We start from the raw sequence: 57,671 nt of genomic DNA, 5'->3' as shown, positions 1-57,671 counted from the left end.
GTCGGGCTCCGAACCCTCGTTCGTCCGAGTCGAAGTCATCGCAGTAGTCCATCCTCGCCGCACGACGCGGCAGTTCCGTCTTCCGGCAGTGGCCCGGGTTCGAGCCGACGCCGACTAATAGTGCAGCCTACCCTAATCACGGTCTTCTCTCGCATGCCCCCATCGGGAAATCCGCACGAACTCGTCCGCGCAGACCGTCACGAGGACGTCCCTTGTCCGGGCAGCGATCCCGGCGGCCACATCCGCACCGACCGCATCGGTCCGGTACGCCAGGTACGCGTGCACCGGACCGGGGCCGACCGGCTCGTGGAAGCTGAACGTCAGATCCGCGGCGGGCACCCCGACGGGCACCGGCACCAGCGCCCCGAACACCCCGTCGAGGGCCCCCAGTCGGGCCTGCTCGTGGTGCACGACAAGGATCCGGGGAGACCCGGCATCGAACCCGAGTTCCGTTGCCACGGTGTCGAATCCAATGTCCTGATGATCGAGCGCCGCCAGGTTCGACGACCGGACCCGGGCCAGCAGGTCGGCGAAGGTCGGGGCACCCGACGTGTCGGTACGCAACACGACGGTGTCGAAGAAGCACCCGATCAGCGGCGCGAGCGCCTCCTCCGGCCGGCCCGCGACCAGCGCACCGATCGGCAGGTCCGTCCCGGCCCCGGATTCGGTCAGCACCACCGCGAACGCCGCCTGCAGCACCATGAACATCGACGTCGAGGTGCGCCGCGCGAGCGCGTCGATCTCGGCGTGCAGCTCCGCGTCGATCGAAACCACGACCACGTCACCCCGCACGGGTTCGTCCGGTCGCCCGCCGGGCAGCGGCACCCGCTCCGGAAGGTCCGTCAATCGTTCGCTCCAGTAGCGCAATTGCCGGGCGTGACGACTCGACGGGTCGGACGGATGGCCGAGCAGCTCACCCTGCCACGCCACGTAATCCTCGTACCCGACCGGCAATTCGGGAAGGTCGGGCGCGTTCCCCGCGGACCGCGCGACGTAGGCGGACAGCAGTTCGCCGAGCAACGGCACCACCGACCATTCGTCCACGGCGAGGTAGTGCATCACCACCAGCAGCGCCTGCGCGCCGTCGTCCCCGTCGACCAGGTACACCCGCAGCGGCGCCTCGGCCGTCACGTCCATCGGACGCTGGGCGACGCCGAACACCGTGGCGCGCAGGTCGGTTCCGGTGGCGTCGACCCGCTCGACCGGCGGCGGGTCGACCGGCGTCCCGACGATCACACCGTCGCGGTCCTCGTACGCGGTGCGCAGCGGCGCGTGCCGAGCCGCCACATCGGTCACCGCGGCCGCGAGTGCCTCGGCGTCCAACGGTGCCGTGGGGTACAGCGACAGCGCATGGCTGGCCAGCGCACTTCGCCGCCGCCACTGACGCCGCTGGGGCGCCGACAGGGGAACGCCGTCACCGGGTTTCGTGGCCGGGACGAGGGCGGGCCGGTCGTCGCCCGCTCGCTCGGTGAGCATCGCCAGCTCCGCGACCGTCGGCGCGTCGAACACCTCGCGGATGCCGAGTTGCACACCGAGCCGCGACCGGACCCGGCCGACCAGCTGCATCGACGCCATCGAGTGGCCGCCGAGGTCGAAGAAGTTGTCGTGCACGCCCACCGACGGCAGGTGCAGGACCTCCGCGAACAGGTCGGCCAGGATCGCCTCCCGCTCGGTGCGCGGTGCGACGTCGCCGGTGAGTTCGCCCCAGTCGGGGGCCGGCAGCGCCTTGCGGTCGAGTTTGCCGTTGGGCGTGAGAGGCAGCGGCCCGGACAGGACGAGCACCAGGGACGGGACCATGTAGTCCGGCAGGGACGCCGCGACGTGCGCCCGCACGGCCGCCGGGTCCACGGTCTCCCCCGCCACCGGCACCACGTAGCCGATCAGCCGCGCGATGCCGCCCTCACGGTCCGCGATCACCGTGGCCTGGTTGACGTTCGGCGCGTCGGCGAGCGCGGCGACGACCTCGCCGAGCTCGATGCGGAAGCCACGGATCTTGACCTGGTCGTCCACCCGTCCCAGGAAGTCGACGTTCCCGTCGGCGCGCCACCGGGCGAGGTCGCCGGTCCGGTACATCCGCCCGGCGCCGAACGGGTTGGCGACGAACCGGCCCGCCGTCAGCGCCGGCTTGCCCAGATATCCGCGCGCCAGCCCGCGACCGGCGATGTACAGCTCGCCCGCCACCCCGACCGGGACCGGAAGCAGAGCCGAATCCAGCACATACGCCTGCTCGTTCGGGTCTGGGATGCCGATCGGTACGGCCTGGTTCCAGCCCGGTTGCGCCTGCCACAGCGTGTTGTTCACGGTGGCCTCGGTGAGGCCGTAGGCGGCGAGCAGATTCAGGCGCTGCGCCCACCGGCCGATCAGGTCCGGGGGCACAGTCTCGGTGCCCACGAGCACGGTGCACCCCTCGGGCACCAACGCCCCTTCGGGCAGCGCCGCCATCAGCGACGGCGGGATGATCGCGTGGGTCACCGCGTGCGCGTGCATGAAGTCGGTGAGCTCGGGGCCCGCCACCCGGGAACGGTCGGGGACGATCACCAGCCGTGATCCGGTGCACAGTGCCATCGACAGTTCGAACACCGCGACGTCGAATCCCGGTGATGCGAACTGCAGCACCACCGAGCCGGGCACCAGGCGCATCCGGTCCTCCGCGGTGGCGACCAGCGACGAGATGCCCTCGTGGGAGACGACGACACCCTTCGGCTTGCCCGTCGACCCCGAGGTGTAGATGACGTACGCGGCGTGGTCGATGCCGTCCGGCACCCGCCGCACCGCGGGCGCAGTCGCGGCGAGCGCGTCCACCGTCTCGGGGTCGTCGAGCAGGACCCGGGTCAGGCCGGGCGCCTCGATCCGGGTGGCCTCCGCGGCGGTGCTCACCAGCACGGCGGCCGCGGAGTCGGCGAGCATGTAGCTGATCCGGTCGGCGGGATGGCTCAGGTCGAGCGGCAGGTACGCCGCACCGAGTTTGAGCACACCGAGCACTGCGGCGACCATGTCGACCGACCGCGGAACGGCGAGGCCCACCACCGATTCCGCTCCGACACCGTGCGATGCCAGCACGGCGGCGATCCGGTCGGACCGTTCGTCGAGCGCGGCGTAGGTCGTGGTGGCGTGCTCGTCGACGACGGCCACGGCGTGCGGGGTCGCGGCGGCCCACCGTCCGAAGGCCTCGTCGAGCGTCTCGTCGTCGACCGGGCGGTCGGTGTCGTTGAACGCCACCAGGACCCGGTCCCGCTCGCCCGGCAGGAACACCTCGACCGAGCCGATCGGCCGGTCCGGCGCATGGGCGACGGTGCCCAGCAGGGCCAGTTGCCGGTGCGCGATCGCGTCCGCGGTGGACCGGTCGAACAGGTCGGCGCCGTACTCGAGCCGGAGCCGGACACGGCCGACGGGATCGTCTGCGCCGGGCAGGAACTCGGTGAAGTTGAACACCAGGTCGAACTTCGCGGTGCGTTCGGTCGTCGTCACCGGTTCCAGGGTGACCTCGCCGAGGTCGGTGACGTCGGGAGTACGGCTGTGGTAGCCGACCATCACCTGGAACAGCGGATTCCGGGCCAGAGTCCGCGCCGGGTTGACCCGCTCGACGACGGATTCGAACGGCACGTCGGCGTTCGCGAACGCCGCCAGGTCGACTTCCCGTACCCGCGTGAGCAGTTCGGTGAACGTCGGGTTGCCGGAGGTGTCGGTGCGCAGCACCAGGGTGTTGACGAAGAATCCGACGAGATCGTCGAGTCCCTGTTCGGTTCGTCCGGCGACGGGGGCACCGAGGGGCAGGTCCTCCCCCGCCCCGATCCGCGTGAGCAGGGCCGCGGTCGCGGCGTGCAGCACCATGAACATGCTCGTGCCGGTTGCGGCGGCGAGACCGCGCAGCGCCGCTGTGGTGTCGGCATCCAGGTCGAGTTCGATCGCACCGCCGGCGAAACTCGGGCGGGCGGGCCGGGCCCGGTCCGCGGGGAGCACCAGTTCTTCCGGCGCCCCGGACAACTGGCCTTCCCAGTAGTCGAGTTGCCTGCCCGCAACCGACACCCGATCGGCGGGATCGCCGAGGACGGCGTCCTGCCACAGCGTGTAGTCGGCGTACTGCACGGGCAGGGGTTCCCACCCGGGCGCTGCCCCGGCGCGGCGCGCCGCGTAGGCGAGCATCAGGTCGCGCAGGAACGGCCGGTCCGACCACTCGTCGGTGGCGATGTGGTGCAACACCAGCGCCAGCACCTGGTCGCCGCGCCCGTCCGCGTCGACACCGAGCCGGATCACGGTGCCCCGCACCGGGATGTCCCGGCTCAGGTCGAACGGCCTGAGCACCGCCTCCCGCACCTGGGCCGCCGCCGCGTCGATCGACGTGGCGTCGACGACGGCGAGTTCGGGGGTCGCCGCACCGAGGATGCGTTGCACGGGAACGCCGTCGACGGTGCCGAAGACGGTCCGCAGCGCCTCGTGCCGCGTCACGACGTCGCCGAGCGCTGCGACGAACGCGTCCGTGTCGAGCTCGCCGCGGAGCCGGAACACGATCGGAAAGTTGTACGCCGCCGAGTCGGGATCCATCTGCTGGATCAGCCAGAGCCGTTGCTGCGCCGCGGATGCCGGCAGCAGTTCGGGTCGTTCGACGGCCACCAGCGGCGGCCGCACCGCGTCGCTCCGTCCCCGGACCCGCTGCGCGAGGTCGGCGACGGTCGGCGCCTCGAACAGGTCCCGCATCGTCAGTTCGGTGGAGAGGGCGGCACGCGCCCGACTGATCACCCGGGTCGCGAGCAGCGAATGTCCGCCGAGGTCGAAGAAGTCGTCCTCGGCCCCGACGTCCGCGACACCGAGCACCTCGGCGAAGACCGCGCACAGCACCGTCTCGGTGTGGTCGGCCGGCGGCCGGGAGCCGGCGCCCACGGGGTCCGGCACCGGCGGCAGCGCCCGCACGTCGAGTTTGCCGTTGACGGTCATCGGGAGGGAGTCGGTGGCGACGAAGACGCTCGGCACCATGTACTCCGGCAGCCGGGCCCGCAGCGCCTGTGAGTACTTTCGGCTCTCCTGCGGACCGAAAGGACTCACGGGCGTGGTGGGCACCACGTAGGCGACGAGACGCTTGACGCCGCCGGGGCCGGGTGCCGCGATCACCGCGCACCGATGGACTCCGTCGAGGCCGGACAGCACCGACTCGACCTCGCCGAGTTCGATGCGGTGCCCCCGGATCTTCACCTGGTCGTCGGTGCGACCGAGGTAGTCGAGGTTGCCGTCGCGGCGGCGGCGCATCAGGTCGCCCGTGCGGTACATCCGCTGCCCCGGCTCGAAGGGGTTGGCCACGAACCGGTCCGCGGTCAACGCGGGCCGGCGGAGGTAGCCGCGGGCCAGCCCGACCCCGGAGATGTACAGCTCACCGGCGGTTCCGTCGGGGACCGGCCGCAGCCAGCCGTCGAGGAGGTAGGCGGCGGTGTTCCAGATCGGGGTGCCGACCGTCGGGGACGCCGAGTCGTCCGTGCCGGCACCGAGGGTGTTGATGGTGTACTCGGTGGGCCCGTACAGGTTGTACCCGTGGGTGCCGTCGGTGTCGCGCAGGCGATTCCACACGGTGTCCGGCACCGCCTCGCCGCCGAGCAGCACCAGCGGCGGCCGGTGCCGTCCGGGCCCGTCGTCGAGCAGGCCCGCGTCGAACAGGTGCTGCGCGTAGGTGGGGGTGACGTTGACGACGTCGATCGCGTTGCTGTCGCAGTAGGCGACGAGCGCGTCCGCGTCCCGGCGCAGGTCCTCGTTGCAGATGTGCACCTCGTGGCCCTCGACGAGCCACAGCAGCTCCTCCCACGACATGTCGAACGCGAACGACACGGTGTGCGCGATGCGCAGCAGGCGGCCACCGGTCGCCTGTACCGTCGGGTCGAAGATCGCCTCACGGTGGTTGAACTGCATGTTCGTCAGGCCGCGGTAGCCGGTGACGACGCCCTTCGGCCGGCCCGTCGATCCCGACGTGTAGATCACGTAGGCGGGGTGGTCGAGGCGCCCCGGCGTCCCGGGCGCGAACGCGCCGAGTTCCGCCGCGGCCAGCCGTGCGTCCGACCACGGCTGCGATGCGGGAACGTCGAGAAGCAGTGCGGCACCGTCCCACTCCGCGAGCGTGGCCCGCACCGCCGTGGTCGACACCAGCGTCACCGGCCGGGCGTCGTCGAGCATCCCGACGAGACGCTCGGCCGGGTGGTCCAGCTCGAGCGGCAGGTACGCGGCTCCCGTGCGCAGCACCGCGAACAGGGCGACGACCGTGTCCACCGATCTCGGCAGACCCAGAGCCACGACCCGTTCCGGGCCCGCCCCCACGGCGAGCAGCCGACGCGCGAGGGCGTTGATCCGCCCGTCGAGGTCGCGGTAGGTCACCCGTTCGTCCCCGAAGACGAGCGCCACCTGCTCGGGTGTCCGTGCGGCCGCCTCGGCGAACAGGTCCGCGATCGTCGCCTCCGGCACGTCGCGGGGAGCGGGGCGTGCGGTCAGCGCGGCCCGCTCGGCCGGGGTCTCCGGGTGCAGGGACCCGACCACGACGTCGCCGTCGGCGGCGATCGTGTCGAGCAGCCGGACGAACCACGCCAGCATCGCCGCGGCGACGTCGGAGTCGAGGAGTTCGGGGCGGTACTCGAACTTGACCCTCACCCGCGTGCCGGGCGTCACCACCACGGTCAGCGGGTAGTGGGTGTGGTCGATGCTGTCGCCGCCGCTGATGTCGTGCGCGGCGTTGAGGGCCGACACCTGGTTCTCGTCGACGAAGTTCTGCAGCACGTACAGCACGTCGAACAGCTGCCGGTGCTCGGATTCGCGGGCGATGGTGGCCAGCCCGAGGTAGTCGTGCGAGGTGAGGTCGAGCCGTTCGGACTGGCTGCGCCGCACCAGTTCCGAGACCGTCTCGCCCGGCCGCAGGGTGATCCGCACCGGCACGGTGTTGAGGAACAGGCCGGCGACGGTGTCGATTCCCTCGACCTCGGGCGGGCGGCCGGCGACGGTCGTGCCGAAGACGACGTCGTCGCGTCCGGTTGCCACCCCGAGCACCAGCGCGAGCGCGGCGGACAGGACGGCGTTGAGCGTCACGCCCGCCGCGGCGGCCCGCTCCCGCAGGCGCCGGCCGAGGTCCTCGGACAGCACCGTGTCGTGCCTGCCGGGCATCGCGGCCGGTCCGGGCATCGGTGCGCCGAGCAGCGTCGGCTCCGTGAGCCCGGAGAGCGCGGCGCGCCACCGCGCCCGTCCCTCGTCCGCGTCCCGGCCGGACAGCCAGCGCAGGTAGTCGGTGAAGCCGCCGGTGGGGGCGGGCAGTGCCGTGTCGTCGCCGGCCGAGTCGTACAGCGCGAGCAGCTGACTCACGACGATGCCGTTGGACCAGCCGTCCCAGAGGAGGAACTCCCGGTTCACCACGAGCCGGTCGCGGTCGTCACCGAGACGGACCACCATGACGCGCCACAGCGGCGGCGCGGTCAGGTCGAACGGGGTGAGCCGGTCGGCGGCCGCCAGTTCGGCGGCACGGGCCTCGCGGTCGCTGCCGGGAAGGTCGCGCAGGTCGTGCTCGACGATCGGCACGTCGCAGTCCGCGGTCACGAACTGCACCGGCGACCTCAGTCCCTCGCTGACGAAACCCGCACGCAGCGTGGGGTTCCGGCGTTGCAGGGTGCGCAGCGCCGCGGCGAGCCGGTCGAGGTCGAGGCGGTGCTCGAAGTCGAGGGTGAACTGCGCGGTGTAGATGTCCGCGATCGTGTCACCGGACGCGGTCCCGTCGAAGGTGGCCTGGAAGTACAGGCCCTCCTGCAGCGGCGACAGCGGCCACACCGTCTCGACACCGGACGGTGCCCGCGAGACGATCGAATCCAGCTCGGGCTGGGTGAGTTTCACCAGCGGGACGTCGGACGGGGTGAGCACGGCGGCGCCGTCGTGCGCGGCGGCGCCGTCGTGCGCGGCGGCGACGGCGACGAGTTCACGCAGCGCAGCCGCCCAGCCCGCGGCCAGGGCCGCGCCGTCCGCGTCGGTGAGGCCGAGTTCGGAGTGACCGAACACCGCGGTGAGCACCGGGCCTCCGGGGCCGTCCTCGCAGACCGCGTTCACGATCAGCCGGTACGGTCCGCCCATGTCGCTGTCGGGATCGGTTGCGAGCGCATCGGATTCCGGTGCGGGTGTCCACGGTACCGCGGCGGCGCCGTCGCCGGACGGCAGCCGTCCGAGATAGTTGAACAGCACCTGCGACGACTCCCCGGCCGCCAGCAGGCCGGCGGTGCGCGCGTTGGCGTACCGCAGCATGCCGTACCCGATGCCCCCGTCCGGAGCGGCACGCAGACGTTCCTTGACGTCGACGAGGACGGCCAGCGGTTCGTCTCCGGCGCGCAGGCGGACCGGACTGATGCTGGTGAACCAGCCGACGGTGCGGGACAGGTCGACGCCGTCGGCGAGTTCCTCGCGGCCGTGCCGTTCGAGGTCGACCAGCAGATCCCGGTCGGGCTGTCCGCTGCCTCGGTGCCAGCGGGTGACCGCGATCCGCAGCGCGGTCACCAGGACATCGGTGACGTCGGCGTGGGCGAGGGCGGGAACGGCGGTCAGCACGGCGGCGGTGTCCGCGACGTCGAGCGAGATCCGGTGCCGTGAACCGGTTCCGATCGTCGCGTCCCCCGTCGCGTCGGCGACCAGGGCGGCGCCGGGCGCGGTTGTCGCTGTCCAGTGGTCGAGTTCGGCGAGCCGGGCGCTGGTCTGGGCCTCGTCGGTGACGTGGGCGCCGTAGCGGCGCAGCGACGTGCCGACGGGGTCGAGTGCGGGCGGCTCCCCCGCCGTGGTCGCCACCACGGCCATCGCGAGGTCCTCGAGGAGGATCCGCCACGAGACCCCGTCGACGACGAGGTGGTGCGCGACGATCAGCAACCGGCCGGGGGCGGTGGGTCCGGCGTCGAAGTGCACGGCCTGCAGCATCACCCCGCCCTCGGGGTCGAGCCGGTCGGTGGCCGCGGACGACTCCTCGGTGACCTCGGCGCGGAACGAGTCCGCGTCCACGGCCACCGCCGTCACCAGGTCCGCCGCGACCACGGTGCCCGGCTCGGTGGTCCGCATCGACCACACACCCGGGCGGTGCCGGGTCAGGACCGCGCGCAGGCCGTCGTGGTGGTCGAGCACGGCCTGCACCGCGTCCGTCAGGGTCGGGGTGTCGACACCGGCCGGGGTGTGCACCAGTACGGCCTGGTTGAACCGGTTGGTGCCTCCGGACCACTCGGAGAGCCGGTGGATCACGGGCAGCGAGATCAGTTCGCCCACACCGTCATCGGTGTGTTCGGCGGTCGGACCACCGTCCGCGGACGTGTCCGCGGTCTCACCGAGCAACCGGGCGATCGCGGCGGGGGTGCGCAGTTCGAAGATCTGCCGCGGCGTCAGCGTCAGGCCTTCCTTGCGGACGACGTTGACGAGTCGGATCGCGAGGATGCTGTCGCCGCCGAGGGTGAAGAAGTCGTCGTCGGCGCCGACCCGGTCGAGGCCGAGGACGTCCGCGAACAGCTCGGTCAGCCGGTCCTCGGTGCCGGTGCGGGGCGCACGCTCGGACACCACCGCGGAGAAGTCCGGTGCGGGCAACGCGGCGCGGTCCAGCTTTCCGCTCGGCGTCAGCGGCAGGGCGGCGAGTTCGACGAACGCGGTCGGCACCATGTGCGGCGGGAGGGAGGCGCGCAGCGCCTGTGCGTGACTGTGGTGGCCCTGGCCGCCGAACTCGCGCACAGGCCCGGAGGGCACCACGTACGCGACCAGCTGCTGATGACCGGGCCGGTCCTCGCGCACGACGGCGGCGGCCTGCGCGACCTGCGGATCCCGCAGCAACGCGGCCTCGACCTCACCGAGCTCGATCCGGAAACCGTGCAACTTGACCTGATGGTCGGAACGTCCGACGTACTCGAGCTCGCCGTCCACGGACCGCACGACGTCACCGGTGCGGTACATCCGGTCGCCCGCGACGAATGGGTCGGCGACGAACCGGTCCGCGGTCAGCGCCGGACGGTCGAGGTAGCCGCGGGCCAGCTGCGGTCCCGCGAGGTACAGCTCGCCCTCGGAACCGGGCGGCACCAACCCCAGGTAGCGGTCGAGCACGTACAGCCGGGTGTTCGCGACCGGGACGCCGATCGGCACGGAGTTCGCCTGCTCGGACACGCGATCGGCGCCGAAGTGGTGACTCACCTCCACCGAGGCCTCGGTCGGGCCGTACAGGTTGTCCAGCCGCGTGCCGGGCAGGACCTGGGCGAACCGGCGGGCCGACGCGGCGGACAGCGCCTCGCCGGAGCAGGCCACGACCTCGAGCGAGGTGCACTGCGCCGCAGCGGGTTCGGCGAGGAAGAGGTCGAGCATCGACGGGACGAAGTGGGCCCGGCCGATGCCCCGCGCCGCGATCAGCTCGGCGAGATACGCCGGGTCGCGGTGGCCGCCCGGCCGCGCGAGGACGACCGTCGCCCCGGCGACGAGCGGCCCGAAGAACTCGGGCACCGACACGTCGAAGCTGGACGGCGTCTTCTGCAGCACCCGGTCGCCGACCGCCAGGGGATTCACTTCCTGCATCCACGTCAGCCGGTTCACCACGCCGCGGTGCGGCACGACGACACCCTTGGGCCTGCCGGTGGAGCCGGAGGTGTAGATGACGTACGCCGGATGGTCGGCACTGGCCCGCCCGCGAAGCGGCTCCGGATCACCGTGCGGCGCGGCCAGATCCACGACCACCTGCCGAGCGGCACCGAAGTCCGTTCCGGCGGCGGTGAGCACGCAGACCGGGTCCGCGTCGTCGACCATCAGGGCGAGCCGCGCCGCCGGGTAGTCCAGGTCGAGGGGCAGGTAGGCGCCGCCGGCCTTGCCGACGGCGAGCAGCGCGACCATCAGTTCCGGTGAGCGACCGAGCGCGACCGCGACGATCGACTCGGGGCCGACACCGAGGTCGACGAGCCGGTGCGCCAGCGCGTTCGCGTGGGCGTGCAGCTCCGCGTACGTCAGGGTCGCGCCCTCGAACTCGACGGCGACGGCGTCCGGGGTGGCCTCCGCCTGCGCGTCGAGCAGCTCGGTCAGCGTGGCCTCGCCACCGGCTCCCGCGAAGTCCGTCCACGCCCGTTCCAGCTCGGCGCGCTGGTCGGCCGACACCAGTTCGAGCGCGGAGATCGGCGTCTCCGGTGCCCGCACCACCTGGTCGAGCAGTGCCACCATGCCGTATGCGAACGACGACGCGGTCGCCGAATCCACCACCGCGGTCTGGAACTTCACCTCGAGCCGCAGCTCGTCTCCGGGTGCGACGAGCAGGGTGACGGGGTACGGCGGGTTCTCCTCGAACGTGACGCCGGTGACCGCGACGCGGCCCGCGCCGTCGGTCACCGGTCCGTGACCGATCGGGTAGTTCTCGAACACGACGAGGCTGTCGAACAGCTCCTGGAGTCCGGTCAGGCGACGCAGCTCGCTCAGACCGAGATACTGGTGGTCGAGCAACTCGGACTGTTCGCGCTGCCAGCGGGTCAGGGCCGCGGTGACGGATTCCTCTGCAAGCACGCGCATTCGGGCCGGGACTGTGTTGATGAACAGGCCGACCATCGTCTCGATGCCGGGCAGATCGCCGCCGCGACCGGACACGGTCGACCCGAACAGCACGTCCCGCCGCCCGGTCAGGCGGGCGAGGAGCACACCCCAGGTGCCGTGCACGAGCGTGCTCAGCGTCAGCCCGCGCGCGCGTCCGAAGGCGGCCAATGCCGCGGTGCGGTCGGACGGCAGCCGCACCTCGACCGACCCGACGCCGTCGGCGCCGCCCCGACCGGCGGCGGCGACACCGGTCGGCTCGTCGACGCCGGCGAGCGCGGCGCACCACAACTCCACCGACGCGTCGCGGTCGCGGCCGGCCAGCCAGCGCAGGTAGTTCCGGTACGGCGTCGGCTCCGGGAGCGCGGCCGCCGGCCCGTCGGGCGCGTACAGCGCCATCAGTTCCCGCAGCATCACCGGCACCGACCAGCCGTCGGCGACGAGGTGGTGGATCGACTGCAGCAGCAGCGCGGTGTCGTCCGACGTCCGGACCAGCATGTAGCGGACGAGCGGCGGTCTGCCGAGATCGAATCCGCGGACCCGGTCCTGCGCGAGCAGCGAGCGGACCGTGGCCTGCACGTCGCGCGCGGACTGCCCGGTCAGGTCCACGAAGCCCATCGGCACCGGCACCGCGGAGGCCACGACCTGGACGATGCGTCCGTCGGCCAACGCGTGCAGCCCGGTCCGCAGCGCGGCGTGCCGATCCACGAGGGCCTGCAGCGCCAGCGCGAACGCGGCGGGGTCGACGGGTCCGGTCAGCTCCACGACCTGTTGCACGACATAGGGATCGACGCGCTCGTCCTCGAAGGCGCTGTGGAAGTAGATGCCCTCCTGCAGCGGGGTCAGCGCGAGCACGTCGACCAACGCGGGCTCGGCCGCCTCGAGCTGGTCCACGTCCGCCTGAACCAACTGCGCGCCGGGGAAATCCGACGGGGTGCGTCCACCGAGGTCGGCGATCCCGGCGAGCTCGGTCAGCGCGGCGGTCCATTCCGCGGCGAGCGTCTCGACCCGCTCGCGGCTCACGGCACCGGGCGCGAAGGTGAGAGTGGTGTGCAGTTCCGGTCCGTGCGGGCCGTCGTGGGCGATCGCGTCGACGGTGACCACGTGCCCGATCGGGGCGTCGGGGTCGGCGGCACCGCCGAGGGCCGACGGCAGCCAGTCCCCGTCGGTCGCGGCCACCCGGCCCAGGTAGTTGAACAGCACCTGCGGCTCGCTCGCCGGCCGCAGATCCGCGCCGACGAGGTAACGCAGTGCGCCGTAACCGATTCCGTTTCCGGGGACCGAGCGCAGTTGCTCCTTGACGGCCTGGACGCCGCGCGCAAGTGCGGCCTGGTCGCCGGGCCCGACCGCACCCGCGTCGAGGCGGACGGGGTACAGGGAGGTGAACCACCCGACGGTGCGGCCGAGGTCCACGGGGCGCCGCGCCGCGTCCTCCTCACGGCCGTGGCCCTCGAGGTCGACCAGGACCCCGGTGCCCCCGTCGCCCCGCCGGCGTGCGAGCGCGACCGCGAGTCCGGTCAGCAGCACGTCCTGGACGTGGCCGCCGAATGCCGCGGGGACCGCGGACAGCAGCGGCGCCGTCAGTGCGGGATCGAGGACCGTCGTCACGGTGTCCGCGGTCGCCCACGTGTCGGCGACGGGGTCGATCCCCCGGGTGCCGAACACCGGATCCGCCGCCGAGGAGACGGCACGCCAGTGGTCGAGTTCGCCGTCGAACGCGCCGCCCTCGGCCTGCTCGACGAGCAGCTGCGCCCACCGCCGCAGCGACGTTGCACCCACGACCGGCGCGAGGGTGTCGGGGGCGGACGCCGCCCGTGCCAGATCCTCGATCAGGATCCGCCAGGACACGCCGTCGACGACGAGGTGGTTGGCGACCAGCAGCAGCCGGCCCGGCGCCGCGCCGCCGTCGAACCACACCGCCTGCAGCATGAGGCCGGTGTCCGGGTCGAGTCGTGCAGCCGCCGAGGCTGTTTCGCGTGAAAAAGCGTCGTCGAGCACGTCCGGGAGCTCCGCGACACGCAGGACGTCCGTGAGGTCCGGGACTGCCGATTCGGGAACGTCGAGCGTCCACCGCTCGCCCCGGACGAGCCGGGCCCGCAGCGCCGGATGCCGGTCGAGGACCACCCGCAGTGCGGCGCCGAGCGTGTCGGCGGTGAGTCCGGCGGGGGTGCGCAGCAGCACCGACTGGTGGAAACGCGACACCGCGTCGCCCGCGTCCCGGGTCCGGGCCAGGATCGGGGTCGTGGGGATCTCCCCCAGCGGATCGTCGGCGACGTCGACCTCCGCGGCGACGCGGCCGTCGACTTCCCGGGCCAGCGCGGCAACTGTCCGCAGCGCGAACACCTCCCGCGCGCTGAGCGCGAGTCCCGCCGCCCGCGCCTGGTTGACGACCTGGATCGCGACGATGCTGTCGCCGCCGAGCGCGAAGAAGTCGTCGGTGACGCCGACGGAGTCGAGGCCGAGGACCCCGGCGACGATCTGCGCCAGAGTGCGTTCGACGTCGGTGCGCGCCGCCACGCCTTCCAGGCCCGCCCGCAGGTCCGGCTCGGGCAGCGCCCGCCGGTCCAGTTTGCCGTTCGCGGTCAGCGGGAACCGGTCGAGGACCACGACCGCCGTCGGCACCATGTACTCCGGCAGCTGCGTCGCCACCCAGTCCCGCACCGCCGCCCCGTCGAGCGCCGTGTGCCGGGCAACGACGTAGGCGGCAAGGTATCTGGTCCCGCCGCTGTCCCGGACCAGCACCGCGCACTGGCCCACCCCGGGACACCGCGAGACCGCGGACTCGACGTCCTCGAGTTCGAGTCGCATACCGCGGATCTTCACCTGATTGTCGGCGCGGCCGACGAAGTCGAGGGTGCCGTCGTCCGACCACCGCGCGAGGTCTCCGGTTCGGTAGAGCCGGGAACCGGTGTCCCCGAACGGGTTGGCGACGAAGCGACCGGCGGTCAGTGCCGGCGCGCCGACGTAGCCGCGGCCGAGGAGGTAGCCGCCCGCGTACAGTTCTCCCGCGACCCCGACGGGCACCGGCTGCAGGCGGGCGTCGAGGACGTACAGCTGCGTGTTCGGGTTGGGGCGGCCGATCGACGTCGCGATCCGCGCGGCCTGGTCGCGGTAGATCACGTGGGAGACACCGATGGTCGCCTCGGCCGGGCCGTACCCGTGGTAGAGCGTCGTGCCGAGCTGCCTGCGGAAGCGGTCGAACAGGTCGGGGGTGAGCACCTCCCCGCCGCACCACACGTGCCGCAGTCCGGTCAGCTTCGCGGTCCCGTCGGCCAGGTCGAGCAGCACCGCGAGCATCGACGACACCAGGTAGACGAACGTGACCCGTTCCCGCTCGATCAGGTCGAGCAGGTAGTGCGGGTCCCGCTCGCCGCCGGCCTCCGCGACGATCAGCCGACCACCCGAGACCAGGGGCAGCAGGATCTCGTTGACCGAGATGTCGAACGCCAACGGCGCCTTGAACAGGGAGGCGTCGCCCGGACCGAACCCGAGGACCTCCTCGACCTGCCAGCTCAGCCGCGCGCAGATGGCCTCGTGCCGGATCATCGCCCCCTTGGGCCTGCCCGTCGACCCGGAGGTGAAGATGACGTAGGCCAGCGACGGCCCGCGCACCGGCGCCGCGACGGGGGTGTCGGGCAGGTCCGCGTAGGACCAGTTCGCCAAGTCGACGACCACCGCGGAGTCGGGATCGGCGGTGACACCGCCGGGTCCGGTCAGCACCAGCCGGGCTCCGGCGTCCGCGAGCACCTGCGCGCGCCGGTCCGCGGGCCATTCCGGGTCGAGCGGGACGAACGCGCCCCCGGCGGCCATCACCGCCAGCAGCCCGACCACCATCTCCGCCGACCGCGGGAGGCCGACCGCGACAACGTCTTCCGCCTCGAGACCACGCCCGGTCAGGTGCCGCGCGAGCTGATCGACGCGCGCGCCGAGGTCCCGGTACGTCAGCCGGGTGTCACCGGCGACGAGGGCTTCGGCGTCCGGCCGCGCGGCCACCTGCGCGGCCACCAGCTCGGGGACCGTCCGGCTCGGTTGCTCCCGCGCGGTGTCGTTGAACCCCAGCAGGATCCGGTCGCGCTGCGCGGCCGGCATCACGTCCAGCCGCGCCACCGGTGTCCGCGGCGCGTCCGCGAGGTGCTCCAGGAAGTGCGTCAACTGGGTGCGGTGCCGGTCGAGGTGGTCCTCGAGCCCGGCACCGACGCGGATGTCGATGCGCAGCGATTCGCCGTCCTGCCCGCCCTGGACGGTGAAGTCGAGGTCGCCGATCGCGCCGGTGACCATGTTCTGCACGAACGCGGGATGCCCGCCGAACGTGAGGGTGTGCTCGAACATCACGATGTTGACGCCCGGGCCGAACACCCGCCGGGACGGGTCGAGCGCCCGCAGCTCCCGGGCCAGGTCCTCGCCGCGGAAGCGACCGTGTCGGAGCATCGCGATCAGCTCGCGGTCGATCCGCACGACGAGGTCAGCCAGCGTCGCGCCGTCGTCGATCCGCAGCCGCATCGGCAGGATGGTCGACGCCATCGACGGCAGGTACCGCATCGCCCTGCCCGCCCGGCCGGTGAGCGGCACCGACAGCATCAGGTCGGACACGCCGGTGAGCCGGTGCAGGTAGGCGGCGATCATCGCGAACGGGAGCCGGGTGCGGCGGATGCCCTCGGCGTCGGCGAAGCGCAGCAGGCCGGCGACGACGTCCGGGTCCAGTTCGATCGTGGTCGTGACTGGCGGTGCCGTCGGATCCGGTGCCGGCGGCAGCAGCACCGCGGGCTCGGGCGCCCCGGTCATCGCATCCAGCCAGTACTCGCGATCGGCGGCGTACCGCGCCGAACCGCGATACGCGGCGTCCACGTCCACCGCGGTCTGCAGCGACCAGTCCTTCTCCTCGAAGCGGAGGTCGGGGGCGTCCTGACGCCCGACGACCTCGTCGACCAGCTGGATGATCCCGTAGCCGTCGATGATGCTGTGGTGATAGCGCTGGAACCACCAGGTGCGTTCGTCACCGATCCGCAGGATCGCCTGCGTGAACAGCGCGTCCTCGCTCCCAAGCCGGGAGACGCTGCGCAGGTCGCGATCCACCCAGTCGTGGGCGGCGGCCTCCGGGTCGGGCAGGCCCCGCAGGTCGACCACGTGCAGCGTCCACGCGTCCGGATCGAGACGCTGCTGATGCAGGACGTCGTCCGCCCCGACCGCGAACCGCACGTGCAGCGCCTCGGCACGGCGGATCGTCAGGTACACCGCCTCGACGGCCCGTCCGACCTGGAGCGGGCCGCCGACCTCGACCGTCAGCGCGATGTTGTACGCGGGACTGTCCGGCGCGAGCCGCTGCGCGACCCACACCTCCGACTGGGCCGCGGTGACCGGAAGCCAGGAGCCGATCAGGTGTTCGTGCTCCGTCGAGTCCGAGAGCGAGGTCATGCAGGTCCGATCATTGGGCGCTGGTTCGATGGCAGCCGACGCGTACCCGGACGTCGACAACGGTCCGCCGGTACGGCCGCGGGCGCCGGTCGGTCACCGCGCGCGGGACCATCCTGACCGACGAATACTTAGGGGACGCTGAGTAGCGCCTCGGCCGACGGGGTCAGCCCTTCAGGAAGTCGAGGATCGCGGAGTTCACCGCGTCGGGACGTTCCAGGTAACCGTAGTGCCCGCAGTCCTCGAGTTCGACGTACCGCGCGCCGGGGATCGCCTTGGCGACCTCCTGCGCCAGCGTCGGCGGGACGAGGCGGTCGTCCGCGAAGCCCACCGCGGCACACGGCACCGTGATCCGTGCGTACGCCGCGAGCCGGTCCCCGAAGTCGTCCAGGTTCAGCTGGGCCCGCATGCCGGGAGTGTTCTCGCCCTTCGAGAAGGCGAAGATGTCGAGCCAGTCCTGGGCGGCCATCGGGTCCACCAGCGACGCCGGCGACAGGTTCAGCACCGCCGTGACCGCGGCCCGATACGAGTCGGGCAGCGTGATGCCCTGGCGGTCCAGCTCGCGCTCGCCCTCGGACAGGGTCTTCTGCAGCGTGTCGCGCCGACCGTGCGCGGCGAGGAACACCGCCTTGCGCACCAGGTCGGGGCGGGTGAGCGCCAACTCCTGCGCGATCCGCGCCCCGAGCGAGGTGCCGACGACGTGCGCCGGGCCGCCCAGGTGTTCGATCAGCGCGGCGGTGTCGGCGACCATGTCCTCGATCGTGAACCCGTCCGCGCACTCGTCGGTCGGCGCGATCCCGCGGTTGTCGAAGGTGCACACGCGGTACCCGGCGTCGACCAACGCGGGCACCTGGTGCAACTCCCACACGCGACCGGGACTGCCCGTGCCCATGATCAGCACGACCAGATCTCCGGAGCCCTTGACCTGGTAATTCAGCGCAATCCCGTTGATCGTGGCGAGCGGCATGAACAGGACCTCTTTCGGCGGTTGGGGGTCACCGGCCCTCGTCCGCGGCGTGTCACTGGCCTAGGCTGTCGCATCGTCTACCCGTGACCGGCGCTCGAGGCGCCTGCCCAGGAGGAAGCCGTGAAGGTCGCTACGCTCGGATATCAGACCTGGGGTCACCGTACCCTGCAGGCGCTCGTCGACTCCACGCACGAGGTCGTCCTCGCGGTCACCCATCCGAAGAGCGATCACGCCTACGAGAAGATGTGGGCCGACTCGGTCGCCGACCTCGCCGCCGCGCACGAGATCCCCGTGCACATCGCGACCAAGCCCGACGAGGCGTTCCGGGCCGCCCTCGCCGACGCGCAGCCGGACATCATCGTCGCCAACAACTGGCGGACCTGGCTGCCGCAGGAGGTCTTCGGCCGCCCGAAGTACGGCACCCTCAACATCCACGATTCGCTGCTGCCCAAGTACACCGGCTTCTCGCCGCTGATCTGGGCACTGATCAACGGCGAATCCGAGGTCGGGGTGACGGCGCACCTGATGGACGAGGAACTCGACGCCGGCGACATCGTGCTGCAACGCGCCACCCCGGTCGGACCGAAGGACACCGTCACCGACCTGTTCCACCGCACCGTCGACATGATCGGCCCGATCACCGTCGACGCCCTCGCACTGATCGAGTCCGGCCGCACCGACTGGACGCCGCAGGACCGCTCGCAGGCCACGTTCTTCCACAAGCGCGCCCCCGAGGACAGCCGCATCGACTGGACCTGGCCGGCCGAGGTCATCGAACGCCTCGTCCGCGCCCAGTCCGACCCGTACCCCAACGCGTTCACCACGTTCAAGGGGCAGCGCATCCGGGTGCTGGCGTCGTCGGTGTCGACGGGGCACTACGGCGGCACCCCCGGCCGGGTGTTCATCCACGAGGGCGACGGCATGGTCATCGTCGCCGGCCCCGACGCCTGGTCGGGACGCAATCACGGTCTGTCCATCGAGCGGGTGCGCCTCGACGACGGTACCGAGATGACCGGTCGCGAGTTCTTCCCCCACGGCGGCGGCTACCTGGGCACCTAGCTGGGCCGTGTCGCCTCGCCGCGTGTTCCCCGGGTCCCGGTCAGGTCCTGACCGCGAAGCCCATGTAGGAGATCGCGGTCGACCGCGTCCGCCCGAAGTCGAGGCGCCGGCTCACCTCACCCCAGGGCAGCCGGCCCCGCGCCGCGCGCGCCATGTCGAGGATCCGCAACGGGTTTCGCGATCGTGGACCGAGACCGACGACGGCGCCGGGGCGCAGGCCCCGCCGTCCCATGACGTCGATCAGCTCGTCGGGTCTGATGCACATCGACCAGTCGTGGACGTCGGTGTCGAACAGCCGGGTCCATCGCCACTCCTGCATGATCTTGATGGCCACGAGCCTGCTGGTGCGGGTCCGGTTGATGGTGTCGAACAGGAACAGCCCACCGGGTCGCAGCACCCGTGCGGTCTCGCCGATGACCGCCTCGAGATCGGACACGTGCTCGAGCACGTCACAGCAGTACGCGACGTCGAACTCCTTGTCCTGCACGGGAAGTCGTTCACCACTGCCGAGCCGGTAGTCGATGTCGAGGCCACCCTCGGCGGCGTGGGTGCGTGCGGCGGCCACCGACACCGCGGACGGGTCGATCCCGACCACGCGGAACCCGACCTTCGCGAACTCCTCGGCGAGGAATCCGCCACCCGAACCGATGTCGAGGGCCCGCATCCCGGTGTAGTCGCCACCGACCCGCGCGGCGAGCACCTCCCGGAAGTACTCGAAACGGCCCGGTGTCAGGCTCCCGTGCAGCATGTTGAGCGGGTTGTCCTCGTCCCACCAGCTCTCGCCCACGCGGTTGTACACGTCGTTGTCGATCGGCACCGGATCACCTGCGCATCCCGGGGAAGGCTGTCCCGTCCGGTCACCCTTGCACGTTCTCCGATGTCATGCCACCGTTTCCGCCGCCCGATCTCAGCGTCCCGACCACGCCTGCCACAGCCGGGCGTAGCGTCCGCCGGCCGCGACCAGCGCGTCGTGGCTGCCCTCCTCGACGACGGCGCCGTGCTCGAGGACCAGCACGCGGTCCGCGGCGGCCGCCTGGGTGAGCCGGTGCGCGACGACCAGGGTGGTGCGTCCCCGGGTCGCGGCCTCGGCGGCGGCCTCGAGGTCCCGGGCACCGGCGCTGCCCGCTTCGGCGGTCGCCTCGTCCAGTACCGCGACGGGCGGATCGGCGAGGACGAGCCGGGCCAGGGCCAGCTGCTGCGCCTGCGCGGCGGTCAGCGGATGCCCGCCCTCCCCGACGACGGTCCCGAGCCCGGACTCGAGCGCCCGCGCCCAGCCCAGCGCACCGACCGTCTCCAGGGCCTCCTCGATCTCCGGGTCGGTCGCGGCCGGTCGGGCGAGCCGCAGATCGTCGCCGAGCGGGCCCGCGAAGACGTGCACCTCCTGGCTGACGATCACCACGTGCTCGCGCAACCGGTCGGTCAGGTCCGTCAGCGCCACCCCGCCGATCGTGACGGTGCCCGCGGTCGGGGTCAGCGCGCCGGACGCGATCGCCGCGACGGTGGTCTTGCCCGCGCCGGTCGATCCGACCAGCGCGACCCGTTCGCCCGGCGCGATGCGGATGTCGACGTCTCGGAGCACGTCCCGCGCTCCGTCGTAGCTGTGCCGGACACCGGTCAACCTCACCTCCGACGACCCCGGTTCGGCCGTGGACGGCTCGGCGGGCGGTTCCGGCATGGTCACCACCCCGACCAGCCTGGCCAGGCTCGCCCCGGCGGACTGCAGATCATTGAAGGTGAACAGCAGCATGCCGATCGGGTTGAACAAGCGGTGGAACAGAAGGGCCGCGGCGGTGGCCTGACCGACGGTGACGGCGTCCTCGCGGACCAGCAGGAAGCCGGCCACCAGGATGGTCGAGAGCCCGACGAACTCGGCGCGGTTGCCGCGGCCCGCGAACCGGGTGAACAGGGTGAACACGCCAACGGCGAGGTCGCGGGCCCGCCCGGACGCGCGGTCGATGTCGGCGAGATGCTGTTCCTCGAGCCCGTACGCCCGCACGGTGCGCACCCCCGTCATGCTCGCGATCAGCGCCTGCGAGCGGTCCCCCATCGCGACGCGCTCGGCGGCGAAGACCGGACCCGAGCGCGGCAGGTACCAGCGCAGCGCGAGCAGGTACATCGGCAGTGCGACGGCTCCCGCGAGCCCCAGACGCCAGTCGATGCCGAGCATCGTGACCAGGCTCAGGGCCACCAGCAGGACGGCGGACACCAGGTTCGGCAGTACGTCGGCGACGGCCTTGCCGATCACCGCGACGTCGTCGCCGACCCGGGACAGCAGGTCGCCCTTCCCGACGCGTTCGACCGTCGCGATCGGCAGCGCGAGCGCCCGTGCCACGGTCCGCTCCCGCAGCCGCGCGAGGACGGTCTCGGCGAGTCGCGCGATGAGCACCGACGCCCATCCCACGAACACCCCACCGACGACGGCGGCGACGGCGATCACCGCGACTACGCCGGCGATGGTCGAGACCGGCGCCTGTTCGCGAACCTTGTCGACGAGGACCCCGAACACCTGGATCGGTATCAACGCCATCGCCGCCCCGACGGACGCCACGGCGACGGTCGCGGCGGCCAGCGCTCGCCTGCGGCCGAGTTCGCCGCGCAGCCACCGCCAACTCTGTCGGGCGGTGGCGATCGGCAGCCGCGGGGCCGTGTCCGTCTCCGTGGTCATCGCAGCACGATCCTTCGGTAGTTCTCGTCCACGGCGGCGAGATCGCCGTGTGTGCCCTCCGCGACGACCCGGCCCTCGTCCAGCACGACCACCCGGTCCGCGACGGCGAGCAGTGCGGGGCTACTGGTGATCAGCACGGTGGTGTGGGCGCGACCGTTCGCTCCGGAGTGACGCAGGTCGGCGATGCCGTCGGCGATGGACTGTTCGGTGACCGCGTCCACCGCGGTGGTCGGATCGTGCAGCACCAGGACCGGCGCCCGGGTTGCGAGGGCCCGGGCCAGCGCGACCCGCTGCCGTTGGCCGCCCGACAGGTTCGCGCCGCGGTCGGCGACCTCGAGGTCGACCCCGTGCGGTGCGCGTCGACGACCTCGGCGGCCGCCGAGGCGGTCAGCGCGGACCGCAGGGTGTCGGGGGCGGCGCGACCGACGTCGACGTTGGAGCCGACCGTCCCGGCGAACAGGTCGGTGTGGTGGGGTTCGACGTGCAGGCCCCGACGGGCCTCGGTGTGCGTGATCTCCGCGAGCGGGACACCACCGACGGTGACCGATCCGCCGTGGTCGCCCGGTGGCACGTGCCCCGACAGCAGCACCGCCAGCGCCTCCCCGTCCTGCGGGCGGTGAGCCAGCACCCCCACCAGCTCCCCCGGGCGGGCGTGCAGCGTCAACCCGTGCAGCGACCGGTACGTCACATCGCGCAGGTCGAGGTCGACGGTCCCCGGCAGCGCGCGGGTGCCTTCGGGCACCATCGGTTCGGCGTCGAGGACGATCGCGAGCCGCTCGGCGGACGCCCGCGCCGTCGCGAGGTCGGCCGGGGTGCGCGACAGCATCCCCAGCGGTTCGATGACGAACTGCGAGAGGCCGACGACGGTGATCAGTTCCCCGACGGTGATCCTGCCCTCGAGGGCGAACCATCCGGCCAGGCCCGCGACCCCGACCGCGAGCAGCGCGCTGACCGTCACCGACGCACCGAGGAAGGTGCCGCGGGCCCGGGCGGCGCGCAGCGTCGCGGACAGCGCCTCCGCACTCGCGGCGCGGTACCGCTGCGCGGCCGCCGCCTCGGCGCCGACGCCGCGCAGCGGCCGCAGACCGCCGACGAGATCGGTGGCCATCGCCGACGCGCGGGCGATCGCCTCCTGCTGTGCGGTGGCGCGCCGCATGATCACCGGCGCCGCGAGCTGCATCGCACCCAGGATGACGGGGGTGCCGACGAGCACCGCCAGGCCGAGTGGGACGTCGATCACCAGCAGCGCGATCGCGGATGTGACCGCCGCGACCAGTGCCGCGACCACCCGGGGGATGACGTCGAGGATCCACGCCTCCTTCTCGGCGTCCGAGGTCGCGACGGTGAGCAGCTCACCCGACCGCAGTTCGGTCCGCACTCCGCGGGGATGCAGGATCCGACCCGCGACCTCGACCCGCAGCAGGTGCGCTTCGCCCTGCATGGCCCGCACGATCAGCCGGGCACCGGACCGCCACGCGGCCGTGAGCACGAGAAACAGCACCGCGAGGGCCGCGATCGACCACAGCATCGCCGACGTGGAGCCGGGCGCGATCGCCCGTCCGACGATGACACCGATGGCGATCGGGACCATCGTCTCGGCGAGTTGGTGCACTCCGAGGAGGGCTGTGCCACCGGCAAGCGGACCGCGGTGCCGACGGATGGTGCGACGCAGGATTCCGCCTCCACCCGGCCGCTTGGATGCGTTGGACATCGTTCTCCCGTCGCGAATCGAGTGAGTGAACCCTAAACCAGGTGGAACTGGCGCCGGGCGGCCCGGTTCTCCTAGAGTCGCGGGCAGAAATCACGGCTGCGCCCCACGCAGCTTCCGCCTGGGAGGAACCGGCACCATGTCCACCACCAAGACCACCACCGAGAACGACCTCGTCGACGAGGAACTCGAGCCCCTCACCGACGAAACCGCCCGGAAGGCGCAGCGGGTTGTCGCGGCCTATGCCGAAGATGCCGACGAATGTCGCATGTTGCTGGCTATGCTCGGAATCGGCCCCTCGGCCAAGATCGACTAGTTCGCCGACGCTGACGCGACGTCAACGCGGCTGGGAGGAACAGGACCACAGTGGGCTCAGCCGCCTCGGAATTCGTCGTCGTCGCCAACCGGCTCCCCGTCGACCTGGAGCGGCTGCCGGACGGGACAACCCGGTGGAAACGAAGCCCAGGCGGACTCGTCACCGCACTCGAACCCATCCTCCGCGGGAACAGCGGAGCCTGGGTCGGGTGGCCCGGTGTCCCCGACACCGAACTCGAGCCGATCACCGAGGACGGCATCGAGATGCATCCGGTCGCGCTCAGCGCCCAGGACGTCGCCGACTACTACGAGGGTTTCTCCAACGCCACCCTGTGGCCGCTGTACCACGACGTGATCGTCCGACCGGAGTACCGCCGGGAGTGGTGGAACACCTACGTCGACGTCAACCGCCGCTTCGCCGAGGCCACCGCGAAAGCCGCGGCCGAGGGCGCGACGGTCTGGATCCAGGACTACCAACTCCAGTTGGTGCCGAAGATGCTGCGTATGCTGCGCCCCGACCTGACCATCGGGTTCTTCCTGCACATCCCCTTCCCGCCGGTCGAGCTGTTCATGCAGATGCCGTGGCGGACGGAGATCGTCGAAGGTCTGCTCGGCGCCGACCTGATCGGTTTCCATCTGCCCGGCGGCGCGGAGAACTTCTTGTTCCTGGCCCGCAGGCTGCTCGGCCACCAGACGTCCCGCGGCACGGTCGGGGTGCGGTCGAGGCTCGGCGTGGTCCAGGTCGGCTTCCGCACCGTCCGGGTCGGCGCGTTCCCCATCTCCATCGCGTCCGGTGCCCTCGACGAGCAGTCCCGCACCAAGTCGATCCGCGATCGTGCCAAGAAGATCCGCAAGGAGCTGGGCAACCCGAAGAAGATCATGCTCGGTGTCGACCGCCTCGACTACACCAAGGGGATCGACGTACGCCTGGACGCGTTGCACGAGCTGATCGCCGAGAGCCGGGTCGACCCGTCCGAGACGGTGATGGTGCAGCTGGCGACGCCGAGCCGCGAGCGCGTCGAGTCGTACGTGCAGATGCGCGGCGAGATCGAGATGACCGTCAGCCGCATCAACGGCGAGTACGCGGAAGTCGGCCGGCCCGTCGTGCACTACATCCATCGCCCGATTCCGCGTGACGAACTGATCGCCTTCTTCGTCGCCGCGGACGTCATGCTGGTGACGCCGCTGCGCGACGGCATGAACCTGGTCGCCAAGGAGTACATCGCCTGCCGCAGCGACCTCGGCGGCGCACTGGTGCTGAGCGAGTTCACCGGCGCCGCAGCCGAACTCCGGCAGGCGTTCCTGTGCAACCCGCACGACCTCGAGGACGTCAAGGACAAGATGGAGGCGGCACTGACGCAGCCTCCGGAGGACGGCCGCAGGCACATGCGCGCGCTGCGCCGCCAGGTCCTCGCCCACGACGTCGACCGCTGGGCCCGCGCGTTCCTCACCGCACTGGCCCGCGAGTCGGTCGCCGGTGCGGCCCTCATGCCGGCCGAGGAACCGGCGGAGGAACCGGCGGACTGAGGGCCGGCTAGACCGGGGTGAGACGGCCGGTCAGCCACCGGTCGCCGTCCTTGTGCATCTCCATGCGGACCCGGCTGCCGGTGGTGGCGGCGTCGGGCGCGTCGGCGCTGGTGGTGATCTGGTTGACGAAGAGCAGCACCACGGCGTCGTCGGTCGTGGCGGACACGATCGACCCGGCCTGTACGGTGGCCTGCACGGTCAGCTTCTTCTCCTTGGCGCCGGGAGCGATGGTCTCCTCCACCAGCGTGGTGTAGTCGGCCTTGAAGTCACCGGTCAGTCCGTCGGCCGCCGCGGCCAGCTGCTGGTCGACCTCGTTGTAGTTGTACGACAACATCGCGGCGGCCTGCTGACTCGCCGCCGCGACCGCGTCGATCCGGGCCTGTTCGGTCGCCCGGTCCTCCAGGTACCCCTTGGCGAGGATCCCGACGAACACGGCGAGCGCGACCACCACCACGCCCGTGACCACGGCGAGCACCCTGGGCAGTACCGTCGAGTTCGCAGTCACTGCAGCACTTTCCACGGTAACCGCGTCCTCACTCGACTCCGTGTGCTCCGGCTGCCTGTCCACATCGCTCATGGCACGAACTCCACCTTCGAGGCCGTCATGGTGCCCCCGTCGTCGGTCACGGTCACGCGCATCCGGAAGTCCCGCGGACCGTTCTGGGTGCCGTCGGGGGTGCTGACGTCGGCGCGCGCGGCGACGAGCACCTTCGCCGTGTTCCCGTCCTCACTCTCGAGGCCCGACTCGAGGATCTTGCCGACCGTGGTCACCCCGGCCTCCTGCACGACGCTGACGAAGGGGTCCTCGCGGCCGTCGAACTCGGACCGGAACTCCCCGCTCGCGCCGGCCAGGATGCGGTCGACGTCCTCCTTCGCGGTCTCCGGCTTGATCGTGGTCAGGTTGAGCACCGTCTGACGGGCGGTCTGCACGAACGCGTTCCGTTGCGCGTCCCGCTCGTGGGCCGCGTTCCGCTCGATCAGCAGCCACACCGACGCGGCGACCAGGGCCACGATCAGCACGGCCGCGCCGGTCCATGCGGCCAGGCGCTTCCGCGAGCGGGCGGAGGGGACGGGTTCTTCGACGCCCCGACCCTCCTCGGCCGGTTCGACATTCCCTTCGGATCCGGCGTCGACCGATTGCACCACAAGGGAATCCGCCTTCTCTGCATCGACCTCCGGGGCGTTCGACGATCCCGGCTCCCGTGCCGGCACGGCCGTGTCCGGCCGGTCCACGACGGTTGCCGCCGCCGGGGACTTCTCCGCGGCCGGTGTCGCCGGAGACTGCTGTTCCTTCGGCGGTCCCGCGCTGCGACTGGCCCGCCGCCGCGCGGGCGGCCTGGTGCCGGTTGTCAGCCCTGCTGACGTGTCATCATCGTCTGCCACGTCGTGTCCTCCCTTGCTTTTCCGCCCGGCGCCAGCGCTGGCTGGGCGTACAGGCGGCCGTCGGGCCCGACGTACTTACCGGTCGTCGGGTCGTACGGACGCGCCGTCGCGGGCACCCCCACGGCTCCGTCGTAGGACGCCGGAGCCGTCGTGTACGAGGGTACAGACGGATCCTGGACGGGCCCGTTCGGCGGATTGTTGCCCTGCGCAACGTATCCGGCCTCGCTCCGGCACACCTCGGGTGACGGGCCGCGCAGTCCCGGGTACTCCATGCACGGGTAGTTCCGCGCACCCCGGACGGCGCTCGGATCGTCCGGCGCCACCTTGCAGAACAGGTCCGGCGGGGTGTCCGGAACGGACACGTCGTCGCCCGGTCGCCACTGGTCGGCCGGGACGAATCCGGTGGTGCACGGGGGTGGGTCGTTGGCCTCGAGGTTGAAGTTGACGATCGCGCCGTCCTCGCGGGGCCCGGTCAGGGCCGCGGTCATCAGTCCGGCGACCAGCGGCGGGTAGATCACCATCACCTGTTCGATGCTCTTGTTGTAGATGACACCGACCTCGCCGACACTGACCAGGTTCGCCAGCAGCACCGGCAGCGTCGGCTGCAACTGCTGGAACAGCTCGGTCGCCTCCGCCGCCGCCGACGGTCCCCGCTCGAGCAGGGACCGGATCTGCGGATCACTGGCGCGCAGCCGGTTGCTGAAGGTCACCAGATCCGCTGTCCACGAACGGATCGCGTCGCTGGTCACCACCTGGGTGTCGAGCAGTGCACCCGCCTGGTCGATCAGCGTCTTCGTGGCGTCGACGTTCTCGTCGGCCTCCTGCACGAACAGCCGGGCCGAGTCGATCAGTTGCTGCAGGTCGGGCCCGGCACCGTTGAACGCCTTGAACGACTCGTCGACCACGGTCCGCAACCGCGTGTTCGAGATGCTCGCGACGAGTTCGTCGGCCTGGTCGAGCATCGCCCCGACGTCCTGGGGCACCGTCGTCCGGTCGATCGGTATCACGTCGCCGTCGGACAGGTACGGCCCGGAATCGGTTCGCGGGATCAGATCCACGTACTGCTCACCGATCGCCGACACACTCTTGACCGCGGCATCGAGATCCGCGGGGATGTCGTACCCGCTGCCGATCGACAGGGTCGCGTCGACCCCGTCCGTGGTCAGCACCACGTCCTCGACCTTGCCGATGTTGGTGCCGCGGAACGCGACGTTCGCGTGCGGGTACAGCCCACCGGTCGAGGGGAGCTGCACCGTGACCGCGATCTGCCCGACACCGAACAGCGCGGGCAGTCGCACGTACTGGGTGGCCATCACCACCAGCCCGATCACCGTCAGGATCGAGAAGATCACCAACTGGACGCGGACGAACTTCGTGAGCATCATGGCGTCTGGCCTCCCAGCTGAGGCAGTCCGGGTATCTGGATCTGCGGCAGTCCCGGAATCACCGGCGCGGGGGCGGGTGTGGGCTCGGACTGGATGACGTCGGGTGCGCGCGGCGCGGGGATCTGCAGTGGGTCGGTCGCCTGACCGGCGACGCCGGCCAGGGTGCCCAGTGCGCCCTCGACTCCGCCGAGCCGGCCCGCCAGACCGGTCCCGGTCAGGAAGTTCGCATCGAGCCGCGTGTTGGTGAGGTCGATCATCATCATCAGGTTGGCGTAGTCACCGCGGAACACCTGGTCCATGTTCTTCATCGCGAACGGGAAGGTCAGCAGCAGCGAGAGCACGTCGGTGAGTGCGTTGCCGGTGCTGGCCAACTGGTCGAGCAGCGGTGCGAGCGAAGCCAGGTTCGCCTCCAGATCGGATCCGCTCTCGTTGATGACGCGCGTCGCCGTCGTGCTGAGGTTTCCGAGCGCGACGAGTGCGGTGGTGAGGTTCTGCCGCTGCGCGACGAGGACCTCGAGCGCGGGCGGGATCCCGTCGAGGGCCGCGGTCAGCGTCTCGGTCTGCTGGTTCACCGTGCTCGCCAGCCGGTCGATGCCCTCCATCGCCGAGATGATCTCGCCGCGTTGTGCATCCAGGCTCCCGACGAGCTGGTCGAGCTGCGGCAGCAGGTCCCGGATCGACTCCTCCCGGCCACCCAGCGCCGCGTTCAGCTCACGGGTGATGTCGTTGATCTGCGCCAGCCCACCGCCGTTGAGCACCACCGACAGTGACGACAGCGTCTGCTCGGTCGTGGGGTAGGCGCCCGCCCGCTCGAGCGGGATGACGTCGCCGTCCTCGAGGGTGCCCTCCGGGGCGATGCCCGGCGGCGGCGCGAGCTCCAGGTGCTGCGACCCGAGCAGGCTGGTCTGCCCGATTCTCGCGACCGCGTTGGCAGGCAGCTCCACATCCTGGTTCAACGAGACGGTGACCTCCGCGTGCCAGCCCTGCACCTCGATGCCGGTGACGGTTCCGACCGTCACGTCGTTCACGCGCACCGGCGAATTCTCCGACAGGGTGGTCACGTTCGGCATCTCGATCGTGACCGTGTACGCGCCCTCCCCACCGCCCTCGGTGCCGGGCAGCGGCACCGAGTTGAGGCCCTCCCATTCGCACGCGCTCAGGGTCAGCGTCAGCACCGTCGCGACCGCGACCGCGGCCGCACCGGCGCGGCGCCGTCCCCGCCGGATCATCGCCCACCTCCCGGGTTGAGCAGGGCCCCGAGATCGGCCGGCACGTTCACCGTCGGCATGGCGGCGAGGGGGCCCGCGATGGAGGTGGCCTCCTGCCGCGGCGCGACCTGACCGGCCAGGCTCGGCGGTGAGTAGGCGATCTGGTCGGGCCGGGCGTTCGCCGCGATCGCCGGATTGGTCAGGAAGCCCGGGTAGTTCATCGCGACCGAGTTCAGCACCGGGCCGAGGTACTGCGCGCACAGGTCCGCGCTGCGGTCGGAGTCGTTCGCCTCCAGCCCGGAGATCAGACCGCACACCATGTTGATCGGGTTGCCCGCGTTGCTCAGTGCGATCGCGCCGTTCAACGACCCCTGCGCGGGGCTGTAGATGTTGTTGAAGTTGGCCAGCGCATTCGGGGCCACGTGCAGGACCTGCTCGAGCTGGGGGCGTTTCTGGGCCAGCACCGTGGTGGCGTCGGCGAGGCGGCCGACCTGTTCGCTGAGCGAGTCCCGGTTCTCCGCGACGAAGCGCTGCACGTCGCCCAACGCGACGTCGAGATCGCCCAGTGCGGTGCCCAGTTCGTCACTGGTGTCGGCCAGCAGCGACGACACCGACGCGAGCCGTCCGCCGAACTGCACGATCTGCTCGTTGCTCGCCGCCAGCGCGGACACGAACGCCTGCAGGTTCCGGACGGTGCCGAACAGGTCGGTCCGTCCGTCCGAGAGCAGCTTCATGGTGTCCGACAGCTCGCGCAGGGTGGACCGCAGCGCCTCCCCGTTGCCGTCGAGGTTCGCGGCGGCGGTGTCGACGAACCGTCCGAGCGAACCCTGGTCGGCGGCGCCCTGCGGCCCGAGGGCCTCGGACAGCTTCGCCAGCTCCGTCTTGATCTCGTCCCATTCGACGGGAACCGCGGTGCGCTCCACCGGGATCCGCGCGCCGTCGCTCATCGTCTCGCCTCCGGTGTAGACCGGTGTGAGCTGGACGAAGCGCGCGGCGACCAGGCTGGGCGCGACGATCACGGCGGCGGCGTCGGCAGGGATCTCCACCGAACGATCTACGTGCATCACGACCGTCGCACCGGTTCCGTTCGGATCGATGCTCTCGATGGTGCCGACCTTGACGCCCAGCACCCGGACGTCGTCGCCCGCGTACAGCCCTGTGGTGGTCGGGAACTCGGCGGTGATCGTGTTCTTCCCCAGGCCGGGGACGAAGAACAGGATCGCGGCGGCGGCGACCGCGGCGACGACGAGGGCGACCCCTCCGCCGACCAGCCACCGCTTCGCGGACGTACTCTGCACGCTCATCGGTTCGGGTCCTTGAGCTCGGTCTTCAGCGGCGGGAACTGCTGGAGGTCCTGCGGCACGTGCTCCGGCCACACCAGCGAGTCGACGAACGTCTGGGTCATCGCGCCGACGCTGAAGTTCGCCACGTACGCCATGAAGAACGGTCCGCTGCTGACGGCCTCGCCGAGCGCGGTCGCGTACGGACCGAGCCCGTCGAGCGCCCGGCTGATGTTGTCCCGGTTGCGCTGCAGGATGTCCACCGTCGCGTTGAGCTTGTCCAGCGTCGGCTTCAACTGCTGCTCGTTGTCCTGGACGAGGCCGGTGAGCTGACGCGAGACGGACGAGACGTTGCTGATCAGCTCGCTGATCGCGGCACGGCGCCGATCCAGTTCGCCGAGCAGATCGTTGCCGTCCACGATGAGGGCGTTGATCTGGTCGCTGCGGGCGGCGAGGATGCCCGTCACGCTCTCGGCGCGGGCCAGCAGGTCCTCGAGCGCCTCGTCGCGCGAGTTGAGGCTGGCGGACAGACGCGAGACGCCGTCGAGCGCGGTCCGCAGTTCCGGCGGGGTGTCGGCCAGCGCGTCCGACGTCGCGTTCAGGGCGTCGTTGAGCTGGTCGGTGTCCAGTTCCGACACGGTCGTCGTCAGATCGCCGAGGGCGTCATTGAGCGAGTACGGAGAGTTGGTGCGCTCCAGCGGGATCGCGCCACCGACCGGCATCGTCTCGGCTCCCTCCGGGGTCACCTCGAGGGACTTGCGCCCCAGAATGGTGTTGGTCTTGATGTCGGCGCGGGTGCTGTCTCCGAGTCGGATGCCCTCGTCCACCGAGAACCGCACGAGCACGTCGGTGCCGTCCAGTTCGACCTTCTCGACCTTGCCGACGTTCACCCCGGCAACCGTCACGTAGTCGCCGGTGAGCAGGCCGCCCGCGTCCGCGAAGTACGCGTCGTAGCGGACACCGCCCGCGATGAACGGCAGCCGGTCGTACTGCAGGCCGGCCAACACCAGGGCGGCCGCGACGACGATGCCGATGACGCCGATCTGGACGGGGTTTCGTTCGCGTGTGGTCATCGGAACGCGCACCTCCCGGTCGTCTGCGTCGGAGTGGTCGGCAGCTCGACGTGCAACTCCTGACCGTCCGGTCCGGAGAACTTGAACTTGACCGAGCACGTGTAGAACTGGAAGAAGCTTCCGTAGGCGCCGGTGCGGATCAGCTTCCGGTAGGCGTCCGGAAGTCGCTCGAGCACCCAGTCGACCTGGTCCTGCCCGGCGACCAGCTGGGTGGCCACCTGGTTCGCTCCCGCGATCGTCGCCTGCAGATCGGGCCGTGCACCCTCGAGCAGATCCGCGAGATCCCCTGTTGCGGTGGCGATCTCGGGGATCGCGGCGCCGATCGGATCGCGATCCTGCGCCAGGCCGCTGACCAGCTGCTGCAGTTGATCGACGGTCGACGAGAACTGGTCGCCGCGGTCGTTGATCGTCTCCAGAGTGGTGTTCAGGTTGGTGATCACGTCACCGATCAGCTGGTCCCGGTCCGCGAGCGTGGCGGTGAACGAACTGGTGCTGCCGAGCAGCGAGACCAGCGTCCCGCCCTGCCCCTGCAGCACCTGCAGCAGCGCGCCGGTCAGGTCGTTCACCTGGTCCGCGTTCAGACCCCGCAGCAGCGGCTTGAACCCGCCGAGCAGCAGGTCGAGGTCCAGCGCGGGCGACGTCTGCGACTCGGGAATCGTGCCGCCGTCGACGAGGATCGCCGACGACCCGGCGCCCTCGAGGAGCTCGAGGTAGCGGTCACCGACGAGGTTCTCGTACCGGACGGTGGCGCGGGTGCTCTCGAACAGCGGGTACTCGCTGTCCACGTCGAACGCGACCTGTGCCTGGTTCTCGGGGCCGACCTCGACCTTCGTCACCGACCCGACCGGGACGCCTGCGATCCGCACCTTGTCCCCGGCCGCGAGCCCCGAGGCGCTGGTGAACTCGGCGTGGTACCCGTTGCTGGTACTGAAGCGGAACTGGCTGAAGACGACGGCGAGGCCGGCGAAGATCAGCACCATCACGGTGGTGAAGACGAGCAGCTTGATCGCGGTCGGGCGCATCAGTTCTGCCCTCCCTGCGGCGCGACACCCGCGTACAGCCACTGGAACATCTTGGGCACGTTCAGCGACGCCGTCGTGGACGGGACGTACGGCACCGTGCCGGTGTCGGCGACGACGAACTTCGCGTTGCCGTCCCGATTCGGGTCGAAGTTGGGCAGACCCCAGCAGTTCGGGCCGCCGGACGCGTTCACCTTGGGCAGGTCCGTCGGGTAGGTGTAGGGCGCCTCACCGGGGATGAAGCTGGCGCTCAACGCGAAACCGGGCTGGTTGCCCCCCTCGAGTTCCTCGGCGATCGGGCGGACGTTGTTCAGTCCGACGATCAGGCAGGCGAGGCTCGGGGAGTACTCGGCGGCGAGCGCGGTCGTCGGTTCGAGCAGCGCGAGCGACTGCGTGAGATCCGCCTCGTTGTCCGTGAGCACCTGGTTCGCGGTGTTCGCCAGTCCGGTGACGTTCATCAGCAGCAGGTTCAGGTTGGCCTGCTCCGCGACGATGCTGCCGCTCGTCACGGTCGCGTTGGCCAACAACGTCATCAGGTCGGGGGTGACGTCGGCGTAGGTGTCGGCGACCGTGGCCGCGGCGGCCAGGTCCTGCTGCAGCTGCGGCAGTGAGGGATTGAGCTCCTTCAGGTACGAGTGGGTGTCGGCGAGCAGCTGACCGAGTTCGTCGCCGCGGCCGTTCAGCGCGTCGGAGACGGCACCCAGGGTGGCGTTGAGTTTCTCCGGCTCGATCTGCTGCAACAGCTCCGACAGGTGCTGGAACAGGGTGTTGAATTCGACGGTGACCGAGGTGGCGGCGACGTTCGTGCCCGGTGCCAGCGACTGCGACGACGGGTGTTCGGGCACCACGAAGTTGACGTACTTGGCACCGAACACCGTGGTGGACTTGATCTCCACCGTCGAGTTCGACGGAATCAGTTCCAGTTGATCGGGATCCATGTCGAGGTGGAGCACGGCCTGGCCGTCCACCTCGTCGATGGACCCGACCCGGCCGACCTCCACGCCACGCATCTTCACCTTCGCCTGCGGATCCATGACCAGGCCGGCCCGATCGGCGGTCACGGTCACCGGTTCGGTGCTGGTGAATCCGCCGGAGAACATGGTCAGCGCGACGGCGACGACAGCGACGAGGCCGCCGACCAGGATCAGCGCGGCGAGCTTCTTCTTCCACGAGGAGTCGGTCATGCGCGCTATCCCGAGAGGTTGAAGTTGCCGGACCCGCCGTAGATGGCGAGTGAGAGCAGCAGGGTCACGGTGACGACCGCGATCAGCGACATCCGCACCGCGTTGCCGACGGCGACGCCGACACCGACCGGTCCGCCACTGGCGTTGAAGCCGTAGTAGGTGTGGATCAGCATGACGGCCAGTGCCATCACGATCGCCTGGGCGAACGACCACAGGATGTCGGTGGGGATCAGGAACGTCGAGAAGTAGTGGTCGTAGACACCGGACGACTGCCCGTACAGCACCACGGTCGCGAAGCGGCTCGCCACGAACGACGCGACGACCGCCAGGGAGTAGAGGGGGACGATCGCGATCATTCCGGCCATCACCCGGGTGCTGACGAGGTAGGGGATCGACGGGATCGCCATCACCTCGAGCGCGTCGATCTCCTCGGAGACCCGCATCGCCCCGAGTTGGGCCGTGGACCCGGCGCCGATCGTGGCGGCCAGGCCGATGCCGGCGATCACCGGTGCCGCGATCCGCACGTTGATGAAGGCGGCGAAGAAGCCGGTGAGTGCCTCGACGCCGATGTTGCCGAGCGAACTGTAACCCTGGACGGCGATGGTGCCGCCGGCGAACAGGGTGAGAAAACCGACGATGACGACGGTGCCGCCGATGACGGCGAGAGCACCGGTCCCCATGCTGATCTCGGCGATCAGCCGGATCGTCTCCTTCCGGTAGTGCACGAGCGCACGGGGTGCCCAGACGAGTGCACGCCAGAAGAAGATCGCCTGCTCGCCGACGGTGTCGACGGCGACGGACATTCTGCGGATCCGCCGGCGGGTGCCCTGGAACTTGCCGGTCAACGCGAAGGCCATGCCGTCACCCCGCCGTCAGCTTGATGCCGATGGCCGTGACGAGGACGTTGACGACGAACAGCGCCATGAACGCGAACACGACGGTCTGGTTGACGGCGTCGCCCACACTCTTGGCTCCGCCCTTCACACCCAGCCCGAGGTAGCAGGCGACCAACCCCGCGATCATGCCGAACAGCCCGGCCTTGAGCTGCGAGATCATCAGTTCGCCGAATCCGGTCAGCAGCGTGATCCCGTTGACGAACGCGCCCGGGTTCACGCCCTGCAGCAGCACCGAGAAGGCGAATCCACCGACGATGCCGATGGTGCTGACGAGTCCGTTGAGCAGGAGGGCGACCACGGTGGAGGCCAGCACCCGGGGCACCACCAGCCGCTGGACCGGGTCGATGCCGAGCACCCGCATCGCGTCGATCTCCTCGCGGATGGTCCGGGCGGCGAGGTCCGCGCAGATGGCGGTGGCGCCGGCGCCGGCGACGATCAGCACCGTCACGATCGGTCCGACCTGGGTGACGGCACCGAGCGCGGCACCGGCGCCGGACAGGTCGGCGGCGCCGATCTCCCGGAGCAGGATGTTGATCGTGAAACTCACCAGGACGGTGAACGGGATCGCCACGAGCACGGTCGGCACCATCGACACCCGGGCGACGAACCAGGCCTGGTCCACGAATTCGCGGCCCTGCAGTGGCGGGCGAACCATCGCCCGGAAGGTCTCCGCGGTCATCTGGAAGAAGCCGCCGACCGCTCGCAGCGGCACGGCGAGGAGGTCGTTCACAACTCCTCCTCCTGTGGTGTCGCGCGTGTGGCGCGCGGGACGACTGCGGCGCGTCGAGCGACGCCCCGACTCCCCCCGACATCTGTGACGCGGGTCATATTAATTAGAACGTGTTCAGGTGTCAAAGCTGCTCACTGGAATCACTGTTTTCCCAGCTCGTTCGGGATAAATGAAAGGAATCACGAGGCCGCGACTCGGACGCGTTCACCACGTCTACACCGATGTCGAACGCTCGGTCCTCGACTCGAATCAGGCCGAGCACCGCACCCAGGTACTCCACCCTTCGAACCATCCTCGACCGCGCCACTCCGCCCACCCCACTTCCGCCCGAAGACCTCACGCGACAACCGCCCGGACGACAACGCGAAAGGCGATACGACGAGGGCGGAGAAGCGCTCTCGCCGCTCCCCCGCCCTTCGCCGCGCACCCCGCCGGCGCCGTCGGACGACAGCCCCCCACACCGGATGCCGGAGGCTGCTCGAACCTGCGTCACACCGAGGTCGTCGATGGTGTCCACTCGGCACAATCATGTCCGGTCACACCGGCCTCGCGTGGCGAAATCGAGCAACTACTTCTCAGTGCAAACAAACCCTCGGTGCGGGAACGAAACCCGGCGCGAACACTGCGCCCAACCGACTGCCGCGATCGGCACTCCGGCGGCCTCGTTCCTCAGCCCAGCGACTTCACGGCGTCCGTCGCCGCGAACATCCGGGCCGGATCGCGCCCGTCGAAGTACCCGCCGAGCGACTCGGCGAGCGACGCCGGATCCCACTGCGTTCCGGGAGCGTCGAAACGCTGCTCGACGACCGGTGCCGCCATCAGCGCGACCATGGGTCCGTACACGACGAAGACCTGACCGTTGATCGCGTCCGCGGCCGGCGAGGCCAGGAACGACACCAGGTTGACCACATGGTCCGGCGACAGCGGGTCCACGCCGTCCGCCGGCGGGTCACCGAAGACGTTCTCGGTCATCGCGGTCCGAGCGCGGGGGCAGATGGCATTGGCGCGCACGCCGTACCGTTCGAGCCCGCGCGCCGCGGACAGGGTCAGGGCCGTGATGCCCGCCTTGGCGGCGCCGTAGTTCGGCTGTCCGGCGGGTCCGAGCAGACCGGCCTCCGACGAGGTGTTGATCAGCCGGCCGTACACCGGCGCCCCGACCGCCTTGGATTCCGCGCGCCAGTACACGGCGGCGTTGCGGCACAACAGGAAATGGCCACGAAGGTGAACCCTGAGCACCATGTCCCACTCGTCGTCGGACATCGAGAACAGCATCCGGTCGCGCACGATGCCGGCGTTGTTGACGACGATGTCGACACCACCCATCTCCTGCGCGGCCACCATGAGCGCGTCCGCGGTGGACCGTTCACCGATGTCGCCGGGAACGAACGCGGCCTTGCCTCCGAGTGCGTGGACCTCGTCCAGCAGTGTGTCCGACTGCTCACCCGCGGCCAGGTCGTTGACGACCACGGTCGCACCCGCCCGCACCAGGCCGAGCACCTCCGCCCGGCCGAGGCCCGCGCCACCACCGGTGACAATCGCAACCTTGCCGTCCAGACCTACCTCGCGACCAGCCAATCTCACCACTGCCTTCGTGAATCGGTTACGGATTCGTCAGTGGTGGCCGCCCGCGAGCAGCCACCCGTTCGTGACGGCTGTCACTCTAGAACGTGTTCTCGTTTGCGGCAAGGAGGGCACGACTACCTCTCCAGCGTCAGTGCCGCACGGGGGCACTGCGAGACGGCCTCCTCCATCAGCGCGACGGTCGCCTGGTCGTCGCCGACGGGCTGCGTGACGATCAGGTTCTCGCCGTCGTCGAGCTCGAAGACGTCGGGGGCGATTCCGACGCACACCCCGTTCGCCTCGCACCGGTCGAAATCGACCTTGACCTCCATTGACGCACCTCTTCTCTGCTGGATTCCGGTCGGCGACAACGCGACCCCCGACCCGGGCGCCCGGCCCGATTCACCATAAGACTAGAACCCGTTCCACTGGTGTGCAATGATGCGGAAAACCCATGGGGACGGAACGGGGAACAGGCCGCCGCCCGATGCGGCACCGCCCGGCGCCGAGCTCCGCCGCCAACTGTGAGAACCTGTGTCAGACCGGAGAGGGATCGATGCACATCACCTACACGGCGGAGCAGCAGATGCTGCGGGAGGAGCTGCGCTCGTACTTCGCCACGCTCATCACTCCCGAGCGCCGCGAAGCGCTGGCCGCCCAGACCGGCGAGTACGGCTCGGGCACCGTCTACCGCGACGTCGTCCGGGAGATGGGCCGCGACGGGTGGCTCACCCTGGGCTGGCCGAAGGAGTACGGCGGACAGGAACGCTCCGCCATGGACCAGTTGATCTTCACCGACGAGGCCGCCATCGCGGGCGCACCGGTCCCGTTCCTGACCATCAACTCGGTCGCGCCGACCATCATGCACTTCGGCACCGAGGAACAGAAGAAGTTCTTCCTGCCGAAGATCTCCTCCGGGGAACTGCACTTCTCGATCGGCTACTCCGAGCCCGGCGCGGGGACGGACCTGGCGAGCCTGCGCACCACCGCGGTCCGGGACGGCGCCGACTACATCGTCAACGGCCAGAAGATGTGGACGTCGCTGATCGCCTACGCCGACTACGTGTGGCTGGCCTGCCGTACCGACCCGAATGCCAAGAAGCACAAGGGCATCAGCATGCTCATCGTGCCGACCACGGCGACGGGCTTCTCCTACACCCCGGTGCACACGATGGCCGGACCGGACACCAGCGCCACCTACTACCAGGACGTACGGGTGCCCGCCGCGAACCTCGTCGGCGAGGAGAACGGCGGCTGGGCGCTGATGACCAACCAGCTCAACCACGAGCGCGTCGCCCTGGTCTCCGCCGCCCCGATCCAGGGTGCGTTGCGCGACACCCTCGAATGGGCGCAGAACACCAAGACGGCCGACGGTCGCCGCGTGATCGACCAGGAGTGGGTGCAGATCAACCTCGCCCGCGTCCACGCCAAGGTCGAATACCTCAAACTGATGAACTGGGAGGTCGCCTGGAACGCCGAGCACGCCCCGAGCAAGGGCGACGCCTCCGCGTGCAAGGTCTTCGGTACCGAGTTCGCCACCGAGGCATACCGACTGCTGATGGAGGTCCTGGGGCCGCTGGCCTACCTGCGTCAGGACTCGACGGGCTCCGTCCTGCGCGGCCGGGTCGAGCGCATGCACCGGTCCTCGCTGATTCTCACCTTCGGCGGCGGCACCAACGAGGTGCAGCGCGACATCCTCGCGATGACCGCACTCGGGCAGCCACCGGCACGGCGCTGATGTCGGCCACCGGCCGAGCGCTGCCCCTCCCCGACAACCAGGACGCCATCCGAAGGAATCATCGTGGACTTCACACCCACCGAGGCCCAGCAGGACCTCGAGAACCTCACCCGGAGCATCGCCGAGAAGCTCACCACCAACGACCGTCTGCGGGAACTGGACTCGGCCGAGGACCGCTTCGACGACAAGCTGTGGCACGCGCTCGCCGATGCCGGTGTCCTCGCCGCGGCGCTGCCGGAATCGGTCGGCGGCGGCGGATTCGGGATTCTCGAGCAGTGCACCGTGCTGCGCGAGATCGGTCGAACCGTCTCCCCGGTGCCGTACCTCGGCTCGATCGTGCTCGCGGCGTCGGCGCTCGCCGAGTTCGGTGACGAGACGCAGCGGCAACTGGCCCGGCGGGCAGGCGACGGCACCGCGATCCTGACTGTCGCCCTCGCCGAGGAACTGAACCTCGACCCGGCACAGCCGGTCACCCGCGCCGACCGACGCGGTGACGGCTGGGTGATCACCGGCACCAAGATCACCGTTCCCGCGGCCGCCTTCGCGGACGCGATACTCGTGCCGGCCACCACCGTCGAGGGGGTCGCGGTGTTCGTCGTCGACCCGTCCGCGGCGGGCGTGCAGATCGAGCGGCAGTCCACCACCGACTTCAGCGCCGAGTCGATCGTCGACCTGTCCGGCGTCGTCGCCACCGGGGTGCTCGGCGGTGTGGAGCGCGGCCCCGAGATCGTGCGATGGATCCTCGATCGCGCGTCGGTCGGCCTGTCCGCCCAGCAGCTCGGCACGCTCGAGCGGGCGTTGGAACTCGTGGCGGAGTACGCCCGCGAACGCGTGCAGTTCGACCGCCCGATCGGCAGCTTCCAGGCGGTGGCGCAGCGTCTCGCGGACGCGTTCATCGACGTCAGGGGTGTGCGCTCGACGCTGTGGCAGGCCGCCTGGCGCCTGAGCGAGAACCTGCCCGCGGAAACCGAGATCCGGACCGCGAAGTTCTGGGCCGCCGACGCCGGGCACCGCGTCGCGCACACGGTGATCCACGTGCACGGCGGAGTCGGGCTCGACCGGGACCACCCGGTGCACCGGTACTTCCTGGCCGCCAAGCACAACGAGTTCGCGCTCGGCTCGGCCACCGAACAACTCCGGAGACTGGGACAGGCCCTGGCCGACGTCCCGGCCTGATCCCTACACTGCGCGCCATGACGTCAGCCGCCCCCACCGTCGCCGACCTGCTCCTGGCACGTCGCGACGACAGCGACCACGGAGTTCTCTTCGAGGAACGGCGTATTCCGTGGTCCGAGCACGTCCGTTCCGGTGTCGACCTGGCCGCGGCCCTGGCCTCCCTGGTGGACCCGGCGGCACCCCCGCACGTCGGGGTGCTGCTCGACAACGTCCCCGAGTTCTCCCTCCTGCTCACCGCCACCGCGATCGGCGGCACCGTCCTGGCCGGGCTGAATCCGACCCGGCGCGGCGCCGCCCTCGCCGGTGACATCACGCGCGCGGACTGCCAGGTCGTCGTCACCGATTCCGAGAAGGCCCGACTGCTCGACGGTCTCGACCTCGGTGGCGTTCGCGTGCTGCTCGTGGACGACGCCGAATGGGACGACCTGCTCGCCGCGCACCGCGGCAGTCCCGTACCCGAGTCGGGGCCGGCGCACGACGATCTGTTCATGCTGATCTTCACCTCCGGGACCAGCGGCGACCCGAAGGCGGTCCGCGTCACCCACGGGATGGTCGCCGGGCCGGGGGTGATGCTCGCCGAGCGATTCGGACTCTCGGGCGCCGACACCGCGTACGCCTCGATGCCGATGTTCCACTCCGGTGCCGTGATGGCCTGCTGGTCCGTGGCGCTCGCCGCCGGCGCGAACCTCGCACTGCGGCGCAGGTTCTCGGCGTCGGGGTTCCTCCCCGACGTCCGCCGATTCGGCGCCACCTACGCCCACTACGTCGGCAAACCGCTCTCCTACGTGCTCGCCACCCCCGAACGGGACGACGACGCCGACAACCCGCTGAGTGTCCTGTACGGCAACGAGGGTTCGCCGTCCGTGATCGCCGGGTTCGCTCGGCGCTTCGACGTCCGGGTGATCGACGGATTCGGTTCCACCGAGGGTGGTGTCCTGATCTCCCGTACGCCGGATACGCCGCATGGCGCCCTCGGCCCGCTTCCCGCGGGCGTCGAGGTCCTCGACCCCGAGACCGGGGTTGCCTGCCCGACAGCCGAGTTCGACGGGGCCGGCCACGTCCTCAACGCCGACGAGGCCACCGGCGAGCTGGTGAACACGGCGGGTACCGGGAACTTCTCGGGCTACTACAAGAATCCCGAAGCCGAGGCGGAGCGCGTCCGCGACGGCCGGTACTGGAGCGGCGACCTCGCCTACGTCGACGGCGACGGCTACGTGTACTTCGCCGGGCGCAGTTCGGGCTGGATGCGGGTGGACGGCGAGAACCTCGGCACCGCACCGATCGAGAACGTCGTCGCCCGGCATCCGCGGGTCGTCGAGGTCGCCGCGTACGCGGTCCCCGATCCGCACGCCGGCGACCGGGTGGCGGTCGCGATCGTTGCGTCCGGGGGCTTCGACATCGACGAGTTCGCCGGGTTCCTCCGCCAGGCATCGGATCTCGGACCCAAGCAGGTACCCAGCTTCGTCCGGGTCACCGAGGACCTGCCCAAGACCGCGACCTACAAGGTGCTGGGCCGCTCCCTGAGCGGGCAGCGCTGGAACTCCCCCGATCCCACCTGGTTCCGCGGCGCGGGATCGACGACCTTCGTTCCCGTGACCGCCGAACTCGCGGCGAAACTCGACGCCGAACTCGACCACTGACCCGCGCCGCGCCTACCCGGCGCCGGCGTCGGCCAGCAGGGACATCAGCCCGGCGACCCCGGGCCGCACGCACTCGGCGAAGCGTCCCAACGCCTCTCGGACCTCGGCGTCGTCGCGGCGTCCCCGCACTCCGCGTTGGATGTTCAGGCGAGACCCTTCGAGCCAGTCCGCGATGTCGGGTTCCTTCGACCAGGACCGGTCGGCCGCCATCTCGGTGAGCTTCCCGCGGACCCAGTCGAGCGGCACGTCCGGGAGCCGGTTGGTCGGGCAGAGCCGGTTCTTCTCCGCGATGTCCCGCCCCGACGCCTCCACGTAGCCGACGACGGCCGCGTTGAACGAGATCACTCCGGAACGGACAGGCTGCAACGTGATTCGGCCCGGCGCGAAGATCGGGATGTCCGGCGCCGGGTTCAGTCCCGCCGCGGCGCAGTGCACGTACAGGTCGCCCGGTTCCGCCGGGACGGTGCCCCCGTCGAGGACGACGGCGTGCGCGTCGACCCGTCGCACGTGACCGAGGCGGACGACGGACTCGATGCGGCGGAGTTCGTCGACCTCGGCAGTGCTGCTGGTCGGCATCTTGAACATTGTCGGCGTCACCTCCTCGTCGACGCGCAGCAGGAACTCGCGGTCCTCGAGCCGGGCGAACAGGTCCTCCAGCGACGTCGCGTTCGCGGCGGCCTGCATCTGACGGGCGCCGCCCTCGACGACTCGTGCGATCAGGTCACCGTTCTGCACGAAGTACCGGTTCAGGAGCCACGGTTCGCGCGGTTTGACCCACCGGATCGCGTCCGGCGCGACCCCGACGCCGAGCAGCCACACACACGCGTCCATCGCCGTCTTGCCCGCACCGACGATCACGTACCGCGACGGCGGCCCCGGCGTCGACGCCAGGTCGCCCACGGGAATGCAGCGCACCCCCGGCTCGACGTCGAACGGCGGCGGGGAGGTGGCCGGCACCGACGGCGAGAGATACCTGGCGTCGACCACGGCCTCGCGGACCACCACCTCGTACCGTTCCCCCGTCACGAGGGAGACGAATCCGTGGTCGCCGTCGTACTCACACATCGGGTGGTAGCGGACGGCACCGGACGGCAGCAGGTGCGAGTGCATGACCCGGTCGAAGTAGCCGCAGATCTCGGGGCCGGTCGCGCGCTCGTACATGCCCGCGTTCAGGCCGTCGGTGTCGATGGTGTCGGCGCCGAGCGACAGCGAGTTCACCCCGTAGTACGACGACGGCTGGTGCAGCCGCACGAACGGGTAGGCGTCGTTCCAGTGGCCGCCGGGAGCGTGCCGTTGGTCCACCACGATCACGTCGGCGGAGCTGTCCGCGATCAGGGCATCCGTGAAGGCCATGCCTGCCGCGCCGGCTCCGATGACGAGGTAGTCGGTGTCGAGGGTGTGCGTCGCCATGGTGCTCGCCTCCGGTGAAAACCATCCCACCGGCTCACCGCCGTGTCCATCACCGGGTTGTCCGGCTCAGCCTTCCAGCTCGGTCAACCGCGCGACCGTCGCCTCGAACTCGGCGACCAGGTCCGCCATCGAATCCGCCACCGGCCGGATCTCGTTCATCCGCCCGACGATCTGACCGGCGGGCATCGCGACGACCTCCGGGTTCTCCGCCGCCACGATCCGCTGGTGCGCCTCCGCGACGAGCAGGTTCTGCAGCGGCATCGGCAGCGCCTCCGGAGCACCGGGCTTCGACCACGCCTCGGTCCACTTGGTCTTGAGCAACCGGGCCGGTTTGCCGGAGTAGATCCGCGAGCGGACGGTGTCGCTGGACGTCGCGGCGAGGAGTGCACGCTGCGTCGCCGAGGTTCCGCCGGCGGCACTGCCGAGCTTGTACTCGGCCGCGGTGAGCCAGTAGGACCCCATCCAGACGCCCTGCGCGCCGAGGGCGAACGCCGCCGCGATCTGACGTCCGCTGCCGATCCCTCCGGCCGCGAGTACCGTCGCGGAATCGCCTACGGCGTCGACGATCTCGGGCACCAGGACCATCGAGGCGATCTCGCCGGTGTGACCGCCGGCCTCGTACCCCTGGGCGATGACGATGTCCACACCGTTGTCGACGTGGCTGCGGGCGTGCGGGACCGCACCGGCGAGGGCGGCGACCGGCACCCCGTGTTCGTGCGCCTCGTCGATGACGTCCTTCGGCGGCGAGCCGAGTGCGTTCGCGATCAGCGCCGGACGATGCTCGAACGCGACATCGAGCTGTGCGCGAGCCACCGAGTGCAGCCACCCCAGGACACCGGTGGCGTGCTCGACGTCGTCGGACAGCGGCGGCACCCCGAGTTCGTCCAGGGTGCGGTTGACGAAGGCCCGGTGTGCGGCCGGAATGAGCTTGTCGAGGTCGACGGCGGCGCCCTCGGTGGGGATCTTCGCCGGCATCACCACGTCGACGCCGTACGGTCTGCCGTCGGTGTTCTCGTCCATCCAGTTCAGGGTGGTGTCGAGGTCCTGCGGGTCGTTGAACCGGACGCACCCGAGCACGCCCAGTCCGCCGGCCCGCGACACCGCCGCGGCGACGTGTTCGGAGGGCGTGAACGCGAAGATCGGGTACCGGATGCCGAACTTCTCGGCGAGGGCGTTGTGCATCAGGAGTGTCCGTTGCCGTTCGTGTAGTGGTCGTCCGCCTCACGCGCCTCGGTCTGCTGCTTGGCCCACTTGTAGTCGGGCTTGCCCGCGGGCGAGCGTTTGATCTCGTCGACGAACCAGATGCTGCGCGGCACCTTGTAGCCGGCGATCTCCTTGCGCGCCGCGGCGACGATGTCGGCGAGGCCGGGACGCGCGCCGCCGCGCGTGGCGACGACGGCGGCGACGCGGTGGCCGAACCGCTCGTCCGGGACACCGACGACGAGTACGTCGAAGACGTCGGGGTGCGTCTTGATGGCGCCCTCGACCTCCTCCGGGTAGACCTTCTCGCCGCCGCTGTTGATCGACACCGAGCCCCGGCCGAGCATGGTGACGGTGCCGTCCTCCTCGACGGTGGCGTAGTCGCCGGGGATCGAGTACCGCACGCCGTTGTAGACCTTGAAGGTCGCGGCGGTCTTCGCCTCGTCCTTGTAGTAGCCGAGCGGGATGTGCCCGTGGCGGGCGAGCAGGCCCACTTTGCCGGATCCGGGCGCGATTTCGTTGCCGTCGTCGTCGAGCACGACGGTGGCGGCGTCGATCTTCACCCGAGGTCCCCCGGTGTGGGTGGCGCCCTTGGTCACGGTGCTCAGGCCACCGAATCCGGTCTCGGAGGATCCGATCGAGTCGGTGATGTACCGGTTGGGGAGCAGGTCGAGGAACTCGTCCTTGAGGGCCGGCGAGAACAGTGCAGCGCTCGACGCCATGACGTACAGGCTCGACAGGTCGTAGGGCTCACCGGTTTCCGGATTGCCCTCCTTGAGGGCGTCGAGCATCGGCCGGGCCATCGCGTCGCCGGTGATGAAGATCAGGTTGACCTTGTGCCGGTCGATGACCTGCCACACCTCGTGACCGTCGAACTCGGGGTGCATCACCAGGGTGCCGCCGCCGAACAGGCTGTGGAACACCGCGGACTGCGAGCCGCCGTGGATCATCGGCGGGATCGGGAACCGCACCATCGCCGGGCTCGCGGCGCCGATCTTCGCCAGTTCCCACTCGTCCTCGACGCGCTCACCGGTGACGAAGTTGACGCCGCCGCCGAGCACCCGCCACCAGTCCTCGTGGCGCCACATGACGCCCTTGGGCATTCCGGTGGTGCCGCCGGTGTACAGCATGAAGATGTCGTCGGGGCTGCGTTCGCCGAAGTCGCGTTCCGGGGAGGACTCGGACAGTGCCTGTTCGTACTCGACACCGACGGCCGAGTAGTCGGAATCCGTCCCGTCCTCGATGACGACGACGGTGTGCAGGAGCGGCGTGTTCGGCGCGACATTCGCGACCCTGTCGACGTAACGACGTTCGACGACGAGAGCGACCATGTCCGAATTCTCGAAGATGTACTGCAACTCGTTCTCGACGTACCGGTAGTTCACGTTGACCATCACGGCGCGCGCCTTGAAGATCGCCACCATGGCCTCGATCGCCTCGATGGTGTTGCGTGAGTGGATGCCCACCTTGTCACCCGGCTTCACACCGCGACTCTGCAGGTAGTGGGCCAGACGGTTGGTCCGCTCCTCCAGCTGCGCGTAGGTGAACTCGCGGCGTCCGTCCAGGATCGCCACACGCTCCGGATTCAGGTCGATCGAATGTTCGACGAAGTCTGCGATATGAAGGGCCACGACGATCAAAGTAGAACGTGTTACCGTTTCTGGCAAGAGCGAATTCGAGACCCAGTTCACACGTCGATCGGGAGCAACAAGTGTCCTCCACCACAGCCGAGATTTCCGGCGTTTCGGACAAGTCAGCGCACTGCCTCGTGGAGAAGCGCGGCCACGTCCTCATCGTCACGATGAACCGGCCGCAGGCCCGCAACGCCCTGTCCGGCGAGATGATGGCGATCATGACGCGGGCCTGGGACCAGGTCGACTCCGATCCCGACATCCGGGTCGCGATCCTCACCGGCGCAGGCGGAACATTCTGCGCCGGAATGGATCTCAAGGCCATGAACGACAACGCCCCCGGCGACGCGTTCGCCAGAGGCAGCCTCGACCCGGTCCGGCTGCCCGCCCTGCTCAAGGGCCGCCGGCTGACCAAGCCCCTGATCGCCGCGGTCGAGGGCGCGGCCATCGCGGGGGGCACCGAGATCCTGCAGGGCACCGACATTCGCGTCGCCGCCGAGACCGCCCGGTTCGGCGTCTCCGAGGCGAAGCTGGGTCTGTTCCCCCTCGGCGGATCCGCGGTCCGCCTGGTCCGCCAGATCCCGTACACCGTCGCCGCGGACATCCTGCTGACCGGGCGGACCGTTCCCGCGCCGGAGGCCAAGGAACTCGGCCTCGTCGGCTACGTCGTCCCCGAGGGACAGGCCCTGACGAAGGCGCTCGAGATCGCCGAGCGGATCGCCGCCAACGGCCCGATCGCCGTCCAGGCCATCCTGAAGACGATCCGCGTCACCGAGGGCATGCACGAGGAGGAGGCCTTCGAACTCGAGGCGAAGATCGGCGCCGAGGTCTTCAAGAGCGAGGACGCGAAGGAGGGGCCGCGGTCGTTCGCCGAGAAGCGCCCGCCGAAGTTCCAGGGCCGCTGACCGTCACCGAGGAACAATCGTCGACGGCTCGCGGTTGCCGTGAACCATGAGCCTCGACACCGACTCGCGCCTGCTCGCCCTCGTCGCCTCGCACACGCACGGCGTGCTGACGACGATCAAACGCGACGGCCGACCGCAGCTGTCCAACGTCGTCTACACGTGGAATCCGAGCACCCGCACGGCGCGCATGTCCGTCACCGCGCCGCGGGCGAAGACGCGCAACGCGGCCCGTGATCCGCGGGTGTCCCTGCACGTGAGCGCCGACGACTTCTGGTCCTACGCGGTCGTGGAGGGCGACGCCGACCTGAGCCCGGTCGCCGCCGACCCGCACGACGCGACAGTCGACGAGCTCGTCGACGTCTACCGGGCCGCGCTCGGTGCGGAACATCCCGACTGGGAAGACTTCCGGCGGGCGATGGTCACCGAGCAGCGGCTCGTCCTGCGTGTCCACGCGACCCGCGTCTACGGGATGGCGGAACTGCCTCCACCGTCCGCCTGAGGCCGCGCGTCAGAACTCCTCGTCGACACAGGCGAGGCGCGCGCCCGCCATGCCGGCCTGACCGGGGCCGGTCATGGTGTGTTGCGCATGGAGCACAAGGGAATTGGCCTCACCGTCGCGGAACTCCCACTCGACGGCGGTCGACGCCTGCGCGTGCCCGCTCGCGTCGGTGGTGACGTCGAGCCAGACCTCGTTCTGCGGATTCGCGTACGCGGGATCCGACGACGGCGCCTCCGGGGTGGCCGCCGGGTCCACGACGTTCTGGTAGTGCGGCCCCGAGTCCGACGGCTGGGGCCCGCAGGGCCGGGTGTGGACGTGGACACCGAAGTCCCGGTTCGGTGCCAGACCCTGCGCACTGAACGTGACGGTGGTACGGCCGTTCTCCACCGCCGAGTCGACGTTGACGACGGCCCCGACGGGAACCGCCGCCTCGTCGTAGGTGAAGGCGTCCTCGTCCCCGGTTCCCTCTCCCGGCCCTCGGAAGACGTAGCCGCTGCCGCCCGGGATCTCGGGTGGGACGAGCGTGGTTGTCTCGTCGGACACCGACGTCGGTGGCGCCTCCACGGTTTCCGGGCCGTTGGTGGAATCGTCGTCGCCGCACCCCGCGGCGACGACGAGCGCCACGGAGGCGCCGACGATCAGGGCTGTGCGTCGTGTGGTCATGACGGCCCGGGTGCCCGTGATCGGGGATCTGGAAACCGCGTCGACCGAGGGGCGGGTCAGGGCGGCGCGAGGGCCGCGGCGAGTTCCCGCATCTGCTCCACGTCGCGACAGGTGACGAGCAGCATCGTGACCCCGGCGTCCTCCCACACCTTCACCTGCTCGCGGACCTCGGCGCGGTTTCCGATGATCATGGTGTCGGTGACCATCGCGTCCGGCACCGTCGCGACGGCCTCCTCCTTCCGCCCCGACAGGAACAGCGCCTGGATCTCCTTCACCTCGTCGCCGTAGCCCATCCGCGTGTACACCTGCGCGTGGAAGTTCAGCTCGGCGGCTCCCATGCCGCCGACGTACAGCGCGGTGATCGGCTTGAGCCGGGCGATCTCGGCGGCGCGGTCGTCGGTGACGACCACCTGGCAGGTCGCGGCGATCTCGAAGTCCGCGCGACCGCGGCGCGCGCCGGGCCGCGCGAATCCCTCGTCCAGCCACTCGTTGTACATGTCCGCGAGCCGTGGCGTGTAGTAGATCGCCAGCCACCCGTCCGCGATCTCGGCGGTCAGCGCGACGTTCCTGGGCCCCTCCGCGCCGAGCCAGATCGGCAGGTCCGCGCGCAGCGGATGGGTGATCGGCTTGAGCGGCTTGCCGAGCCCCATCGCTCCCTCACCGGTGTACGGCAGCGGGTAGTGCGGGCCGTCGTTCGTCACCGGCGCCTCGCGCGCGAGCACCTTGCGGATGACCGACACGTATTCGCGCGTGCGGGCGAGCGGCTTGGCGAACGGCTCGCCGTACCAGCCCTCGACGACCTGCGGGCCGGACACCCCGAGCCCGAGTATCGCTCGGCCGCCGGACAGGTGGTCGAGGGTCAGCGCGTGCATGGCGGCGTTGGTCGGGGTCCGCCCGGACAACTGCGCGACCGAGGTTCCGAGGCGGATCCGATCTGTGCTCGCGCCCCACCAGGCCAGCGGTGTGAACGCGTCGTTACCCCACGATTCGGCGGAGAACACGGCGTCGAAACCGGAGCGGTCCGCCTCTGTAACGAGTTCCTGCGCATTCGCCGGCGGCTGCGCGCCCCAGTATCCAAGTTGCAACCCGAGCTTCACTGGTGCCCTCCAGTTCACGACAACCTATTGCAGGCTTCTTTAGAACCTGTTCTACTCGATTCCGTGACCCAGGGAAAGACAGCGAGCAAGAGCGGAGTGGCCGAGCAGCCACTGAGAGCACCACTCGATCTGAAATTCGACTACACCCGATCGGTGGGGCCGACCATCGGAGCGTTCGTGACGGCCCTCCGGGACGGCAAGGTCATCGGCGCCCGCGGCTCCGACGGCCGAGTGCACGTGCCGCCACCGGAATTCGATCCCGTGACCCACGAACCGATGACCGACTTCGTCGACGTCTCGAGCACCGGCACCGTCGTCAGCTGGTCGTGGATGCCCGAACCCATCGAGGGGCAACCCCTCCCCCACCCGTTCGCGTGGGCCCTGGTGCAGCTCGACGGCGCCGACACCTCGATCCTGCACGCCGTCGACGCCGGTTCCCCGGACGCGATGAGCACCGGGATGCGCGTGCACGTGCGGTGGGCCGACGAACGCACCGGGCGGATCAGGGACATCGCGTGCTTCGAGCCCGGCGAGAACGATTCCGGTTCGACCGCAAGCGTTTCCGGTGGCGATCCGGTCACCGAGATCCTCACCCCCGTCGACCTGCACTACACGCACACCGCGTCGTTCGAGGAGAGCTACTACCTCCGCGGTCTGGTGGAGGGCAAGGTCATCGGTGGCCGGACGGGCCCCGGCGGCAAGGTCTACGTCCCGCCCCGCGGCGCGAACCCCACCGACGGCATGCCGACGAAGGAACAGGTCGAGGTGTCCGACAGGGGCACGATCACGACCTTCTGCATCGTCAACGTCCCCTTCCTGGGCCAGCAGATCAAGCCCCCGTACGTCGCGGCCTACGTGCTGCTCGACGGCGCAGACATCCCCTTCCTGCACCTGATCCTCGACGTCGACGCGTCCGAGGTCCGGATGGGCATGCGTGTCGAGGCAGTGTGGCGACCGAAGGAGGAGTGGGAGTACTCGCTGCGCAACATCTCCCACTTCCGCCCCAGCGGTGAGCCCGACGCGGACTACGACACCTACAAGCACCACCTCTAGGAGCCTCGCGAACATGACAGACATTGCCGTCGTCGGCTTCGCACATGCCCCGCATGTGCGCGAGACCACCGGCACCACCAACGGTGTCGAGATGCTCGCCCCCTGTTTCCAGGAGCTGTACTCCACCCTCGGGATCACCAAGTCCGACATCGGGTTCTGGTGCTCCGGGTCGTCCGACTACCTGGCCGGACGCGCCTTCTCGTTCATCTCCGCGATCGACTCGATCGGCGCCGTGCCGCCGATCAACGAGTCGCACGTCGAGATGGACGCGGCCTGGGCTCTGTACGAGGCGTGGGTCAAACTGCTCACCGGCGAGGTCGACACCGCACTCGTGTACGGCTTCGGGAAGTCCTCCGCCGGCAACCTCCGCCAGATCCTCGCCATGCAGATGGATCCGTACCTCGTCGCCCCTCTGTGGCCGGACTCGGTGTCCGTCGCGGGCATCCAGGCACGCCTGGGCCTCGACGCGGGCAAGTGGACGGCCGAGGACATGGCCGCGATTGCCCAGCGCAGCCGAGCCGCCGCGAAGTCGAACCCCGCCGCCCAGATCTCCGGGGACGTCGACATCGAGACACTGCTCGCGTCCGAGTACGTCGCCGATCCGCTCCGCGCACACGACTGCGCGCCGATCACCGACGGCGCCGCGGCGATCATCCTCGCGCGCGGCGACCGCGCCCGAGAGCTGTGCGAGCGTCCCGCCTGGATCACCGGATTCGAACACCGCATCGACTCCCCGAACATCGGCTCGCGTGACCTGACGACGTCGCCGTCGACGGCGGAGGCCGCCCGCGCCGCGACGGGCGGTGACGTGTCGAACATCGACGTCGCCGAACTCCACGCCCCGTTCACCCACCAGGAGATCATCCTGCGCGAGGCCATCGGTCTCACCGCCGCCACCACGATCAACCCGTCGGGCGGACCGCTCACCGGCAACCCGATGTTCTCCGGTGGCCTCGAACGCATCGGCTACGCGGCCCGTTCGATCTTCAGCGGCGACGCACAGCGCGCGCTCGCACATGCCACCAGCGGCCCGGTGTTGCAGCAGAACCTGGTCGCAGTCATGGAAGGACGCAACAACTGATGGCGAGCACCGACACCTCCCGAGGCAAGCGGAAAGCGGCGGTCCTCGGCACCGGCCAGACGTACTACGTCGCCAAACGCCACGACGTCACGATGGCCGGTCTGGTCCGCGAGGCCGTCGACCGGGCCATGGCCGACGCCCACGTCGGCTGGGACGACATCGACGCGATCATCATCGGCAAGGCCCCCGACCTGTTCGAGGGCTCGATGATGCCCGAGCTCGCGATGTCGGATGCTCTGGGCGCCAACGGGAAACCGCTGCTGCGCGTGCACACCGCGGGATCGGTGGGCGGTTCGACCGGCAACGTCGCGGCCAGCATGGTGCAGTCCGGCGTGCACAGGCGCGTGCTCGCCGTCTCGTGGGAGAAGCAGTCCGAGTCCAACGCTATGTGGGCGCTGTCCACCCCGGTGCCGTTCACGATGCCGGTCGGTGCGGGTGCGGGCGGCTACTTCGCACCGCACGTACGCTCCTACATCCGGCGTTCGGGCGCCCCGGACCACATCGGCGCGATGGTGGCCGTCAAGGACCGCCTCAACGGCGTGAAGAACCCCTACGCCCACCTCAAGCAGCCCGACATCACCCTCGAATCGGTTCAGGCGTCCCAGATGCTGTGGGACCCCATCCGGTACGACGAGACCTGCCCCTCGTCCGACGGCGCCTGCGCGATCGTCATCGGCGACGAGGACGCCGCGCGGGTGGTCGAGGCGGACGGACGCCGGGTCGCCTGGATCCACGCCACCGCGATGCGCACCGAACCGCTCACCTACGCCGGGCGCGACCAGGTCAACCCCCAGGCCGGACGGGTCGCCGCGGCCGCCCTGTGGAAGGCCGCGGGCATCACCGACCCCCTCGAGGAGATCGACGCGGCCGAGATCTACGTGCCGTTCTCGTGGTTCGAGCCGATGTGGCTCGAGAACCTCGGATTCGTCGCGGAGGGCACCGGCTGGAAGCTCACCGAGTCCGGCGAGACCGCGATCGGCGGCCGACTCCCCGTCAACCCGTCCGGTGGAGTGCTCTCCTCCAACCCGATCGGCGCGTCCGGCATGATCCGGTACGCCGAGGCCGCGATGCAGGTGATGGGGCGAGCCGGCGAACATCAGGTCGACGGTGCCCGCAAGGCACTCGGCCACGCGTACGGCGGTGGGTCGCAGTACTTCTCGATGTGGGTCGTCGGTAGCGACGAGCCCGAGTAGGAGGTGGCGCAGTGAAGTTCACCGTCGGCATTGCGATGAGTCCGCTCGAGCAGCTCGTTCCGCTCGCGCAGACCGCCGAGGAGTGCGGGTTCGCAAACATCGCGCTCCCGGACTCGCTGTTCTTCATGGAGACGGCCTCCGCCGACTACCCGTACACACCGGACGGGTCCCGGATGTGGAACGCCGAGACGCCGTGGGTGGACCCGCTGATCGCGGCCGCCGCGATGGGCACCGCGACCTCGACCATCGGCTTCTACACCAACGTCCTCAAACTCGGCTCCCGCAACCCGCTGCTGCTGGCCCGTCAGGTCGGGTCGGTGGCGAACCTGACCGGAAACCGGTTCGGATTCGGCGTCGGGATCGGCTGGGCGCCTGAGGAGTTCGAGTGGTGCGGCGTCCCCTACGCGAAGCGGGGGGCCAGGGTCGACGAGATGATCGAGGTCATCAAGCTGGTGCTCGGCGGTGGCATGGTCGAATACCACGGCAGGTTCTTCGACTTCGACCGCCTGCAGATGAGCCCGAAACCGAGCCGGCCCGTGCCGTTCTACGTCGGCGGCCACACCCAGGTCGCGCTCGAGCGCGCGGCCAGGGTCGGCGACGGGTGGACGTCGGCGATGATGAAGTTCAAGGATCTCGTCGAGACGAAGCGCAGGCTCGACGAACTGCGCGCCGAATACGGTCGGGACACCGAACCGTTCGAGATCCAGGCCGTCTGCATCGACCGGTTCGGCCGGGACGGGTACGCGGAGCTGGCGGCGGCAGGCATCACGGACGCCATCGTCGTGCCGTGGATCTTCGACGGCGTGCCGTTCGACGGCCCGCTCGAGGCCAAGCAGGAGTCGCTGCGCAAGTTCGCCGCCGAGAACATGGGAGCGTCATGACCGACACCGCGGAAACCCGGACCGACACCGCCGAGAACCGGGTCGACACCGCCGAGAACCGGGTCGACACCGCCGAGAACCGGGTCGGCACCGCCGACGGCGGCGGCGAACATCCGGCCCGGATCGCCTCGCGTGCCTCGCAATCCGCCGCGAGCGGCAAACGCAAGGAGGAGTGGCTGGACCTGTTCGCCGAGGACGGCTGGGTCGAGGACCCGGTCGGCCGTTCGGGATTCGACCCCGAGGGCACGGGCCACCACGGCCGCGAGGCGATCTCGAAGTTCTACGACATGACCATCGCGAACACCGACTCGCTCGAGTTCATCATCGACGACTCGCTGCTGTGCGGGAACGAGGTGGTCAACATCGGCCGGATCCGCACCGCGATGGCAGGCGCGCAGATCGACGCCGAAGGCGTGTTCGTCTACCGCGTGAACGAGGCCGGGAAGCTGCAGTCGCTGCGGGCGTTCTGGGAGGTCGACCGCGCGATGAAGACACTGAAGAAGCTCTGACTCAGGGCGCTCCGCGCCCGTGAGTCCTTTCGGCCCGCACCCGGACCGAAAGGACTCACGGGCGGCCGTTTTGGTCGACAGTGCCCCAGCACGGCAACGCCGGCGGGACCGTGACGGTCCCGCCGGCGTTGCTCCCGCACCCGGAGGCTCCCCCTCAGCGAGCTCCCTGGTGCGTGACCGGGCAGCCCCCACTGCCGCCCTGGGTCCGGTAGTCCACCTGGTACTCCTTGAGGCCGTTGAGCCATCCGGAGCGCAGCCGGCGCGGGCTGGAGACCTCGACGAGGTCGGGAACGAAATCGGCGATGGCGTTGAAGATCAGGTCGATCTCCATGCGGGCCAGGTTCGCGCCGAGACAGTAGTGCGCACCGGTGCCGCCGAAGGACAGGTGCGGGTTCGGGTTCCGGAGGATGTCGAACCTGTGCGGTTCGTCGAAGACCTCCTCGTCGAAGTTCGCCGAGACGTAGTTCATCACGACGCGCTGCCCCTTCTTGATCTGCACGCCGCCGATCTCGGTGTCCTCGAGCGCCGTCCGCTGGAACGCCGCGACCGGCGTGGCCCAGCGGATGATCTCGTCCGCCGCGGTCGCCGGGCGTTCCTTCTTGAACAACTCCCACTGTTCGGGATTGTCCATGAAGGCCTTCATGCCGTGCGTGGTTGCATTGCGCGTGGTTTCGTTGCCCGCGACCGCGAGCACGATCACGAAGAACCCGAACTCCTCTGCGGTGAGCGCCTCGCCGTCGACGTCGGCCTCGATCAGCGTGGTGACGATGTCGTCACCGGGGTTCTCCTTACGGGCCTCGGCGAGCTGGTAGGCGTAGCCGAGGATCTCCATCGACGCGGCCGCCGGGTCGATGTCGCTGTCCGGATCGTCGTAGGAGGTCATCTGGTTGGACCAGTCGAACAGCTTGCCGCGATCCTCCTGCGGCACACCGATCAACTCGGCGATGGCCTGCAGCGGCAGCTCCGCCGAGATCTGGGTGACGAAGTCGCCGCTGCCCTCCGCGGCAGCGGCCTTGACGATCTTCTCGGCCCGGTCGGTGAGCTCGTCCCTGAGCCCGTTGATGGCGCGGGGGGTGAAACCGCGGGAGACCAGCTTTCGCAGCTTCGTGTGCTCCGGGGCGTCCTTGTTCAGCAGCACGAAACGCTGCAGCTCGATCGCCTCGCGCGGGATGTCGTCCTGAAAGCGGGGAATCGCGGTGTTCTGCCAGGTGGAGAACACGTCACTGCGCATCGAGACGTCCCGGATGTCCTCGTGTCGGGTGACCAACCAGTAGCCACCGTCGTTGAACCCACCGACACCGTCGGGCTGCTCGACCCAGAACACCGGCTGGGTGCGGCGAACCTCGGCGAGCTCCTCCACCGGAAGCCGGTGTGCGTAGATGTCGGGGTCCGTAAAGTCGAATCCCGCGGGGATGTTGGGCTGTGCCACTACCGTCTCCTGCCCTCGCGAACCATGTCGCGCAGTGATCTGTAACACGTTCTATCGATATTGAATCACAGCCCCGAGATCAACGGAAGATCTCCCGCAAGAGTCCTTGCCGCACTGGGGAACGTGTTCTATTTTTTGAAGAAATACGGAAAGGAGCCCGCAGTGGGCACACCAGTAATCGTCGAGGCCGTCCGCACCCCGATCGGGAAGCGCGGCGGCTGGCTGGCCGGTCTCCACGCTGCCGAGATCCTCGGCGCCGTCCAGACCGGACTGCTCGAGCGGACCGGACTCGATCCCCTCCTCGTCGAGCAGGTCATCGGCGGCTGTGTGACCCAGGCCGGCGCACAGTCGAACAACGTCACCCGCACCGCCTGGCTGGCCGCCGGGCTCCCGTGGCAGGTCGGCGCGACCACCATCGACTGCCAGTGCGGCTCCGCCCAGCAGGCCAACCACCTCGTCGCCGGTCTCATCGCCACCGGCGCCGTCGACATCGGCATCGCCTGCGGCATCGAGGCCATGACCCAGGTGCCGCTCGGCGCGAACGTCGGCACGGAGGCAGGCCCCCGCCGCCCCGACTCGTGGAACATCGACATGCCCAACCAGTTCGAGGCGGCCGAACGAATTGCCAAGCGCCGCGGGCTGTCCCGTGACGACATCGAGGTGCTCGGTGTGCGTTCGCAGGCACTGGCGAAGCAGGCCTGGGACGAGGGCCGGTTCGACCGCGAGGTCCTGCCGGTGACCGCGCCCGTCGTCGACAAGGAGGGCAACAAGACGGGCGAGAGCCGCGTCGTCACCCGGGACCAGGGCCTGCGGGACACCACCGCCGAGTCGCTGGCCGGGTTGAAGCCCGTGCTCGAGGGCGGCATCCACACCGCGGGTACCGCATCGCAGATCTCCGACGGTGCGGCCGCGGTGCTGCTGATGGACTCGGACCGCGCGCTGGCCCTCGGTCTGAAGCCGCGCGCCCGCATCGTCTCCCAGGTTCTCGTCGGCGCCGAGCCGGAGTACCACCTCGACGGTCCCGTGCAGGCCACCGCGAAGGTACTCGAGAAGGCCGGCATGAAGATCGGCGACCTGGACCTGTTCGAGGTCAACGAGGCGTTCGCGTCGGTCGCACTGTCGTGGGCGCAGGTGCACGGCCCCGACATGGACAAGGTCAACGTCAACGGCGGCGCCCTCGCGCTCGGCCACCCCGTCGGCAGCACCGGGTCACGCCTGATCACCACCGCCCTGCACGAACTCGAACGGCGCGACGGATCGACCGCCCTGATCTCCATGTGTGCGGGCGGAGCCCTCGCGACCGGGACGATCATCGAAAGGATCTGACCCAGATGGACCGCCCACCGATGCTCGACACGCAGTTCACCCGCACCCTCATCAAGTGGATGTCGAAGGCGAACGTGGTCGCGTACCGGCTGACCGGTGGGCGTGTCGGCGGCAAGTGGCGCGTCGGCAGCGCCGCCAGGAAGGGGCTGCCGATCTGCCTGCTCACCACCACGGGACGCAAGACCGGCGAGCCGCGGGTGAGCCCGCTGCTGTTCCTCGAGGACGGCAGTCAGGTCGTGCTCGTCGCCTCCCAGGGCGGGCAGCCGAAGAACCCGCTGTGGTACCTGAATCTGCGGGCGGACCCGAACGTGACGGTCCAGATCCGTTCGGAGGTACGCACTCTCGTGGCCCGTGTCGCCGACGACGAGGAACGTGCGCGGCTGTGGCCGAGGCTGGTGGCGATGTATCCCGAGTTCGACGACTACCAGTCCTGGACCGACCGGCAGATCCCCGTCGTCGTCTGTTCCTAGATGTCGCGTCCGTGGAAATTCCGTTCGAGGTGGCCGACAATGCGAGGTGATCGCACGCTCACTGCACTCGACACGGATAGGGAGATTCGTCATGACGGCCGGCCCCCAAGATCAGATCCTCGACCGACGTGAGCTCGCCTCTGCGCTGCTGAAGGCGCTCGAGTTGCGGCACGAAGTGCTCGACGCGATCGTCGACAGCGACGACCACGAGGGCGCGGTGCGCGCCGTGAGCGGCCTGCTCGGAACCAGCTCGGCAAACGCCGAGGTCGTGTTGGCGCTGCAGCTCGGTCGACTGACGCGGCTCGAACGGGACCGGCTCAGCGACGAGGTCAGGAACCTGGACGCCACGCTCAAGTGGCTGCCGGACCAGCGTCCCGCCGCGACCGGGGCCGGCGTGCGGCTGCGCCCGTTCAGCGCCAGCGACAGCGATGCCGAACTGTTCCGCGTGCGCTCCGCCGAGCAGGTCGGCGACGACGGCAAACCGTGGCCCGCGGACCGGGTGGAGACCGAGCGCGCCGAGGGCCTGCGCCGAGTCGAGGACGAGTCCGCCGCCTGGTTCGTGTGCGAGGACGTCAGCGGCGACGAGCCGCGCAGCGTCGGCCTGGTGTTCGGTGAACTGGCCGGGCAGGAGGTCGACATCGCCGTCTGGGTGGCGCCCGACTGCCGCAAGCACGGCTACGGCACCGCGGCGCTCAAGCAGTCGCGCACGGAACTGGCCGCGTACTTCCCCGGCACCGTCGTCGTGGTCCGCACTCCCGCCGGGGCCTGACGGCCAGTGGTGGGGGGTGGGGGGGCGGGGGGGGGGGGGGGGGCCCACCCCCCCCCCCCCCCGGGGCGGGGGGCACCCCCGCACGCCAGGCGGGGGGCCGCGCCAGGCGGGCG

Annotated in this window: 39 protein-coding genes and 1 pseudogene (1 of these 40 running past the window's edge); 16 read left to right on the top strand and 24 right to left on the bottom strand. The window is 70.2% G+C overall.

Going from position 1 to position 57,671, the window contains the following annotated elements:
• From ACFYVR_RS06275 to ACFYVR_RS06265, 3 genes are all read right to left on the bottom strand, one after another.
• Positions 1 to 39 carry the beginning of a lysine N(6)-hydroxylase/L-ornithine N(5)-oxygenase family protein gene (locus ACFYVR_RS06275; RefSeq protein WP_387470800.1) on the bottom strand. The gene continues 1,326 nt to the left of window position 1, outside the view, so only the first 39 of its 1,365 coding nucleotides appear in the window; its start codon is at positions 37 to 39; its stop codon lies beyond the left edge, outside the window.
• Between the two features lie 93 nt (positions 40 to 132).
• Positions 133 to 16,932 (bottom strand): amino acid adenylation domain-containing protein, encoded by a 16,800-nt coding sequence (locus ACFYVR_RS06270; protein WP_387470798.1) that lies wholly within the window; start codon positions 16,930 to 16,932, stop codon positions 133 to 135.
• Positions 16,933 to 17,095: 163 nt separating this feature from the next.
• Positions 17,096 to 17,896 carry an alpha/beta fold hydrolase gene (locus ACFYVR_RS06265; protein WP_387470796.1) on the bottom strand — a complete coding sequence of 267 codons (801 nt, stop codon included), beginning with the start codon at positions 17,894 to 17,896 and terminating at the stop codon, positions 17,096 to 17,098.
• A gap of 120 nt (positions 17,897 to 18,016) precedes the next feature.
• Here ACFYVR_RS06265 and ACFYVR_RS06260 point away from each other — a divergent pair, with 120 nt between their 5' ends.
• Positions 18,017 to 18,955, top strand: a complete 939-nt coding sequence (locus ACFYVR_RS06260; RefSeq protein WP_387470794.1) for a methionyl-tRNA formyltransferase — start codon at positions 18,017 to 18,019, stop codon at positions 18,953 to 18,955.
• A 40-nt stretch (positions 18,956 to 18,995) separates the two neighbouring features.
• Here ACFYVR_RS06260 and ubiG read toward each other — a convergent pair whose 3' ends face one another.
• From ubiG to ACFYVR_RS06245, 3 genes and pseudogenes are all read right to left on the bottom strand, one after another.
• Positions 18,996 to 19,772: a bifunctional 2-polyprenyl-6-hydroxyphenol methylase/3-demethylubiquinol 3-O-methyltransferase UbiG gene (gene ubiG / locus ACFYVR_RS06255; protein WP_387470792.1), complete on the bottom strand. Its 777-nt coding sequence runs from the start codon at positions 19,770 to 19,772 to the stop codon at positions 18,996 to 18,998.
• Between the two features lie 90 nt (positions 19,773 to 19,862).
• Positions 19,863 to 21,620, bottom strand: a complete 1,758-nt coding sequence (locus tag ACFYVR_RS06250; protein WP_387470790.1) for an ABC transporter ATP-binding protein — start codon at positions 21,618 to 21,620, stop codon at positions 19,863 to 19,865.
• Positions 21,617 to 23,331: pseudogene (locus tag ACFYVR_RS06245) on the bottom strand (ABC transporter ATP-binding protein). Before ACFYVR_RS06245 ends, ACFYVR_RS06250 begins: the two are co-directional and overlap by 4 nt.
• A gap of 136 nt (positions 23,332 to 23,467) precedes the next feature.
• Here ACFYVR_RS06245 and ACFYVR_RS06240 point away from each other — a divergent pair.
• Both ACFYVR_RS06240 and ACFYVR_RS06235 read left to right on the top strand, forming a co-directional pair.
• Complete coding sequence (locus ACFYVR_RS06240; RefSeq protein ID WP_387470788.1) at positions 23,468 to 23,644, top strand: hypothetical protein; 177 nt, start codon at positions 23,468 to 23,470, stop codon at positions 23,642 to 23,644.
• 50 nt (positions 23,645 to 23,694) lie between these two features.
• Positions 23,695 to 25,170 (top strand): trehalose-6-phosphate synthase, encoded by a 1,476-nt coding sequence (locus tag ACFYVR_RS06235; RefSeq protein ID WP_387470786.1) that lies wholly within the window; start codon positions 23,695 to 23,697, stop codon positions 25,168 to 25,170.
• A gap of 7 nt (positions 25,171 to 25,177) precedes the next feature.
• On the opposite strand, the gene ACFYVR_RS06230 is transcribed toward ACFYVR_RS06235, so the two are convergent.
• The 12 genes from ACFYVR_RS06230 to ACFYVR_RS06175 all read right to left on the bottom strand — a co-directional run bounded on the left by ACFYVR_RS06230 (position 25,178) and on the right by ACFYVR_RS06175 (position 37,220).
• Positions 25,178 to 25,675 carry a h domain protein gene (locus ACFYVR_RS06230; protein ID WP_387470784.1) on the bottom strand — a complete coding sequence of 166 codons (498 nt, stop codon included), beginning with the start codon at positions 25,673 to 25,675 and terminating at the stop codon, positions 25,178 to 25,180.
• A gap of 68 nt (positions 25,676 to 25,743) precedes the next feature.
• The gene (locus ACFYVR_RS06225; RefSeq protein ID WP_387470782.1) at positions 25,744 to 26,553 is read right to left on the bottom strand and encodes a hypothetical protein; all 810 of its coding nucleotides are present in this window, start codon (positions 26,551 to 26,553) and stop codon (positions 25,744 to 25,746) included.
• On the bottom strand, positions 26,520 to 27,938 hold the full coding sequence (locus tag ACFYVR_RS06220; RefSeq protein ID WP_387470780.1) for an MCE family protein: 1,419 nt from the start codon (positions 27,936 to 27,938) through the stop codon (positions 26,520 to 26,522). Before ACFYVR_RS06220 ends, ACFYVR_RS06225 begins: the two co-directional genes overlap by 34 nt.
• The gene (locus tag ACFYVR_RS06215) at positions 27,935 to 29,167 is read right to left on the bottom strand and encodes an MCE family protein (protein ID WP_387470778.1); all 1,233 of its coding nucleotides are present in this window, start codon (positions 29,165 to 29,167) and stop codon (positions 27,935 to 27,937) included. The genes ACFYVR_RS06220 and ACFYVR_RS06215 overlap by 4 nt, the downstream gene beginning before the upstream one ends.
• Positions 29,164 to 30,450, bottom strand: coding sequence for an MCE family protein (locus tag ACFYVR_RS06210; protein ID WP_387470776.1), 1,287 nt, complete (start codon positions 30,448 to 30,450; stop codon positions 29,164 to 29,166). The genes ACFYVR_RS06215 and ACFYVR_RS06210 overlap by 4 nt, the downstream gene beginning before the upstream one ends.
• Positions 30,447 to 31,499, bottom strand: a complete 1,053-nt coding sequence (locus tag ACFYVR_RS06205) for an MCE family protein (protein WP_387470774.1) — start codon at positions 31,497 to 31,499, stop codon at positions 30,447 to 30,449. The genes ACFYVR_RS06210 and ACFYVR_RS06205 overlap by 4 nt, the downstream gene beginning before the upstream one ends.
• Entirely contained in the window at positions 31,496 to 32,521 is a 1,026-nt protein-coding gene (locus ACFYVR_RS06200; protein ID WP_387470772.1) for an MCE family protein, read from the bottom strand. The genes ACFYVR_RS06205 and ACFYVR_RS06200 overlap by 4 nt, the downstream gene beginning before the upstream one ends.
• Positions 32,521 to 33,702 (bottom strand): MCE family protein, encoded by a 1,182-nt coding sequence (locus tag ACFYVR_RS06195; protein ID WP_387470770.1) that lies wholly within the window; start codon positions 33,700 to 33,702, stop codon positions 32,521 to 32,523. The genes ACFYVR_RS06200 and ACFYVR_RS06195 overlap by 1 nt, the downstream gene beginning before the upstream one ends.
• Before the next feature lie 5 nt (positions 33,703 to 33,707).
• Positions 33,708 to 34,559 carry an MlaE family ABC transporter permease gene (locus tag ACFYVR_RS06190; protein WP_387470768.1) on the bottom strand — a complete coding sequence of 284 codons (852 nt, stop codon included), beginning with the start codon at positions 34,557 to 34,559 and terminating at the stop codon, positions 33,708 to 33,710.
• Between the two features lie 4 nt (positions 34,560 to 34,563).
• A complete protein-coding gene (locus ACFYVR_RS06185) occupies positions 34,564 to 35,328 on the bottom strand; it encodes an MlaE family ABC transporter permease (protein ID WP_387470766.1) in 765 nt (254 codons plus the stop codon).
• A 669-nt stretch (positions 35,329 to 35,997) separates the two neighbouring features.
• A complete protein-coding gene (locus ACFYVR_RS06180) occupies positions 35,998 to 36,903 on the bottom strand; it encodes a 3-oxoacyl-ACP reductase (RefSeq protein ID WP_387471184.1) in 906 nt (301 codons plus the stop codon).
• 122 nt (positions 36,904 to 37,025) lie between these two features.
• Complete coding sequence (locus tag ACFYVR_RS06175; protein WP_387470764.1) at positions 37,026 to 37,220, bottom strand: ferredoxin; 195 nt, start codon at positions 37,218 to 37,220, stop codon at positions 37,026 to 37,028.
• Positions 37,221 to 37,444: 224 nt separating this feature from the next.
• Between ACFYVR_RS06175 and ACFYVR_RS06170 the strand changes: the two genes are divergently transcribed.
• The 3 genes from ACFYVR_RS06170 to ACFYVR_RS06160 all read left to right on the top strand — a co-directional run bounded on the left by ACFYVR_RS06170 (position 37,445) and on the right by ACFYVR_RS06160 (position 41,442).
• Complete coding sequence (locus ACFYVR_RS06170; protein ID WP_387470762.1) at positions 37,445 to 38,626, top strand: acyl-CoA dehydrogenase family protein; 1,182 nt, start codon at positions 37,445 to 37,447, stop codon at positions 38,624 to 38,626.
• 63 nt (positions 38,627 to 38,689) lie between these two features.
• Positions 38,690 to 39,802, top strand: coding sequence for an acyl-CoA dehydrogenase family protein (locus ACFYVR_RS06165; protein ID WP_387470760.1), 1,113 nt, complete (start codon positions 38,690 to 38,692; stop codon positions 39,800 to 39,802).
• A gap of 17 nt (positions 39,803 to 39,819) precedes the next feature.
• Positions 39,820 to 41,442 carry a long-chain-fatty-acid--CoA ligase gene (locus ACFYVR_RS06160; protein ID WP_387470758.1) on the top strand — a complete coding sequence of 541 codons (1,623 nt, stop codon included), beginning with the start codon at positions 39,820 to 39,822 and terminating at the stop codon, positions 41,440 to 41,442.
• 12 nt (positions 41,443 to 41,454) lie between these two features.
• Here ACFYVR_RS06160 and ACFYVR_RS06155 read toward each other — a convergent pair whose 3' ends face one another.
• The 3 genes from ACFYVR_RS06155 to ACFYVR_RS06145 form a co-directional block, all read right to left on the bottom strand.
• A complete protein-coding gene (locus ACFYVR_RS06155; RefSeq protein WP_387470756.1) occupies positions 41,455 to 42,852 on the bottom strand; it encodes an NAD(P)-binding protein in 1,398 nt (465 codons plus the stop codon).
• Between the two features lie 66 nt (positions 42,853 to 42,918).
• Positions 42,919 to 44,034 carry an NAD(P)H-dependent flavin oxidoreductase gene (locus ACFYVR_RS06150; protein ID WP_387470754.1) on the bottom strand — a complete coding sequence of 372 codons (1,116 nt, stop codon included), beginning with the start codon at positions 44,032 to 44,034 and terminating at the stop codon, positions 42,919 to 42,921.
• Entirely contained in the window at positions 44,034 to 45,683 is a 1,650-nt protein-coding gene (locus ACFYVR_RS06145) for an acyl-CoA synthetase (protein ID WP_387470752.1), read from the bottom strand. The genes ACFYVR_RS06150 and ACFYVR_RS06145 overlap by 1 nt, the downstream gene beginning before the upstream one ends.
• An 80-nt stretch (positions 45,684 to 45,763) precedes the next feature.
• Here ACFYVR_RS06145 and ACFYVR_RS06140 point away from each other — a divergent pair, with 80 nt between their 5' ends.
• A complete protein-coding gene (locus ACFYVR_RS06140) occupies positions 45,764 to 46,588 on the top strand; it encodes a crotonase/enoyl-CoA hydratase family protein (RefSeq protein WP_387470750.1) in 825 nt (274 codons plus the stop codon).
• A gap of 46 nt (positions 46,589 to 46,634) precedes the next feature.
• On the top strand, positions 46,635 to 47,087 hold the full coding sequence (locus ACFYVR_RS06135; protein WP_387470748.1) for a PPOX class F420-dependent oxidoreductase: 453 nt from the start codon (positions 46,635 to 46,637) through the stop codon (positions 47,085 to 47,087).
• A gap of 9 nt (positions 47,088 to 47,096) precedes the next feature.
• Here the strand turns inward: ACFYVR_RS06135 and ACFYVR_RS06130 are convergent, their stop codons facing one another.
• Both ACFYVR_RS06130 and ACFYVR_RS06125 read right to left on the bottom strand, forming a co-directional pair.
• A complete protein-coding gene (locus tag ACFYVR_RS06130) occupies positions 47,097 to 47,750 on the bottom strand; it encodes a superoxide dismutase family protein (protein ID WP_387470746.1) in 654 nt (217 codons plus the stop codon).
• 56 nt (positions 47,751 to 47,806) lie between these two features.
• Complete coding sequence (locus tag ACFYVR_RS06125; protein WP_387470744.1) at positions 47,807 to 48,847, bottom strand: LLM class F420-dependent oxidoreductase; 1,041 nt, start codon at positions 48,845 to 48,847, stop codon at positions 47,807 to 47,809.
• Between the two features lie 63 nt (positions 48,848 to 48,910).
• Here ACFYVR_RS06125 and ACFYVR_RS06120 point away from each other — a divergent pair, with 63 nt between their 5' ends.
• From ACFYVR_RS06120 to ACFYVR_RS06100, 5 genes are read left to right on the top strand one after another with little or no spacing between them, the layout of a single operon-like run.
• A complete protein-coding gene (locus ACFYVR_RS06120; RefSeq protein ID WP_387470742.1) occupies positions 48,911 to 49,900 on the top strand; it encodes a Zn-ribbon domain-containing OB-fold protein in 990 nt (329 codons plus the stop codon).
• Positions 49,901 to 49,913: 13 nt separating this feature from the next.
• Positions 49,914 to 50,981, top strand: a complete 1,068-nt coding sequence (locus ACFYVR_RS06115; RefSeq protein WP_387470740.1) for a thiolase domain-containing protein — start codon at positions 49,914 to 49,916, stop codon at positions 50,979 to 50,981.
• Positions 50,981 to 52,174: a thiolase domain-containing protein gene (locus ACFYVR_RS06110; protein ID WP_387470738.1), complete on the top strand. Its 1,194-nt coding sequence runs from the start codon at positions 50,981 to 50,983 to the stop codon at positions 52,172 to 52,174. Before ACFYVR_RS06115 ends, ACFYVR_RS06110 begins: the two co-directional genes overlap by 1 nt.
• A gap of 11 nt (positions 52,175 to 52,185) precedes the next feature.
• Positions 52,186 to 53,055, top strand: a complete 870-nt coding sequence (locus ACFYVR_RS06105) for a TIGR03619 family F420-dependent LLM class oxidoreductase (RefSeq protein ID WP_387470736.1) — start codon at positions 52,186 to 52,188, stop codon at positions 53,053 to 53,055.
• Complete coding sequence (locus ACFYVR_RS06100) at positions 53,052 to 53,564, top strand: nuclear transport factor 2 family protein (protein WP_387470734.1); 513 nt, start codon at positions 53,052 to 53,054, stop codon at positions 53,562 to 53,564. The genes ACFYVR_RS06105 and ACFYVR_RS06100 overlap by 4 nt, the downstream gene beginning before the upstream one ends.
• A gap of 154 nt (positions 53,565 to 53,718) precedes the next feature.
• Here the strand turns inward: ACFYVR_RS06100 and ACFYVR_RS06095 are convergent, their stop codons facing one another.
• Complete coding sequence (locus ACFYVR_RS06095) at positions 53,719 to 54,993, bottom strand: cytochrome P450 (protein ID WP_387470732.1); 1,275 nt, start codon at positions 54,991 to 54,993, stop codon at positions 53,719 to 53,721.
• A gap of 162 nt (positions 54,994 to 55,155) precedes the next feature.
• Here ACFYVR_RS06095 and ACFYVR_RS06090 point away from each other — a divergent pair, with 162 nt between their 5' ends.
• The 3 genes from ACFYVR_RS06090 to ACFYVR_RS06080 all read left to right on the top strand — a co-directional run bounded on the left by ACFYVR_RS06090 (position 55,156) and on the right by ACFYVR_RS06080 (position 57,558).
• A complete protein-coding gene (locus ACFYVR_RS06090) occupies positions 55,156 to 56,319 on the top strand; it encodes a steroid 3-ketoacyl-CoA thiolase (RefSeq protein WP_387470730.1) in 1,164 nt (387 codons plus the stop codon).
• Positions 56,320 to 56,324: 5 nt separating this feature from the next.
• On the top strand, positions 56,325 to 56,789 hold the full coding sequence (locus ACFYVR_RS06085) for a nitroreductase family deazaflavin-dependent oxidoreductase (protein WP_387470728.1): 465 nt from the start codon (positions 56,325 to 56,327) through the stop codon (positions 56,787 to 56,789).
• A 91-nt stretch (positions 56,790 to 56,880) separates the two neighbouring features.
• Positions 56,881 to 57,558 carry a GNAT family N-acetyltransferase gene (locus ACFYVR_RS06080; RefSeq protein WP_387470726.1) on the top strand — a complete coding sequence of 226 codons (678 nt, stop codon included), beginning with the start codon at positions 56,881 to 56,883 and terminating at the stop codon, positions 57,556 to 57,558.
• Positions 57,559 to 57,671 lie beyond the last annotated feature (113 nt).

Origin of the sequence: Rhodococcus sp. NPDC003318, from assembly GCF_042879035.1 — a bacterium.
In the GTDB taxonomy this organism is placed as follows: Bacteria; Actinomycetota; Actinomycetes; order Mycobacteriales; family Mycobacteriaceae; genus Rhodococcus_G.
This window is presented reverse-complemented; position numbering and strand designations above follow the sequence as displayed.

Coding starts and splice junctions, on each gene's coding strand:
- ACFYVR_RS06175 (WP_387470764.1), bottom strand. CDS start 37,220: ATGGAGGTCAAGGTCGATTTCGACCGGTGCGAGGCGAACGGGGTGTGC.
- ACFYVR_RS06220 (WP_387470780.1), bottom strand. CDS start 27,938: ATGATGCTCACGAAGTTCGTCCGCGTCCAGTTGGTGATCTTCTCGATC.
- ACFYVR_RS06270 (WP_387470798.1), bottom strand. CDS start 16,932: ATGACCTCGCTCTCGGACTCGACGGAGCACGAACACCTGATCGGCTCC.
- ACFYVR_RS06115 (WP_387470740.1), top strand. CDS start 49,914: ATGACAGACATTGCCGTCGTCGGCTTCGCACATGCCCCGCATGTGCGC.
- ACFYVR_RS06100 (WP_387470734.1), top strand. CDS start 53,052: ATGACCGACACCGCGGAAACCCGGACCGACACCGCCGAGAACCGGGTC.
- ACFYVR_RS06085 (WP_387470728.1), top strand. CDS start 56,325: ATGGACCGCCCACCGATGCTCGACACGCAGTTCACCCGCACCCTCATC.
- ACFYVR_RS06190 (WP_387470768.1), bottom strand. CDS start 34,559: ATGGCCTTCGCGTTGACCGGCAAGTTCCAGGGCACCCGCCGGCGGATC.
- ACFYVR_RS06160 (WP_387470758.1), top strand. CDS start 39,820: ATGACGTCAGCCGCCCCCACCGTCGCCGACCTGCTCCTGGCACGTCGC.
- ACFYVR_RS06170 (WP_387470762.1), top strand. CDS start 37,445: ATGCACATCACCTACACGGCGGAGCAGCAGATGCTGCGGGAGGAGCTG.
- ACFYVR_RS06200 (WP_387470772.1), bottom strand. CDS start 32,521: ATGCGCCCGACCGCGATCAAGCTGCTCGTCTTCACCACCGTGATGGTG.
- ACFYVR_RS06250 (WP_387470790.1), bottom strand. CDS start 21,620: ATGACCACGGAGACGGACACGGCCCCGCGGCTGCCGATCGCCACCGCC.
- ACFYVR_RS06130 (WP_387470746.1), bottom strand. CDS start 47,750: ATGACCACACGACGCACAGCCCTGATCGTCGGCGCCTCCGTGGCGCTC.
- ACFYVR_RS06215 (WP_387470778.1), bottom strand. CDS start 29,167: ATGATCCGGCGGGGACGGCGCCGCGCCGGTGCGGCCGCGGTCGCGGTC.
- ACFYVR_RS06240 (WP_387470788.1), top strand. CDS start 23,468: ATGTCCACCACCAAGACCACCACCGAGAACGACCTCGTCGACGAGGAA.
- ACFYVR_RS06265 (WP_387470796.1), bottom strand. CDS start 17,896: ATGCCGCTCGCCACGATCAACGGGATTGCGCTGAATTACCAGGTCAAG.
- ACFYVR_RS06080 (WP_387470726.1), top strand. CDS start 56,881: ATGACGGCCGGCCCCCAAGATCAGATCCTCGACCGACGTGAGCTCGCC.
- ACFYVR_RS06195 (WP_387470770.1), bottom strand. CDS start 33,702: ATGACCGACTCCTCGTGGAAGAAGAAGCTCGCCGCGCTGATCCTGGTC.
- ACFYVR_RS06155 (WP_387470756.1), bottom strand. CDS start 42,852: ATGGCGACGCACACCCTCGACACCGACTACCTCGTCATCGGAGCCGGC.
- ACFYVR_RS06205 (WP_387470774.1), bottom strand. CDS start 31,499: ATGACCACACGCGAACGAAACCCCGTCCAGATCGGCGTCATCGGCATC.
- ACFYVR_RS06150 (WP_387470754.1), bottom strand. CDS start 44,034: ATGCACAACGCCCTCGCCGAGAAGTTCGGCATCCGGTACCCGATCTTC.
- ACFYVR_RS06110 (WP_387470738.1), top strand. CDS start 50,981: ATGGCGAGCACCGACACCTCCCGAGGCAAGCGGAAAGCGGCGGTCCTC.
- ACFYVR_RS06210 (WP_387470776.1), bottom strand. CDS start 30,450: ATGAGCGTGCAGAGTACGTCCGCGAAGCGGTGGCTGGTCGGCGGAGGG.
- ACFYVR_RS06135 (WP_387470748.1), top strand. CDS start 46,635: ATGAGCCTCGACACCGACTCGCGCCTGCTCGCCCTCGTCGCCTCGCAC.